Origin of the sequence: Paenibacillus sp. FSL H8-0457 (assembly GCF_038051935.1) — a bacterium.
Lineage (GTDB): Bacteria > Bacillota > Bacilli > Paenibacillales > Paenibacillaceae > Paenibacillus_AQ > Paenibacillus_AQ lautus_A.
On record NZ_CP150293.1, the window covers coordinates 5,674,212 to 5,731,731 of the forward strand.

Annotated in this window: 55 protein-coding genes (2 of these 55 only partly in view); 16 read left to right on the forward strand and 39 right to left on the reverse strand. The window is 52.6% G+C overall.

All coding sequences use genetic code 11. The annotated features are described in order from the left end of the window. Together MHI43_RS25320 and MHI43_RS25325 are read right to left on the reverse strand one after the other, a co-directional pair. On the reverse strand, positions 1-46 hold the 5' portion of the coding sequence (locus MHI43_RS25320) for an RNA polymerase sigma factor (RefSeq protein ID WP_341283175.1). The gene continues 710 nt to the left of window position 1, outside the view; the window shows 46 of its 756 coding nt (coding positions 1-46); the start codon lies at positions 44-46; the stop codon falls past the left edge of the window. A 96-nt stretch (positions 47-142) separates the two neighbouring features. Next, entirely contained in the window at positions 143-1,159 is a 1,017-nt protein-coding gene (locus MHI43_RS25325) for an ABC transporter substrate-binding protein (protein WP_036659877.1), read from the reverse strand. 151 nt (positions 1,160-1,310) lie between these two features. On the opposite strand from MHI43_RS25325, the gene MHI43_RS25330 reads away from it, so the two are divergent. Together MHI43_RS25330 and MHI43_RS25335 are read left to right on the forward strand one after the other, a co-directional pair. Beyond that, positions 1,311-2,351 carry an iron ABC transporter permease gene (locus MHI43_RS25330; RefSeq protein ID WP_036659879.1) on the forward strand — a complete coding sequence of 347 codons (1,041 nt, stop codon included), beginning with the start codon at positions 1,311-1,313 and terminating at the stop codon, positions 2,349-2,351. Between the two features lie 2 nt (positions 2,352-2,353). Continuing rightward, positions 2,354-3,358 carry an iron ABC transporter permease gene (locus tag MHI43_RS25335; RefSeq protein WP_036659881.1) on the forward strand — a complete coding sequence of 335 codons (1,005 nt, stop codon included), beginning with the start codon at positions 2,354-2,356 and terminating at the stop codon, positions 3,356-3,358. A gap of 112 nt (positions 3,359-3,470) precedes the next feature. Here MHI43_RS25335 and MHI43_RS25340 read toward each other — a convergent pair whose 3' ends face one another. The 3 genes from MHI43_RS25340 to MHI43_RS25350 all read right to left on the reverse strand — a co-directional run bounded on the left by MHI43_RS25340 (position 3,471) and on the right by MHI43_RS25350 (position 7,968). After that, positions 3,471-5,960 carry an FtsX-like permease family protein gene (locus MHI43_RS25340; RefSeq protein ID WP_036659883.1) on the reverse strand — a complete coding sequence of 830 codons (2,490 nt, stop codon included), beginning with the start codon at positions 5,958-5,960 and terminating at the stop codon, positions 3,471-3,473. Continuing rightward, positions 5,957-6,715: an ABC transporter ATP-binding protein gene (locus tag MHI43_RS25345; protein WP_036659885.1), complete on the reverse strand. Its 759-nt coding sequence runs from the start codon at positions 6,713-6,715 to the stop codon at positions 5,957-5,959. The genes MHI43_RS25340 and MHI43_RS25345 overlap by 4 nt, the downstream gene beginning before the upstream one ends. A 203-nt stretch (positions 6,716-6,918) precedes the next feature. Continuing rightward, the gene (locus MHI43_RS25350) at positions 6,919-7,968 is read right to left on the reverse strand and encodes a 2,3-butanediol dehydrogenase (RefSeq protein ID WP_036659887.1); all 1,050 of its coding nucleotides are present in this window, start codon (positions 7,966-7,968) and stop codon (positions 6,919-6,921) included. 328 nt (positions 7,969-8,296) lie between these two features. Between MHI43_RS25350 and MHI43_RS25355 the strand changes: the two genes are divergently transcribed. Continuing rightward, entirely contained in the window at positions 8,297-9,325 is a 1,029-nt protein-coding gene (locus MHI43_RS25355) for a LacI family DNA-binding transcriptional regulator (RefSeq protein WP_015737057.1), read from the forward strand. 74 nt (positions 9,326-9,399) lie between these two features. On the opposite strand, the gene MHI43_RS25360 is transcribed toward MHI43_RS25355, so the two are convergent. The 21 genes from MHI43_RS25360 to MHI43_RS25460 all read right to left on the reverse strand — a co-directional run bounded on the left by MHI43_RS25360 (position 9,400) and on the right by MHI43_RS25460 (position 30,619). Further along, positions 9,400-9,918, reverse strand: coding sequence for a DinB family protein (locus MHI43_RS25360; RefSeq protein ID WP_036659889.1), 519 nt, complete (start codon positions 9,916-9,918; stop codon positions 9,400-9,402). Between the two features lie 232 nt (positions 9,919-10,150). After that, positions 10,151-11,464 (reverse strand): 6-phospho-beta-glucosidase, encoded by a 1,314-nt coding sequence (locus MHI43_RS25365; RefSeq protein ID WP_036659891.1) that lies wholly within the window; start codon positions 11,462-11,464, stop codon positions 10,151-10,153. Beyond that, positions 11,449-12,441, reverse strand: coding sequence for a BadF/BadG/BcrA/BcrD ATPase family protein (locus MHI43_RS25370; RefSeq protein WP_015737060.1), 993 nt, complete (start codon positions 12,439-12,441; stop codon positions 11,449-11,451). The genes MHI43_RS25365 and MHI43_RS25370 overlap by 16 nt, the downstream gene beginning before the upstream one ends. Before the next feature lie 108 nt (positions 12,442-12,549). Next, positions 12,550-14,214, reverse strand: a complete 1,665-nt coding sequence (locus tag MHI43_RS25375) for an ABC transporter substrate-binding protein (RefSeq protein WP_036659893.1) — start codon at positions 14,212-14,214, stop codon at positions 12,550-12,552. Positions 14,215-14,287: 73 nt separating this feature from the next. Then, on the reverse strand, positions 14,288-15,181 hold the full coding sequence (locus MHI43_RS25380; RefSeq protein WP_015737062.1) for a carbohydrate ABC transporter permease: 894 nt from the start codon (positions 15,179-15,181) through the stop codon (positions 14,288-14,290). A gap of 22 nt (positions 15,182-15,203) precedes the next feature. Beyond that, positions 15,204-16,157, reverse strand: a complete 954-nt coding sequence (locus tag MHI43_RS25385; protein WP_015737063.1) for an ABC transporter permease subunit — start codon at positions 16,155-16,157, stop codon at positions 15,204-15,206. Positions 16,158-16,290: 133 nt separating this feature from the next. Further along, on the reverse strand, positions 16,291-17,169 hold the full coding sequence (locus MHI43_RS25390) for an AraC family transcriptional regulator (protein WP_015737064.1): 879 nt from the start codon (positions 17,167-17,169) through the stop codon (positions 16,291-16,293). Between the two features lie 228 nt (positions 17,170-17,397). Further along, a complete protein-coding gene (locus MHI43_RS25395; RefSeq protein WP_015737066.1) occupies positions 17,398-18,168 on the reverse strand; it encodes a glycoside hydrolase family 16 protein in 771 nt (256 codons plus the stop codon). Positions 18,169-18,466: 298 nt separating this feature from the next. After that, positions 18,467-19,315 carry an AraC family transcriptional regulator gene (locus tag MHI43_RS25400; RefSeq protein WP_235201619.1) on the reverse strand — a complete coding sequence of 283 codons (849 nt, stop codon included), beginning with the start codon at positions 19,313-19,315 and terminating at the stop codon, positions 18,467-18,469. A gap of 207 nt (positions 19,316-19,522) precedes the next feature. After that, on the reverse strand, positions 19,523-20,419 hold the full coding sequence (locus MHI43_RS25405; protein WP_036659897.1) for a phytanoyl-CoA dioxygenase family protein: 897 nt from the start codon (positions 20,417-20,419) through the stop codon (positions 19,523-19,525). 159 nt (positions 20,420-20,578) lie between these two features. Further along, complete coding sequence (locus tag MHI43_RS25410; protein ID WP_036659899.1) at positions 20,579-21,358, reverse strand: AraC family transcriptional regulator; 780 nt, start codon at positions 21,356-21,358, stop codon at positions 20,579-20,581. A 138-nt stretch (positions 21,359-21,496) separates the two neighbouring features. Continuing rightward, positions 21,497-22,339, reverse strand: coding sequence for a sulfurtransferase (locus tag MHI43_RS25415; RefSeq protein WP_015737070.1), 843 nt, complete (start codon positions 22,337-22,339; stop codon positions 21,497-21,499). Positions 22,340-22,373: 34 nt separating this feature from the next. Continuing rightward, positions 22,374-23,147: an ABC transporter ATP-binding protein gene (locus tag MHI43_RS25420; protein ID WP_015737071.1), complete on the reverse strand. Its 774-nt coding sequence runs from the start codon at positions 23,145-23,147 to the stop codon at positions 22,374-22,376. Positions 23,148-23,168: 21 nt separating this feature from the next. After that, a complete protein-coding gene (locus tag MHI43_RS25425; RefSeq protein WP_015737072.1) occupies positions 23,169-24,185 on the reverse strand; it encodes an ABC transporter substrate-binding protein in 1,017 nt (338 codons plus the stop codon). A 41-nt stretch (positions 24,186-24,226) separates the two neighbouring features. Then, positions 24,227-25,003: an ABC transporter permease gene (locus MHI43_RS25430; protein WP_015737073.1), complete on the reverse strand. Its 777-nt coding sequence runs from the start codon at positions 25,001-25,003 to the stop codon at positions 24,227-24,229. A gap of 5 nt (positions 25,004-25,008) precedes the next feature. After that, complete coding sequence (locus MHI43_RS25435; RefSeq protein WP_015737074.1) at positions 25,009-26,349, reverse strand: LLM class flavin-dependent oxidoreductase; 1,341 nt, start codon at positions 26,347-26,349, stop codon at positions 25,009-25,011. 78 nt (positions 26,350-26,427) lie between these two features. Then, positions 26,428-27,408 carry an aldo/keto reductase gene (locus tag MHI43_RS25440; RefSeq protein WP_036659902.1) on the reverse strand — a complete coding sequence of 327 codons (981 nt, stop codon included), beginning with the start codon at positions 27,406-27,408 and terminating at the stop codon, positions 26,428-26,430. A gap of 259 nt (positions 27,409-27,667) precedes the next feature. Beyond that, a complete protein-coding gene (locus MHI43_RS25445) occupies positions 27,668-28,990 on the reverse strand; it encodes an LLM class flavin-dependent oxidoreductase (RefSeq protein WP_036659904.1) in 1,323 nt (440 codons plus the stop codon). Between the two features lie 26 nt (positions 28,991-29,016). Beyond that, the gene (locus tag MHI43_RS25450; RefSeq protein ID WP_036659906.1) at positions 29,017-29,589 is read right to left on the reverse strand and encodes a DUF4825 domain-containing protein; all 573 of its coding nucleotides are present in this window, start codon (positions 29,587-29,589) and stop codon (positions 29,017-29,019) included. Beyond that, positions 29,586-30,266 (reverse strand): permease prefix domain 1-containing protein, encoded by a 681-nt coding sequence (locus tag MHI43_RS25455; RefSeq protein WP_036659908.1) that lies wholly within the window; start codon positions 30,264-30,266, stop codon positions 29,586-29,588. The genes MHI43_RS25450 and MHI43_RS25455 overlap by 4 nt, the downstream gene beginning before the upstream one ends. Before the next feature lie 2 nt (positions 30,267-30,268). Further along, on the reverse strand, positions 30,269-30,619 hold the full coding sequence (locus tag MHI43_RS25460) for a PadR family transcriptional regulator (RefSeq protein ID WP_009595802.1): 351 nt from the start codon (positions 30,617-30,619) through the stop codon (positions 30,269-30,271). A gap of 234 nt (positions 30,620-30,853) precedes the next feature. Between MHI43_RS25460 and MHI43_RS25465 the strand changes: the two genes are divergently transcribed. The 5 genes from MHI43_RS25465 (at position 30,854) to MHI43_RS25485 (ending at position 35,580) form a co-directional block, all read left to right on the forward strand. Further along, positions 30,854-31,381, forward strand: coding sequence for a DUF2062 domain-containing protein (locus MHI43_RS25465; protein ID WP_009595805.1), 528 nt, complete (start codon positions 30,854-30,856; stop codon positions 31,379-31,381). A 206-nt stretch (positions 31,382-31,587) separates the two neighbouring features. Beyond that, positions 31,588-33,048 (forward strand): spore germination protein, encoded by a 1,461-nt coding sequence (locus tag MHI43_RS25470; protein ID WP_015737079.1) that lies wholly within the window; start codon positions 31,588-31,590, stop codon positions 33,046-33,048. Then, positions 33,048-34,214, forward strand: coding sequence for a Ger(x)C family spore germination protein (locus MHI43_RS25475; protein ID WP_015737080.1), 1,167 nt, complete (start codon positions 33,048-33,050; stop codon positions 34,212-34,214). Before MHI43_RS25470 ends, MHI43_RS25475 begins: the two co-directional genes overlap by 1 nt. A 12-nt stretch (positions 34,215-34,226) precedes the next feature. Then, on the forward strand, positions 34,227-34,430 hold the full coding sequence (locus tag MHI43_RS25480) for a hypothetical protein (protein WP_015737081.1): 204 nt from the start codon (positions 34,227-34,229) through the stop codon (positions 34,428-34,430). A gap of 34 nt (positions 34,431-34,464) precedes the next feature. Then, positions 34,465-35,580 carry a GerAB/ArcD/ProY family transporter gene (locus MHI43_RS25485; protein ID WP_036659911.1) on the forward strand — a complete coding sequence of 372 codons (1,116 nt, stop codon included), beginning with the start codon at positions 34,465-34,467 and terminating at the stop codon, positions 35,578-35,580. Positions 35,581-36,114: 534 nt separating this feature from the next. On the opposite strand, the gene MHI43_RS25490 is transcribed toward MHI43_RS25485, so the two are convergent. Further along, complete coding sequence (locus MHI43_RS25490) at positions 36,115-36,975, reverse strand: DUF421 domain-containing protein (RefSeq protein ID WP_009595817.1); 861 nt, start codon at positions 36,973-36,975, stop codon at positions 36,115-36,117. Between the two features lie 161 nt (positions 36,976-37,136). On the opposite strand from MHI43_RS25490, the gene MHI43_RS25495 reads away from it, so the two are divergent. The 3 genes from MHI43_RS25495 (at position 37,137) to MHI43_RS25505 (ending at position 39,200) form a co-directional block, all read left to right on the forward strand. Then, positions 37,137-37,343 carry a DUF1657 domain-containing protein gene (locus MHI43_RS25495; protein WP_009595791.1) on the forward strand — a complete coding sequence of 69 codons (207 nt, stop codon included), beginning with the start codon at positions 37,137-37,139 and terminating at the stop codon, positions 37,341-37,343. A 158-nt stretch (positions 37,344-37,501) separates the two neighbouring features. Then, positions 37,502-38,464, forward strand: coding sequence for a sugar kinase (locus MHI43_RS25500; RefSeq protein ID WP_015737084.1), 963 nt, complete (start codon positions 37,502-37,504; stop codon positions 38,462-38,464). A gap of 64 nt (positions 38,465-38,528) precedes the next feature. Continuing rightward, positions 38,529-39,200: a bifunctional 2-keto-4-hydroxyglutarate aldolase/2-keto-3-deoxy-6-phosphogluconate aldolase gene (locus MHI43_RS25505; protein WP_036659914.1), complete on the forward strand. Its 672-nt coding sequence runs from the start codon at positions 38,529-38,531 to the stop codon at positions 39,198-39,200. A gap of 107 nt (positions 39,201-39,307) precedes the next feature. On the opposite strand, the gene MHI43_RS25510 is transcribed toward MHI43_RS25505, so the two are convergent. The 5 genes from MHI43_RS25510 to MHI43_RS25530 all read right to left on the reverse strand — a co-directional run bounded on the left by MHI43_RS25510 (position 39,308) and on the right by MHI43_RS25530 (position 44,822). Continuing rightward, positions 39,308-39,910 (reverse strand): YitT family protein, encoded by a 603-nt coding sequence (locus MHI43_RS25510; RefSeq protein ID WP_036659917.1) that lies wholly within the window; start codon positions 39,908-39,910, stop codon positions 39,308-39,310. A 111-nt stretch (positions 39,911-40,021) separates the two neighbouring features. After that, entirely contained in the window at positions 40,022-40,876 is an 855-nt protein-coding gene (locus tag MHI43_RS25515) for an MBL fold metallo-hydrolase (RefSeq protein ID WP_036659919.1), read from the reverse strand. 234 nt (positions 40,877-41,110) lie between these two features. Then, positions 41,111-43,081 carry a fructose-specific PTS transporter subunit EIIC gene (locus MHI43_RS25520; RefSeq protein WP_036659922.1) on the reverse strand — a complete coding sequence of 657 codons (1,971 nt, stop codon included), beginning with the start codon at positions 43,079-43,081 and terminating at the stop codon, positions 41,111-41,113. Between the two features lie 80 nt (positions 43,082-43,161). Next, on the reverse strand, positions 43,162-44,073 hold the full coding sequence (gene pfkB, locus MHI43_RS25525; protein ID WP_015737089.1) for a 1-phosphofructokinase: 912 nt from the start codon (positions 44,071-44,073) through the stop codon (positions 43,162-43,164). After that, on the reverse strand, positions 44,073-44,822 hold the full coding sequence (locus MHI43_RS25530; protein WP_015737090.1) for a DeoR/GlpR family DNA-binding transcription regulator: 750 nt from the start codon (positions 44,820-44,822) through the stop codon (positions 44,073-44,075). The genes pfkB and MHI43_RS25530 overlap by 1 nt, the downstream gene beginning before the upstream one ends. Before the next feature lie 270 nt (positions 44,823-45,092). Between MHI43_RS25530 and MHI43_RS25535 the strand changes: the two genes are divergently transcribed. Beyond that, positions 45,093-46,004 (forward strand): molecular chaperone DnaJ, encoded by a 912-nt coding sequence (locus MHI43_RS25535; protein ID WP_036659924.1) that lies wholly within the window; start codon positions 45,093-45,095, stop codon positions 46,002-46,004. 78 nt (positions 46,005-46,082) lie between these two features. On the opposite strand, the gene MHI43_RS25540 is transcribed toward MHI43_RS25535, so the two are convergent. Continuing rightward, complete coding sequence (locus tag MHI43_RS25540; protein WP_036659925.1) at positions 46,083-46,940, reverse strand: hypothetical protein; 858 nt, start codon at positions 46,938-46,940, stop codon at positions 46,083-46,085. A gap of 174 nt (positions 46,941-47,114) precedes the next feature. Between MHI43_RS25540 and MHI43_RS25545 the strand changes: the two genes are divergently transcribed. Continuing rightward, positions 47,115-47,972 carry a DegV family protein gene (locus MHI43_RS25545; protein WP_015737093.1) on the forward strand — a complete coding sequence of 286 codons (858 nt, stop codon included), beginning with the start codon at positions 47,115-47,117 and terminating at the stop codon, positions 47,970-47,972. A gap of 237 nt (positions 47,973-48,209) precedes the next feature. Further along, positions 48,210-48,713 (forward strand): hypothetical protein, encoded by a 504-nt coding sequence (locus tag MHI43_RS25550; protein ID WP_009595848.1) that lies wholly within the window; start codon positions 48,210-48,212, stop codon positions 48,711-48,713. A gap of 97 nt (positions 48,714-48,810) precedes the next feature. Here the strand turns inward: MHI43_RS25550 and glpX are convergent, their stop codons facing one another. From glpX to MHI43_RS25570, 4 genes are all read right to left on the reverse strand, one after another. Further along, a complete protein-coding gene (gene glpX, locus MHI43_RS25555; protein ID WP_015737094.1) occupies positions 48,811-49,788 on the reverse strand; it encodes a class II fructose-bisphosphatase in 978 nt (325 codons plus the stop codon). A 41-nt stretch (positions 49,789-49,829) separates the two neighbouring features. Further along, on the reverse strand, positions 49,830-50,636 hold the full coding sequence (locus MHI43_RS25560) for a pyruvate, water dikinase regulatory protein (RefSeq protein ID WP_009595762.1): 807 nt from the start codon (positions 50,634-50,636) through the stop codon (positions 49,830-49,832). Between the two features lie 13 nt (positions 50,637-50,649). Continuing rightward, positions 50,650-51,312: a helix-turn-helix transcriptional regulator gene (locus MHI43_RS25565; protein ID WP_009595798.1), complete on the reverse strand. Its 663-nt coding sequence runs from the start codon at positions 51,310-51,312 to the stop codon at positions 50,650-50,652. A gap of 195 nt (positions 51,313-51,507) precedes the next feature. Then, positions 51,508-51,681: a GapA-binding peptide SR1P gene (locus MHI43_RS25570; RefSeq protein ID WP_015737095.1), complete on the reverse strand. Its 174-nt coding sequence runs from the start codon at positions 51,679-51,681 to the stop codon at positions 51,508-51,510. Positions 51,682-52,011: 330 nt separating this feature from the next. On the opposite strand from MHI43_RS25570, the gene MHI43_RS25575 reads away from it, so the two are divergent. Continuing rightward, positions 52,012-52,995: a cation diffusion facilitator family transporter gene (locus MHI43_RS25575; RefSeq protein WP_015737096.1), complete on the forward strand. Its 984-nt coding sequence runs from the start codon at positions 52,012-52,014 to the stop codon at positions 52,993-52,995. 60 nt (positions 52,996-53,055) lie between these two features. Here the strand turns inward: MHI43_RS25575 and MHI43_RS25580 are convergent, their stop codons facing one another. Next, on the reverse strand, positions 53,056-54,852 hold the full coding sequence (locus MHI43_RS25580) for a S9 family peptidase (RefSeq protein ID WP_036659926.1): 1,797 nt from the start codon (positions 54,850-54,852) through the stop codon (positions 53,056-53,058). A gap of 273 nt (positions 54,853-55,125) precedes the next feature. Here MHI43_RS25580 and MHI43_RS25585 point away from each other — a divergent pair, with 273 nt between their 5' ends. Further along, a complete protein-coding gene (locus MHI43_RS25585) occupies positions 55,126-56,517 on the forward strand; it encodes a SpoVR family protein (RefSeq protein ID WP_036659928.1) in 1,392 nt (463 codons plus the stop codon). Between the two features lie 128 nt (positions 56,518-56,645). Here the strand turns inward: MHI43_RS25585 and MHI43_RS25590 are convergent, their stop codons facing one another. Beyond that, positions 56,646-57,520 carry the 3' portion of a globin-coupled sensor protein gene (locus tag MHI43_RS25590; RefSeq protein WP_036659930.1) on the reverse strand. The gene runs 187 nt beyond the window's last position, so the window shows 875 of its 1,062 coding nt (coding positions 188-1,062); its start codon lies beyond the right edge, outside the window — the gene reads right to left on this strand; the stop codon is at positions 56,646-56,648.

Sequence of the window (57,520 nt, forward strand, 5' to 3'; positions counted from 1 at the left end):
CCACCTCGCTAACCAGTTCTGTGAGTGCCCGTGTTTTCCTGCTCAAGGTTTGCATGTTATCTTAGCCCATATCCATATCCATACCAAAAAGCCGCCTCCCTACAATATCGGGCGGCGGCTGCTTTGTTCACTCTGACAGCGTTTATTTCACCAAACTTTCCAGCACGTCATCAATGATCTGGCTGTTGGCAATCGTGCCGGTATAGAGCCAGCTTGTATCTTTTCCATATTCATAGATGTTGCCGTTCTTGACGGCCGGAATATTCGCCCAGAGCGGATCCTGAAGCACTTCGGCGCCTTCGCCGTCGCTGTTAATAAAGAACAGATGATCCGCGTCGAGTTCAGCCAATTTCTCCAGGGAAATGGAGGACCAGTTGCCGGTAGCCGATGCCGAGATTTCCTTCACCACGCCCGGTATGGTAAGTCCCAAGTCGCCGTACATAACGGCGCCGCTGGACAGCGTCTCGCTGACAACGAACAATTTGCCGCCGACAAGCCATATAGCCGCAGCGGATTCACCGCCGATCGCCTGTTGGATTTGATCCCTGGCATCCTTGGCCTTCTGCTCGTAACGATCAAGCGCCGCTTGAGCTTCCTCCTCCATGCCAAAGATTTCGCCCACTTTCTTCAACTCTTCGCGCCAATCGTTATTGACTTCGTTGCCGATGACGTAGGTAGGAGCAATCTTGCTGTACTGGCTGTATTTATTGCCTTCTACCATAGAAGCGGAGTCCATGATCAACAGGTCCGGCTGAAAACTTGCTACCGCTTCAAAAGGAAGATCATGCTCAATGGTCGGCACGTCTTTTAACGCATCCTGCAGGTAATCCTGGACGCTTCCGCCCTTGACCGACCACTGCGCGATCGGGGTAATGCCCAATGCCACCAGGTTATCCTCCAAGTAAGAAGCGATCACCCGTTTCGGCTCAGCCGGAATTTTCACTTCATGGCCCATGGCGTCCGTCAACGTTCGTTCCGTCTTCGCTTCCGTGCTTCCTTCCTCCGGCTTGGCTTCGGTGCCGCCGTTCTGCTCGCTTGGCGTTGGCGTCCCCGTCGGCTCGTTACCGGCTGCGTCCTTGCTGTTACCGCAAGCTGCAAGCAGCGTTAAAGCCGCCAGCAGTCCTGCGATAATCCATATTTTTTTCTTGAAAAGACTCATCTTTCGTTTCCCCCTATGTATATTTTTTTGGCGCAATCACTAGCATTCTACGCATGAAGTGATATAATAACACTAACCATGATAATGAAATTCATTCTCATTTACAATACGTTATTTCAATATTTTTATCAACATAAAGGTTTAGGTGAACATGCAGGCAAATCATCCCAATCACAAAACAACCGCAAAATCCATTTACCGTCCCAAAACAGCAGCGGCCGTCATTCTCCTGGGGCTTGGTCTGCTGGCTGCCGCGATGGCATCTTCGATTATCTATGGCGCGTCGAACATTAAACTGTCCACCATATGGGAGGCGTTTGTCCGCTTCGATGCCGATTCCACCCCGCACCAGATTATCCAGAGACTTCGAATGCCAAGGGCCTTGGCGGCTGCGCTGATCGGCGGTTCCTTGGCCGTATCGGGAGCCATCATGCAGGGCATGACAAGGAATGCGCTCGCCTCCCCTTCCATTATGGGCGTCACCGCCGGTGCCTCCTTCATGATGTCGATCGGGTTTGCCTTTATAGAGTCGCCATCCATTACTGCGCTCATGCTGTTATCTTTTGCAGGCGCCGGCCTGGGGGCTGGGCTTGTGCTGCTGATCGGCTCGTTATCCAAACGGGGATTGACGCCTGTCAAGCTGGCCTTGGCCGGGTCAGCCGTTACCGCGCTGCTGAGCTCGATATCCTCGGCCATTGCCATCCGCTTTAACGTTGCCAAGGATATCAGCTTCTGGTATGCCGGTGGCGTGTCGGGCGTGCAATGGGTGAACGTGAAACTTCTGATCCCCGTCGCCATCGTCGGGCTGTTGATTGCGCTGGCGCTCAGCAGATCCATTACCGTCATGAGCCTGGGCGAGGAAGTCGCTACCGGGCTTGGCCAAAAAACGGGAACCGTCAAGTTCCTGGGCACGCTCGTTGTGCTGCTCCTGACAGGCGCAGCGGTGGCTGTAGGCGGAACGATCGGATTCGTGGGGCTTGTCATCCCGCATATCGTCCGCTTCATCGTCGGACCCGACTATCGGCTGATCATCCCTTGCTCCGCCGTCATGGGAGCACTTCTGCTGGTGTTTGCCGATGTGGGTGCGCGGATGATCAATCCTCCGTTCGAGACGCCGGTCGGCGCAATTACGGCGATGATCGGCGTTCCCTTCTTCCTCTATCTTGCACGGCGCGAAGGGAGAGGGCTGTAACGATGAATACAACGAGAAAAATCATGTCCGTCTCCTTGATTCTGCTGCTGGCTATCATTGCCGTATTCCTGGTCAGCCTGAATATGGGAACGATGAAAATCCCGCTGGCCGAAGTGGTCAAAGCGTTCAACGGGACAGGTTCCGAACAGAATTATACCGTCCTGATGCACTTTCGCCTGCCCCGCATGGTCATTGCCATCCTGATCGGTGCGGGAATCGCCGTCTCCGGCGCCATACTGCAAAGCGTTTCGCGAAACGCGCTGGCAGACCCGGGCATTCTGGGCATCAACTCCGGGGCAGGATTGGCCGTCGTACTGTATATTTTTTATTTTCAAGGAAGCTCGTTCAGTTCCGGCATATGGTCCGTCTATATCATGCCTTTTGCCGCGCTAGTCGGTGCATTTCTTGCCGCCTTCCTCATCTATTCGCTGGCCTGGAAGCAAGGCGTCACGCCGATCCGGCTGGTGCTTGTGGGGATCGGCATCAACGCGGCCTTCGGGGCGCTGATAATCGTATTCCAGCTGATGATGGACCCTAACAATTTCATGCAGGCCACCATCTGGCTGTCCGGCAGCATCTGGGGGGCAAGCTGGGAGTATGTCGTTGCGATCCTTCCGTGGATCCTGTTCCTGGTTCCTTGGGCGGTATATAAATCGCAAAATTTGAATGTGCTCAACCTGGGAGACCACACGGCTGCGGGGCTTGGGGTTACGGTCGAGCGCGAGCGAAGAACGCTGCTGTTCATCTCCGTTGCCCTGGCGGGCGCCTGCGTCGCCGTTGGCGGCGGCATCGCGTTCCTCGGACTCGTAGCTCCGCATTTGGCACGCAAGCTGGTGGGTCCCCGTCATCAGGGAATGCTGCCTGTCTCCGCACTTCTCGGCTCGCTGGTGCTGCTTGTGGCCGATATGATCGGCAAGAACCTGATGGCCCCTTCCGAAATCCCGGTCGGTTTGGTCGTTTCCTGTCTCGGAGCACCCTACTTTATTTATTTGTTGATCAAGGATTAAGGTGGAATGGGTTTAACAAAAAAAGACGGCGATCGCCTCCCGGTCTATGCAGGAGGAAGTCGCCGTTCTTTTTATATCGCGGTGCCGAGCTTGATTGGTTCACAAGAGCGTGCTATGCATGGTTCTGGTTCAGCTCGGAGACGATCTTTTTGTTCGCAAGGCTCCTGGCATATGGAATGAATACGGCTAATGCCAGTGTCAGCATGATTCCCATGATCGCAGTTACGAATGTTGCATGAATATGGACAGGTGCCGGGTCAATCAGCCTAAATGCATACAGCAGAACGATCCCGAGCGAAATCCCCACAATCATGCCGATACATAGGTACAGCAGCACCTGCGATAGAATGATCTGAACAAGACCCTTTTTGTCCACGGAAATGGCCCGTAATACCGCAAATTCTTTACGCTTACTATAGATGTTGTTAATCAGGGAATTAAATACGCCGATGGTAACACTTAGCATAATCACAATGATAGCACTTAGGAAAAAGGACCATACCCGCGTGTACATATTGCTTGAATTCTCCAAAGCTTGGGCGTAACTGCTGATATTGACCGTTGGAAACTGCCCCTTGATACCTTGCAGCTGCTTCAAGGCCGCATGCTCATTCTCCGGCGTTACATAAGCGGTTCCGAATACCGTAAACTTCGTATGGAAGGCGCTATTCGACCAGTCGATGTACATATCCGCCTGTTGGAATGGCTCCGTAATGGCCGCTACCGTCAATGTTCCGGCATTTTTGAAGTTCTCCGGATCCTCTTCTTGGTATACCGACAAAGCAATCGTGTCGCCGATGCTTAGCGCATGTTCGTCAGCGTAATGGTTGGATACGATAACGGCATTCCCTACCTCCGAAATTTTCGGCAGCAGCCGCTGAGCCGCCAACGCGTCCAAATCAGCCAACGCATAGTCGATAACCCTATCGTCTTGTCCCTGTTTGGCAGGGCTTAATCTGCTGACAGTGCTGACTTCCTGTATCCCCTCCAATTCCGAAATCCGCTGCTTTAATTGTTCTGGGTCAATCGATGACGAGTTCTCCAGCCGGTCGACTACCTGAATATCCGCGGCATACTGCGTCTTAATATAATTCCGTTCGTTATGCTGTATCGTATTCAGAAGAGACGAGCCGATGACGGCAATCATCATGGCAAGGCTGATCGTCAGAATAACGAAGGTGTTTTTCTTGACCTGCGGCACAAGATTTTTGACAGCAACATAAGAAACTCGCCCCCCTAGCAGCTTCAACACAGGCGACACCTTAGCCAACACACCGGGAAGGTATACGGGAACCATCGTAAACACGGACCATACGAACAATAGAAATCCCATTAAAAAGCTTAACTCCGCGTTAGCTGACGGCGTACCCGAGAATGCGATCCCAAAGAGGATGAAAAACAGGCAGGCCGCCATCAGCACTTTCCCTAATGTTTTTCGTCCCTTCCGCCCTTTAAAATCGGTATTCTGGTTCATCTCCAGCATCTTAAGCGGCAGTATCTTGGTGCTTCTGTAAGCAGGAATCAACATAAATAACTCCAGGATGATAAAGCTTGCCACCGCTACCATCGTCGCAACTCCAACATCAAAACGGCTATCCGTCAGCGGAACCAGAAACAGTCCGGATATCCATGGGATAATGTAAGTGTAACCTAGTAGGGATACCAGCAAGCCGCTCAGAACACCGAGCCCATTCGTAACCGTGCATTGGATGAACACCATCTTAAACAACTGTTCGGTTTGCGCGCCCATAGACCTGAGAATGGCGAATTGGAAGCGGTATTTATGCAGCATGCCTTCGAAATTGGACACGATCAACAGGGAGATGACCATAACAATCAGGACCGAGATGACCAGGATGTAATTGCCCAAGATAGACAAGCCCGCCTTTAATGTTGAATTCTCCGCGGCAATCTCGATCGTTAGCCCGGGCTCCAGCTCTTGTAATTGCTCACTCAGAACCAGCAGGTCGGTATCATCCGCCGCCTGCACCATCACATAACTTGACACCGCATCATGCTGGGCTCCTGCAGCCTTAATCTGCCTGACTTCCTCCCGGTTCATAAGCAGCAGATCCGATGTGGTACCTGCAGCGGCAACCGGATCGCCAATGATCTCCGTGACTGTGTACGCTTTCCCTTCAACCTTCATCCGACTGCCCACCCGCAGCTGTAACTCCTCTGCAAGCGACTGGTTTAGAATCAACTCCTCCCGTCCCGGATATGCTGTGAAATGATATCGGCTCATCGACAACGCATCATCCTCAATACCGGCAACGGCTACAGGTGCAGCAAAATCATTAACGAACATCTGGGACAGCATGACCGGAGAGGCCTGTCGTACCCCGCCTGTGGACTGCATTAAATCCATAATGCGTTGATTTGATGTCTCATGATCCACTTCGTTAGTGTATCCCACCACCATATCGACATCGCCATACTGCAACTTCACTTCGTGGTCTATGGAACGGTTGGCATTCGCCATGAATGAAGACATCGTGATCATCAGAAACACGGCCAAACTTATGCTAATCACGGAAAAGGACAGAATCGACTTGTTACGGGCCAGTATACGAAGGGCCATGCCTCGTAGGGAATGAATCATGCGGATAACTCCATCATCTTCTTGAATATGTTCAATATCGGCTCTATCTTCCGTTCTCCGTCGCTCTCATACTGATCCACGATTTGACCGTCATGGAAAAATAACACCCGATCGGCATAAACCGCTACATTCGGATCATGCGTTACTATAATCATGCTTTGATTGAAGGCGCTTCTCATCTCCACCAAAGCTTCAAGAATTTCCTTTGAGGTATTGTAATCCAGATTGCCGGTAGGCTCGTCTGCCAGCAGTAGCGGCGGATTCGTAATCAGCGCCCGGCCGATGGCTACCCGCTGCTGCTGTCCCCCGGACAGCTGAACCGGCCGTTTCTTCCTCCAGCTCGCAAGTCCAAGCAGAGTGAGCATGTCCTGGACTTTGTGCTGAATCTCCGCCTCCGATGCCCCTTGCAAGATCAAGGGAATCGCCATGTTCTCTTCTACGCTTAAATCATTCAATAAATGAAAAGATTGAAATACAAAACCGATATTTTCTCGTCGGTAGCGGGTTGCATGAGGTTCCGCGAAGATATAGTCCATGACCTCTCCCTTTAACTCGATGCTGCCTGAGCTCGGGGTGTCCAAGGAGCTGATAATGTTAAGCAGGGTGCTTTTTCCGGAGCCGCTGGTTCCCATAATCGCCACCAATTCGCCCTCCGCCAGCCCAAACGAAACATTCTTTAGCGCTTGAACTTTAAATCCGTCTCCATCATAGGTCTTGTGGATATTGCGAACCGATAACAAACTCTTCTGATTCATCCAATCCCTCCACTCGATTTATTTGTCTATACCTGGATAAAATACTCTATGAGTATATCAGATTTGGTTATATATGTAATCTCATGGAATCCATGGAATGTAATTGACTAGTTTGATATCTTATTGGCATAAAACTCCAAAGAAAAAAGACCGCGTTACGCGGTCTTTCATAAGCCATGCAGCTGCGAAGCGCAGCTTCGATATTAGTGAGCGCTCACCAGGATCTTCACCTGGTTTTTCTCTTTGAGCAGAGCCTCAAAGCCCCGGTCGATAACCTCATCCAGTTTGATCCGCTGGGTGACCAGCTTATCCGCCGGGAAGAAGCCTTTTTCCATCAGGCTGATCACAGCCGGGAATACGTCGCGGTAGCCGATGATTCCGGTAATGTTACGTTCCTTCATCACGATGTCATTCGGCACGATCGGAGCGGAGGTTTCGAAGATGCTGACAATCATAATCTGTCCGCCGATCTTCGTCGAGTTGATCGCTTGGGTAAGAACCGGCGGAACCCCGGTCACCTCGAATGCCACATCGACTCCGGCACCTGTACGGCGATGAAGCTCTTCTACCACATCGCAGGCCTTCGGATCAATGACGATAGCCCCCAATTCCTCGGCTTTCTGTTTGCGTTCCGGGGACAGCTCCACGGCGTAAATCTCGGATGCTCCCGCCGCCTTCAATGCTTCGATGACAAGCAGGCCGATCGGCCCGGCACCGAATACGACCGCCCGATCCCCAGCCTTTAGCTGGCTTTGGCGCACGGCGTACAGCGCGACTGCCGAAGGTTCCACCAGAGCTCCCTGTTCATAAGAAACGCTGTCCGGGATTTTATGAACCATGTGCTCATCCGCAGCGACATATTCGGAGAAACCGCCACCGCCGCCGGCGAGCCCGAGAAAGCCCATTTTGTCGCACAGATTGTATTTCCCTTGTCTGCAAGCTTCGCATGATCCGCATGCAAAGACAGGCTCTACAACCACGCGGTCGCCAGCCTTGAATTTCGTAACGCCTTCGCCAACCTCTACAACCTGGCCGGAAAACTCATGTCCCATAACCACCGGAGCCTGTTCTCCGGTAAGGGCGTGAGGCGTATTCTCAGGTATAAATATAGGCCCGGCCACGTATTCGTGCAGATCACTGCCACAAATCCCGCACCACTCGACCTTGATTTTCACTTTTCCGTTCGTAGCTTGCGGCTCCGCGATCGTCTCCAAACGCAGGTCCTTTACTCCATGCCAGCGCAATGCTTGCATCGTCTTCATCTCCTTATAGGTTCGAAAAAATAAAAATGAAATAGGAAACGTTTCCGAAATCAAATATGTCACAGTTTTGACAATCTGTCAAACCCGTTCCACGAAAATGTATGAAATGTCATGGACAACTACAGACTGCCGGTCCCCTGCCTTTTCCATGGAAATGCAGCGATTGATGCAGCATCGCTTGCTTGTTCCAGTTGTTCCCCTGCGAATCCCGTGATGGAGAGACGAGCTTAATGTTATAATATAGTTAATGGCTCCAATCCCATCTTGTATTCGCACATACACAGGAAACGTTTCCGATATAGAGAGGAATTTATCGAATATGGTGAACCCCAAAAAAGTAACGATCGAAGATGTCGCCAAACAAGCGGGCGTCGGTATCGCAACCGTGTCCCGGGCCATCAACGACAGCAAAGGCATCAGTCCGAAAACGAAAGCACGGATCATGCAGGTGATCGAAGAAATCGGCTTTAGTCCAGATACATCGGCCCAAAGCCTGAAGGTCCGGCAGACGAATCAAATCGCCTTGGCCGTGCCCGACATCCGGAATGCGATCATCCCGGAAATCGCCTGGTCGGTCGAGCAGACCGCCAAACAGCACGGCTATCGGGTCGTTCAGATCAATACGGCCGGAAATGCACGGAACGAGCTGGAAATCGTCAGGGATATCAAAAAGCTGCACGTGGACGGCCTGATTATCATGCCGCTGGCTTATCCCAAAACGCTTGGCGACCTCATCAACAAATCGAGCCTCCCCGTCTCCATCATTAATTACGGAAAACAACTGGGTGAAGAGTATAGAGCCGATATCGTCGGCCTCGCACGCCAGGAGGGCAGGCTTGTCATGGAGCATCTGCTGAAAATCGGGCGGAGCCGAATCGCCTATGCCGGTGCGCCCAAGGATAAAATCGAAGAGCGGTACTGGGCTTATGAGCAGTCGCTGCAGAAAGTCGATCCGTCGCTTGTCTATTTCGGGGAGGACTTCTCGTTTGAGACGGGGGTTCGCGCGGCGGACTATTTTTATGGCCTGAGGCATATGCCGGATGCCATCTATGCGGTTAACGATATGGTTGCCATCGGCATCGTCAACCGTTTTAAGGAGCTGAAGGTTCGGGTTCCCGACGATGTGGCGGTCGTCGGCATCGATAACAATGCATGGACCACCGTCACGACGCCGCAGATCAGTTCGGTGTCCATCATGGGCGATGAAGTAGCCCGGCTTGCGACGGAATTGCTGCTGAAGCGGCTTCGCGAGCAAAAGACCGGCCAATACGAGCGCGTGCAATTCGAGCCGCGGCTTATCGTCAGGGAATCGAGCGTGTCCGTGATCCGAAACGCAACAACCGACTAGGCGTGATTCGGACCCATAAAGAAGAGCCCGGAACGCGATGTTCCGGGCTCTTTTCCATTTTGAATCATGAACGCTTAATGGCTTAACGTATACAAATAATAGCCATAGTCGGTAGGCGTGCCGGGATGTCCGATTTGCCGGAGCATGGCTGTTACGTTCCCCCGATGATAGGTCCCGTGATTAATTATATGCTGGATATAATCCAGACAGCTGGCTCTAAAATCTCCGGACGGATAGATGGCGTCCAGATTCTCGTGCTGTTCGATAAACAACCGGAAGCGCGCCGCCAGATCGTCCATTAGCTGGCCCAATTCTTCGATGCGCTTGCCTTCCGTTTCCGCAACCAGCCGAGCAATCGAATCCTTCAGACTCTCCAAGTACGCAGGCGACATTTCCGTGACTCCGCCCGCGTTAAAGAACGACAGCCAGCCGGAATCAATGACATAGATGTGCACCATCGTGTCATAAATGGATGGAAAGACGCTGACAATCTCCTTGCGGTATGCCTCTTCCGAAAGCCCCTGCAAATATTCGCAAACCTTCCGGTTAGCCCATACGTGGTAATCGTACTGCTTCAATATCCATGTTTTCAAATCGTTGTTCCCCTTTTCATAGGCGGGGAAGCACGCAGTTTAAGGGCAATTATGCGCTAATCCCCATATAAGTTTGCCCGTGAACGATTGTTGTTTTCATCTCGAACGCCTCCTGAAATTAACCTAATCCCATTCTAGCATATATGACGTTTCCCAGGTGGTAAAATCACGGCAGGCTGCTCATGGACGCTGGAAAAACGATATGCGTTACAATAACCTGCCGGTTTCATTCCTAATCTTTGACCTTTTGGAAAAATTGCGGCAAAAACGAACGGTTCCGCTCCAGCATCTCATCCAGCATCGCTTCCGCGGCACCAACGGAATCGATGAGCGGATGCGCGCTGAGCGCTAGCAGCGCCTTCTCCCTGCTTCCCGTGACCGCCGCCTCGATGGCCAGGCTCTCGTAGGTCTTCACGGCTTGGATCAGGCCGATCGCCGCAACCGGCACTCGCTCGACAGGTACCGGCACCGCGCCATTCTTCGTCACGACGCAGTTCACCTCGATACTGGCATCGGCCGGCAGGAAGTCCAGCGTGTCACCGTTCATTACGTTCAATGTTTGAATCTCCCCGCTATCCGTATGAATGGCCTTCATCAGATTGACAGCCGCCTCGGAGTAATAAGCGCCGCCGCGCTGCTCAAGCTGCTGCGGCTTTTCCGCAAGTTCCGGCCGCTTGTAAATCTCAAACAGCTCGTCCTCAAGACGCTGGACCGTCTCGGCTCTTGTCTCTCCCCTGGCCGCGGCAGCCTGCTGCTCCTCCAGCATCTCGCGGTGGAGATAATAATATTTCAAATAATAGGACGGAATCGCGCCCATCGCCCGAATCAGCGTATCGTTCCAGGCAAGCTGCGGCACGTTGCGAGCTGAGTAGCTCCCTCCCGTTGCCAGCAGCTCTTCCAGCTTCGACACTCCATCGACCACGATCCGGCTGATCCAGTGCAGATGATTCAATCCGGCAAACTCGCAGTAGATTCGCTCGACCGGCACCTCGTAAAGCCCGGACAACCACTTGTAAGCGGCGATGGGGGAGTTGCACAAGCCGATGGAGCGGATGCCGGAGTGCTTCATGACGGCTTCCGTTACCATCCCGGCAGGATTGGTGAAATTCAGCAGCCAGGCATCCGGACATAATGCCTCCATGTCCTTGCATATATCCAATAGCACAGGTATCGTCCGCAGAGCCTTCATCATGCCGCCTGCTCCTGTCGTTTCCTGTCCGAGCATCCCGTATTTCAGGGGGATCGTTTCGTCCCAGCCTCTGGCCTCCAGCAGTCCGACTCGCATCTGAGTCGATACATAATGGGCATTCCTCAGTGCTTCCTGGCGGTCCAAGGTCAACGTAATGCGGATCGGCAATCCGCTTCGCTCAATCATCCGCTGGGCCAGACCGCCTACAATTTCGAGCTTGCGGCGGCCTTCCGGGATATCCACGAGGACGATGTCCGTCACCGGAAACGACTCATAATGACGGATGAAACCTTCAATCAGCTCGGGGGTATACGAGGATCCGCCCCCGATAACAGCAACCTTCAATCCAGTGCCCATTCCACATTCCTCTCCTTCACGGCAAGCTCATGCTGCAATTGTTCATACACGGCCGTGCCAGGAACCACGCCGTTCTCATCCATTGCGAGCAGGACGGCACCCGCTGCGGGCTCAAGGGCCAATATACGCACCCGGCTATTCGGGGCTGCCGCAAGAACCTGAGACTCGATATACGGAACGACATAATCCCTTTCTCCCCGGGTCAGGACGCTGCCGGCCAGCACGACATCGAAGGCGTCATTGCCCATGCCGAGCTTACGAATCACCGCGCTGGCGACCTTCCCCAGCTCCATGCCTTGCCTTTCCAATATCTCTCTTGCAGCTTCATCGGCGGGTGCGGCTTGAAACAGCAGTCTCGCTAGTGTATGCGGCGCCCTTCTGCCCTCGTCCAAAAATCGATGAAACATCTCTTCCACGCTGCCGAACCTAAGCGCATCCAGCGTGAGCGGCGTCAATGAAGTCGGCTTCTCGCGGCCCTCCCAGGAACGAACGACCGTCCGAAACACCTCAACGGCCAGGTCAGCGCCTCCGCCGAAATCGCCGAACGCATAACCGAATCCTCCGATCTGAATCTCCTCGCCTGCCGAATTGACGCCATAACCGTTCGTCCCGCTTCCGCATATAAGGACAACGCCGTCCCTCTGTCTTGTGCCGGCTCTCATGGCAATGACGGTATCGCAGGCGATATGGTGTTTCTTGAAGCCCATGGCGCCGATCATGGGCCGCAAAATGCGGAAATCCGCCTCGCGGTCGGCTCCCGCCAGCCCGAACGACGCGCAGGCGATGTCTTCTCGCCCGAGTCCCGCCTGCCCAAGCGCCTCTTCAACGGCCTGCCTGATGCTTGCTTCCGCACGCGCTGCGCCAAGCTGATGGTTGCCGCAGCCGCCCATTCCCTTTCCAGCGATTCGTCCTGTCCCGTCCGCCACGACTGCCAGCGTCTTGCTTCCTCCGCCGTCGACTCCCAAGTAGTAATTCAAGTATGATCTCTCCTATGATGCCCGGCTCATAAAGCCGTCCTGCCCAGCGAATGCCAGCGCATATTCCGCAAGCCCCTGAAGGAATGGACGGCTTCGCCGCGACGTTTATTACGATGCTTTCATCTTCTGCTTATTCTCCTGCCATTTTGCTGTTTTGTACTGTAATAGCTTGTCGTAACCCGCTTTTTGCGCATCTGCCTCTGCCTTATCCAGAAGCGAGAGCACTTCCTGATCCGAGGAGGCCGAGCTGATCGCCTTGGCTCTGGCCTGCTCATAAATTTCGAACACGCGCTGCGCAATTATGCCCTCCTCGGAATCGCCTGCCGGATCGAGGTTGACGTACTCCGTCGTGTTCATCTGCGTCTTCCAGGTAATCTCCGATTGCCAATACGTTTCAAAGTTCCGCTTCTCCGGCGGCAGCGTGGATTCGAATTTCATCTTGGAATTGTCGACATACACCGTGTTGCCGTTCCACTGGAAGTTCACCGTGGCGTTCATCAACTCATCGCGCCCCTTCGCATCGCTGGTGAATTTATCGGTGAACAGCGGCATGTCCTCTTCGTCCGTCCCGTCCCAGTACAAGCCTTCAGGTCCCCACATGATCGTCCGCTGGCCCTCGGGACCGGTGAACCAATCCAGGAATGCAAAGATAGCTTCCGGATCTTTCGCCGCTTGCGTGATGACGCTGACATTCCAGCCTAGCTGCTTGTAATCGCCCGGGAAAATCTTGTCGCGATCCAATCCCTCCTTGTGTACCGGCCATATCATGATGTAACCGGCATCAGGGTCCTGCGCCTTCAGCAGATTGTTGCCCTTGGAACCGAACTCGGTCGGGCTGGAGGCTACATAAACCGCCACGTTGCCGCTCAGGATCTTCTGCTCGACTTGCTCCAGCTTCTGCGTGAAGGCATCCTGCGTAATGAGTTTCTCGCGGTACAATCGGCTCATGTATTGAAGCAGCTCGCGATAGACGGGATCCGTGAACAGCGACACAAGTTGATCCCCCTGGGGTACGGCGATCATACTGTTGAACGTATACGGGCGGTTTTCCGCAAAAGCAGACACCATGATGTCCACGCCCGCTGCCGATTGGCCAACCTCCAGAGGAACGACATCCGGATACTTTGCCTTCACTTGCTTCAAATAGGCGTACAGATCATCCGGCGTTTCCAGTTTTGGCGATCCAAGCTCCTCGTATATCTTTTTATTGACGAGATAGCCGGCATTGCCGTTTGGCTGCGTTGTATACCAGTTCGGGAATTGATACAGCTTTCCATCCGGCGAGCGAAGCAGATCGAGCGTGGACTCCCCGGCCCATTTTTTCAGATTGGGGTATTTATCCAGATAATCGTCGAACGGCACCAGCATGCCCTCGGCACGCAGCTTCTCGACCTCCGCGCCCCGTTCCATCCATATGACATCCGGCAGCTCCCCGGACACGATCATCGTACTGAGCTTGTTCTTGGCAACGCCGCCGGAGCTGACCGGAACCACGTTGACCTTCTTGTTCTCCTGGATCCACTTGGTTGCAATATCCGCGCCCCAATCCGGCATCGTATACCAGTCATAGTGGCCATAGAACGAGAATTCCAGCGGCTTCTCTCCCAGCACAAAGTTATCCTCTCCGGCTGGTTTCTCATTGTTTTGCGGGCTCGGCCCTTCCTTCTCCGGGCTCGCGGCATTCCCTCCCGAACCCGAACATCCCGTTAAAGCCATGACGATGACTAGCGTGACTGACCATGCAGATAGAAGCCTTTTTCCCCTTTTTTTCATTCCAAGTGCTCCCTTCATGATTCATCTATGGTCAAAGCTGCCGCTTCAAACCCTTGGCAAGATGGCTGGTGAACTACTCCTTCAAAGAACCGATTAATACGCCCTTCACAAAATACTTCTGAACGAACGGGTATACGCACAGGATCGGGACGGTTGCCACCATCATGGTCGCCATGGACAAGGACTTGGTCGTTACGGCCTTCATCGCGCTCATCCGGCCCTGCGCCGCGGCATCCATGTTCTGCATCTGTTCCATCATGATGTTGGCATTGAGGATCTGCTGGAGCTTCGTCTGTATCGGCAGCAGATCCGTGTTGGATATGTAAATGCTTGGCGCAAACCAATCATTCCAATGATACACGGCCGTGAACAACGACAGCGTCGCAATGACCGGTCCCGATAGCGGAAGCACGATTCGGAAGAATACGCCCCAATTCGAGGAACCGTCGATATGGGCCGACTCCTCAAGGCCGGGCGGGATGCCCTTAAAGAACGTCCGGAATATAATCATATTCCACACGCTGATGATGCCTGGTACGACCATAACCCAGAACGAGTTCATCAGGCCAAGCTCCCGAATAAGCAAATAATTCGGAATGAGTCCGCCGCTGAAGTACATCGTCACGATGCAGGTGATCATATAAAAATTCCGGCCCATCAACTCGCGTTTGGATATGCCATAAGCGAATATGGCGGTTGCTACAATGGAGAGAAAAGTACCGGTCACCGTACGGAGCACCGAGATGACGAACCCGTCAATGAGGCGTTCGTCCTTGAACACTACGCGGTAATTCTCCAGCGTGAATTCGCGCGGCCAGAACGTAATGCCGCCCTGCATCGTGTCGGTCCCCGAGTTAAACGAGATGACGGCAGCGTTCCAGAATGGGTACAGCGCGATAAATGCCAGCAATGCCAAAGAGCCGTAGATGAACCCAACGAATACCCGATCTCCGTTTGACAGCCTCATATGCATCTCCCCCCTTTCTGCCCTACCATAGGCTGTTCCCCGACCGTCGGGCCCAGTAGTTGGCTCCGGCCAACAACAATACGCTGATGATCGCCTTGAATAGACCTGCCGCCGTTGCGTAGGAGAATCGGCTGTTCTGAATGCCAATCCGGTAGACGTACGTGTCCAGCACGTCGCTGACATCCCGCAATACCGGATTGCCCGCCAGAAGCAAAATGTCCTCAAAACCGGCATTCAGGAAGTTGCCGATCGCCAAAATCGAGAACACGACGATGATCGGCATGATGGATGGAATGGTGATGGAGATAATCTGTTTCAGACGGCTCGCGCCGTCAATCGAAGCCGCTTCATACAACTGGGGATTGATGCCCGCGATGGCCGCCAAGTACACAATGGAGGAGAAGCCGATCTCCTTCCACACATTCGTTACCGTCAGGATGCTCCAGAAGTACTTCGGCTCCGACAGAAAATTGATCGGTTCATCGATCAGGCTCAGCTTCTGCAGCAGAATGTTCAGACTGCCGTTATCCGTCGATAGAATCGATATCGCAAAACCGGAGACGATGACCCATGACAAAAAATGGGGCAGATAACTGATCGTCTGGACGATCCGTTTGAAGGAACGCCTCCCTACTTCATTAAGCATCAACGCAAGCAGGATGGGTGCCGGGAACCCGATACACAGCTTCAGCAGGCTGATGACCAGGGTGTTCCGCATAATGGTCCAGAACTCCGGCGCTTCAAAGAACATTTCAAAATGCTTGAAGCCGACCCAGGGACTGTTCAGAAACCCCTTGAACAAACTGTAGTCCTGGAATGCCATGAGCACTCCGTACATGGGAATGTAGCTGAAGACCAGAATGAACATCATGGCCGGAAGCACCATCAGCTGTATATCCCATTGCTTCAGAAAGCGGCGCAAGCGCCCTTTCTTCACAGGTGTCTCCGCCCTGCTGTCGATCCCGATTTGCGGCATTGGCATCTCCCCCTTTTTATTTTGTGTTAGGTTTATTGACACATTCTTGAGATGCTTGCCACTTTATTGTATCGCCTGACCAGGCTCATTTCTCTGCTAAAACAAGCAAAAACCAGCACTATTTCACTGGTTTTTAGGAATGTTGCTTTTGTGAAGCCTTCGGCGTCATGCCGATGTGCTTTTTGAACAGACGATTAAAATTGGTCAGCGTGCGGAAGCCGCATTCCAGGGCGACGTCCATCACTTTCATATGGCCTCCTTCCAGCATTGTGACCGCCTGCTCCAGGCGAATGTGGATCAGGTACAAGAGGGGCGGCATGCCGACCGCGCGCTTGAATATTTCGCTGAACCTGGAAGGACTGAGATAGACCAGGGAAGCCAACTCCTCCAGCGTCCAGGGGTGAGCGAAATTTTGCTCCATCACCATGATGACTTGACGCATTTTCTCCAGCTGCCGTTCGCTGATGCTGGGTTCGCTTCCGCCCTCCCCTTCGATCCGGCACTGCCGGTTTACGGTGGCCAGGAATTGGAGCAGAAGCGAGTACACGACCGTAGCGTAAGACCGCTGTTCCCCCACATGCTCCTCCTGCAGCTCAAACAGCAGCGAACGCAGCTTCCCCATGGCCGGATGGTCGCGGGGGATCAGGTTCATGTAATGTTTGCCCATCTCGCGGAACGGGCTGAACAGTTCCGGATCGAACCGGAGGTTATGGATAAACCAAGTCGAATCAAATGAAATGACAGTCATGACCAGATCCTTCGTCTCGTAAGCGCAGTGAAGATCATTCGAGTTGATGAGAAGCACATCCCCTTGCTGGAATTCAAATTTTTGCCCGTTGATGATGTAGTAACCCATACCGGATTTAATGTAATTTATCTCCAGCACGTTGTGCCAATGAAGCTTCTGATAGGGGCTGGTCACGCCAATCGTATCGGCGACAAAAATCGGATAATTCTTGGCTAATATTACTTTTTCCTTCGGTATCGCTTCTTCCCGCATGATCGATGGCATGATAAATCCCTCCATAACCGATATTTTTTTGTAAGCGTTGCATCCATACATTTGTTGTGAAAAACTCTATCATCTATATTCCATAGTTGTAAATAAAAAGCTGCCCCAAATGTCATTTCTGACCTGGGGCAGCTTGTTGTTGGTGCGATGATTCCAGAACACTGAGCGGATGCTCATCAAAGAAACTCCAACATACCTGATAAAATCATCGGCTGAATTCCCGATAAACTAGTTGGCCGGCGTGAATTTGATCCAGTCATAGTACGCGCGTATCGGCGAACCCGGGTAATTGAATGTTCCGGTCCATATCTCAGCCGGTCCTGACCCTGACCACAGATTAACCATGATATGGCCCGGACTCGTCGGGAGCGCCCCGCGGGAGCCATTCTCCGTATGGACCAGTTGGCCGTCTACGTACCACTTGATGGATGATGGTGACCATTCGAACGCATAGTTATGAAAATCAAGTGAGGCGTCAAACCCTAAATCAATGACGGTGCTGTGCTGGCCTACGCCATTCGTAAAATAATTCGTTTCCATCTTCGTAGTGTCCTTCCCCAGAATTTCAATATCGATTTCGTCATTGGACGTGCCTGTGGCTTGACCGGAATACGTAAAGAGGCTCGTCACCAAGCCCGTTCCCTTAGCCGCTTTGATCCGCGCTTCAACCCGGCCGTAGCCGTACTTCAGATGTGTCGCATATTCACCGGAAGCATAGGATTTGCCCGAGCAGCTCGCAGGACATCCCGCATTGTCAAGCCGTAAAGCCATAATTCCGTTAGAGAACTCCTGGTTTGCCGCCTTCCAGCCCACTCCGAAATCCGGGCCGTTCGCCCAGCCGTCGGAAGTATAAAACAGATTAGGGTTCTTGCCGTTCAGCGGCTCATTAAATGCAACGTCGGCAGCCGACGCTTGAATCGGTACCAACAATCCGCATAACAAGCTGCCAGCCATAAGCATTGTCGTCATTTTCTTTCTGAACACACTTAGCTTTTTCATGAATAACACCTCTTTCTTGAAATGTAATAATAGGATGCAAGAACAAAGATACCGTGCTCCCCGAAAGCCCTGATCGTTTTAACTCCTCCCTTCATCAAAATGGATGTGATAGCCACCAAGGATGGTTGATCAATTCTATCCTACATGCAAAAGATCTGGAAATCTTAGCCATTCCAAGGATAAAACGACACTATTTAACGGCACTTGCTGCCTATACAAGCGAAAAAGACTGCAACAGGTCTTGCGGGCTTCTCCCTGTCACAGTCTTGTTATGCATACCCTTTCCTACTCAACTAGACTACATTGGTACCGGCGCATGCTGCAGCCGATACGAAGTAGGCGATATGCGATAATACTTAGCGAATGCTCTCGAAAACGTGTGGAGATTGGAATATCCCAGCGAGAACGCCACCTCCGTCACGGACACGTCGGTTTCGGTCAGCAGAACCGCTGCCCGCTCCATCCGCAGCTTCATCAAATAATGGCTCGGACTGATGCCATGCACCCGAATGAATTCGCAGTACAGATGCGTCCGGTGCACGCCGGCTTGATGGACCACATCCGTCACCGTGATCCCTTCCATGTAGTGGGAATCCATGTAGTGCACGCTTTGTTCGAGCCAGTTCGGTTTCGTTTCTCTTTTGGCCGGAGCGGCAGCCAAAAGTTCAAACAGCTGATACAACCGCTTCTGCCGTCCAAACTCGTGACCGATGGTATCGTCATCCACGCACCCGTAAATTTGATCCAACGCCGCCTGCAGCCCGCCCTTCATCACGTTATGCAGAAAGGGCGTGGAGGGGTGCAGCCCGATTCGGGTCAATGCGCTCTCCGCTGCTTCTCCGTCCAAGACGATCCACTGCATGCGCAGCGTCGGTTCGAGATCGCCGTTCGGTTCCCAATAACTGTACCTCGTATGAGGAAACAGGCAAAAGGCATCTCCTGCCGACAACGTAACCACCTTATCCCCGAATGCCAGCGAGATTTTCCCGTTCAGGACAAAATGCAGCGCATAGTTCTCGGATATTTTGGGGCCGACGCTGTAGTTGGGCCTGGCCAAACTCCGGCCTGCACGGAGAATCCAGATTCCGCCCTTTCTTTCCATGTCCGAAGGTATGCCGTACTTCATATTGGCATGCTCGAAGACCATCTCCTTCACATGAAATCCCTCCCGCCTCAAATAAAATGCTTCCTGCCAAATGCAACATGCGGAGCATGATACGCCTGCCTTCACCGCATAAAAATAACAAAGAGGCACGGCTTCATGGCCATGCCTCCAGTGATCTGGTCGACGAGCTTTATGTTCTTTTTTGCGATGTACTCTATTTGCAAATCTGAGCTTAAGCCATTAGAACTCTTATACTCCCCATTCCTTGCGGGCTTCGGCTACGGACTTCTGCGGTGTGCGCCCCCAAGCATAATGACCTTTGGGTTTGCGGCCGATCCATCGCTCATCCACCGGATCGGATGCAAGCTGATAACGGGTATCCGCGCTGATTCGGTAACGGTTGGTGCTGTTGTTCAGCGAGGTGTGCATCATATACATTCCGAATATAATGGCGTCTCCGGCTTCAAAAGCGGTCGTCGCCCATTGCCCGCCGTAACGGTCCACAATCTCGACGGGATCCTCGGAGAACCAGCCCGTGGCAACATTGTCACGATCAACGTCCATTTCCCCGTAGGTCATCTTGATTTTCGTAAAATGCTGGGACCCGAGACACATCGCCAACGTTCCCATTTCAAGAGGGATATCCCCAAACGGCGTCCACATAGTGTACAAATCCTTCGTGCCTCTACCCATATACACAACATCGTAATGAGCGCCGGTATTGCCTCCGCGAGCGACGGCGCGCGGCCACTTGTAGTCGTATGTCATCGCGGCTCCGCCCAGCAATCGTCCAAAGAAGTCCAGCACCGCTGGCGAATTGACAACGTCCAAAAACTGGGGGAAATCCGGCTTCAATTCCTCGGTACTGCCGCCCCACATTCCGCCCTTGTTCTCCGATCCGATGATCCCGTCTTCGCCAAGGGCATGGGGATCCAGCCTGCCCATGGCCCCGAGTTTATTCAAGAACTCCATTCTTGCGTTCAAGACCTGTTCCCGCTTATGGAAACCGCGAATCAGGAGATATCCATCCTCCTGCAGCCGGTTTCGCAGCGCGACCGTATCCTCCAGCATGTCATTGCAGTCTCTTAATTCCGTGAGGTATTTACCTCCCCACTCCAATTCCCGTTGTCCGATGGTCACCTTCATAACAAACCTCCCTTTCTGTCCGTCAGGATAACCTGAAGCGAAACGCCTACGCTTCAAGTATCCTTATCCTATTGGATCCGGAAGAGGAAGTCGTTACCGAAAACCGAACCAAATTTACGCAAAACCCGTCTGCATCCGCGGTAGGCTATCGTAAGCGCGTTAGTGATGATATAGGCGCTGCCGGTTTCTCCACTCCGATGGGGGGCAGCCCTCCATTTTTTTGAACCAGAGCGAGAACGAGTGAAGCTGGGAGAAGCCGACCGATTCGGCAAGCGACTGAAGGTCTTTATCGGAGGAGCTTAAGAGCCACTTCGCTTCCGCAAGCCGGCATTGCTGCTGGTACTGCTTCGGGGTCATGCCGTATATTTTGGCGAACTGCTTGCGGAAGCCATCCTCGGACAGCCCCGCCATTTCCGCCAGGGTAGAGACATGCATTGGATCCCGGATATGCTGCCGGATGTAGTCGCCGATGAACGAGATGGACAGCGCCTGATGATCGGAATGGGCGTGTTCGTTAAGAAACAATAAAAGCAGCTCCACCCAGACCGCATAATTCCGTATCGGGTCTTTCAACGGAGCAGAACGGATTCTCAGCCATTCGCGGAACAAGCGTTCATAACAGTCCCGATCCAGACGGGACAGGGCGATGATACGAGTGCGGCCATCCTGAATAAGCCTGTCGAACAGCTCCTTCACCTCAGACGGAATGCGGTCTGCCAAAAGCACGCCGAAGCGTATAGGAGACAACGCGTGGAACGAATGGGGAACCTCGGACGGAATGAGAACCACGTTCCCGGATTCCACTCTCGCATCCCTGCCGTGCGCGCAAAAGCGGCCGCTACCTTCCATTATCAACGTAATCTCAAGTTCCTGGTGGCTTCTTAAGCCGTCATCTTCCCAATGTTCATCATGCGCGCCAATAAAACTTTTACATTCCATCAAGGTTGTTAACCCCCCTTGCCGCATGTCGATTTCGAACGGTTATGATTTCAACTATACCGTCGATAAACCTTACGTCAAGTCGGGATAACCTGCGAGAAGCACCTTAACTTGCGGCAGTCTCAGCATGATCCATGATCAATCTTCACCTGCGGCAATCTCATGGTCCTTGTAGCTGATCCAATCGCTCCAGCTGCCTGCGTACAGCTTCACCTTGCGGTACCCGGCTTCCCGCAAAGCCAGCACGTTCGGGCAAGCCGACAACCCAGATCCGCAATATACAATCACTTCATCATCGAAGGACAACCCGGCAAAACGCTCCCGCTGCCGCTCGGCTCCCTTTAGCGTCCCGTCTTCATCGATCCCGTCCTTCCAATAGGCATGCGCCGCTCCCGGAATATGTCCGGCCACCGGATCCTGTGGTGCCGTTTCTCCCGTGAACTGCTTCCAATCCCTTGAATCGAGCAGGGTCACGCCGGTTTTGCCGATCTTTGCCCTCACCTCATTCACATCAGCCAGCCATTCCTCCCGCACGTTCGGCTGGAATACGCGCGGAGCCGCCTCGCTTCTTTTCGAGGTGAGCGGATATCCGGCCGACTTCCAGCCGGCGAATCCTCCATCCAATATATATGCCGAACCGTGGCCCAGGTATTTCAAAATCCACCATAACCGCGCACCTTCCGGGCGAAGGTCATCGTCATAGACAACGACGGGCCTACTCGCATCGATCCCGAGCTTGCCGAGCCTCCGGGCCAGCTCCTCCGTATGCGGCAAGGGGCTCCGGCCGCCGTGCTCGCCTGGAGAATCCGTCAAATCCTTTTTCAAATCAACGAATACGGCACCGGGCACATGCTCGCGCTGATAAGCCTCGTAGCCGTAATTCGCATCGCCCGGGCTGAATCGGACGTCCGCAACGACAAGCTGACCCGGATTCGACTGCAGCTGTTCCAGCACCCATTCCTTGCTTACGATATTTGACATAGGCTCCTCGTCCCTTCTGATATCAAGCTGCCGTTTAAATCGTAAATTCCAAATCCTCTTCCGTCTTGACGTCATAAATCGCAGCGTAGATGTCGTTCTGAATCTTCAGAAGGCTGGCATCCTCCCGCTTGCGCGGACGCTCATGGGGAACGTCGAAAATATGGTGAATGCGCCCGGGGCGCGGGGACAGCAGGACGACCCGGTCTGCGAGAAAGACGGCTTCGGATACGTCATGGGTCACAAACACCACCGTTTTCTGCTCCTCCTGCCATATGCGGAGCAGATCCTGCTGAAGCTGAAGCCGGGTAAGATGGTCCACCGCGCCGAACGGCTCGTCCATCAGGAGGATGTTGGGACTGCTCACGAGCGCTCTTGCGATCCCTGCTCGCTGCCGCATGCCACCCGATAAATGATGTGGATATTTCGAGCCGAATCCCTCCAAGCCGACCATGCTCAGATATTTGTCCACGAGCGTTTGCCGCTCCGCTTTTTTCATGCCGGCAAGCTCCAGCCCAAGGCCGACGTTCTGCGAAATGGTGCGCCACGGGTACAGGGATGCATCCTGGAATACGACCCCAGAGCTCCGCGTAGGCCCCTGAACCTTCTTGCCATCCAGCAAAATGTCGCCCTCCGTCGGAAGCTGCAATCCCGCCAGCAGCTCCAGCAGCGTGCTTTTTCCGCAGCCGCTCGGCCCGAGGATGCACAGAAATTCGCCGTCCCTCACCTGCAGGTTTATATTTTGAAGCGAGATCGTTGGAAGATCGCCGCCATAGACCTTCGAGACATTTTCAACCGTAAAGCCGGACATAGGAACGCCTCCTGCCATACTTTATTTTTTCGGAATAAACCTGAGGTCCAGAATATCCTCCACCTTGTAGATCTCATCCTGGAAGCCCAGCTCCTTCTGAATCTGCTGGGTATCATTCAACGCGTTGATGTCCACGTCCGGATTGTTCTCCCACAGCACCTCTTCGCGCTTCAGCGCCAGATCCAGCACCTCGGGATCGATCTCGATGTTGTTCAGATAGTAAGTCTTAAACTCGTCCGGATGGCTCTTCGCATACTCCTGCGATTTGAAGTAAGCTCGCAGCAGCTTCTCGACCAATTCCGGTTTCTCTTCCAGAATACCGTCGCGGGCCGCCAGCACCCCGGTGTGGAAGGTCGGCAGGTAATCCCAGCCTGTAGCGATGATATGGCCCTTTCCCTGCTTTTCAGCCAGAGAAGCGAACGGTTCATGAATGATGGTGGCGTCGACCTGTCCGGTTTCCAGACTCGCGTAAGCAGCCTGATGCGTGCTGTTGGCAATGAAGGTCACATCGTCCGGACTCAATCCGTGCTCCTTCAGGATGACCTGCGTATATACCTCCAAGCCGCTGCCGAACACGGCGATGCCCACCTTCTTGCCCTTCAGGTCTTCCACCTTCTGGATCTCCGGCGAGGCGATCAGGTAGAACGGCCCCTTGGTCCGGAACATGGAGGAGACGATTTTGACGGGAGCGCCCTTGCCCGCAGCCACGATCGCCGTCGTCGTGGCCACGTCGACCACGTCAATGTCCTTGCTGGTCAGACCGGCTATCGGGTCCTTGGTGGTGATAAATTCGACGTCGAGTCCTTCCTCCTCAAAGAAACCCTTCTCCGCCCCGAAGGACACCGCCAGTCCGCTGACCCCGCTAAGCGGCGCATACCGGATCTTCTCCAGCTTGGCGCCTGCCGCGCTCTCTCCGTCCCCGGCGGACGGTGCCGCTTCCTTCCCGTTATCTTGACCGCTTGCGCAGCCGGCCGTCATGGCGATCAGCCATAGCGCCGCAAGTGCTATTAGGTATGGACGTATTCCTCTTCTGTTCATATGGTTCTCTCCCCCTGGTAGTGGTGCTTTTGCCCGATGGTCTATGATGATTTCCATTTCAAAAAAACGCTGCGTTCCAACAAATCGATCAATGAAATGATAAGTACGGATACGACGGTAACCAGCGCTACAATGGCAAAAGCCTGCGCGGTATTGTACAGCGATGTCGCCTTCACGAGAATATTGCCAAGGCCATCCTTCGACGCCAGCATCTCCCCGAACAGCGCCCCGACCAGTCCGGTAGCGGCCGAAATTCGGAGAGCGGCAAAAATGGTGGGCGCAGCCGATGGCAATATCACCTTCATGATGGTCTGATAGCGCGTCGCCTCGAATACTTTGGCTACCTTCAGATGGTTGTCCGCCGTCTGTTTGATTCCGGTCATCGTATTGACCGTGATCGTAAAGAAACAAAACAGGAACACAATCGATATTTTATGCGTGATCCCGATCCCGAGCCAGAGCGCCAGCAGCGGGACGATCGTTACCTTCGGAATCGCCATCAGCGCCGAAAGGTACGGCCGGAAGAACCGCTCCGCCCATGGGATCAGCACTAGAGCCATGCCGACGACGAGCCCGCCAATGGCCGCAATGCCGTAGCCCGCAACGAACTCGGCCAATGTGACGTACAGGTGCTTCCAGATCTCCCCATCACCGAACAGCTTGAGTAGTTCGCGGAATACTTGGGAAGGCGCAGGCAGATACAAGCTGCTGACGGTCTCCGTGCGAACCAGAACCTCGCAGATCCCCAGTATGACCAGCAGCAATGCCCCCTGACCTGCCCAGATGCCGGGGAATTTCTTGGCATTCCTCGTTCCCATCCGGCTCACCCCTTCGCAATCAGGTCATAACGGTTCCTTGGGCGGCTCAGTCCCAAATGCTCCCGGAAGGTGCTGCCTTCATACTCGGTGCGGAACAAGCCTCTGCGCTGAAGCTCCGGCACAACCAGCTCCAGGAACAGATCCAGACCGCCAGGCATATAGGGAGGGCAAACATTGAACCCGTCGGCCGCTTCATCCCGGAACCACTCTTCGATGATATCCGCTACCTGCTGCGCGCTGCCGACCACGAGCAGATGTCCGCGGACCGTGACGGTGAAGAAATAGAACAGGTCCCTGATCGTAATATCCTCGCGTCCGTTCGCCCCTCTGGCCAAGTCGGCCCAGTGCAGTGCGGCTTCCGAAGCGGATAGGTCAGGCAGCGGATCCTCCAGCGAATATCCCCTCAGGTCGATTCCGATCTTATCCGAAAGGGGACCCAGATCGAAATCGGTCACCACCAGTTCGTTCAGCTCCGCATATTTGGCCCGTGCTTCTTCCTCCGTCCGGCCCACGATCGGAACCAGCCCGGGGAGGACCTTCAAATCCGAAGCTTCCCTTCCATACGCCGGCAGGCGCCCTTTCACTTCCTTGTAAAATTTCACGGCAACTTCTTTGACGTTCGTTCCGGTGAAGACCATGTCGGAGTATTGGGCCGCCAGCATTTGGCTGCGCAGGGAGGTTCCTGCCGTGATCAGCGGAAGCTGTCCCTGTATCGGACGCAGAATGTTCAGCGGCCCGGCGACGGAGAAATGCTCGCCGACATGGTCCAGGGCATGCACCTTGCTGCCGTCGGCGAACACGCCGCTTGCCTTGTCCCGCGGAAGGGAGTCATCCTCCCAGGTGTCCCACAGCCCGCTGACGATCTCGATGAATTCCTCGGCATAGTCGTACCGCTTGGCGTTATCCCAATGCTTCTCCCGGCTGAAATTCAGCGCAGCCCGCGTATCGGAGCCTGTCACGACATTCCATGAGGCCCGGCCCCGACTGAGATGATCCAGCGATGCCGTGAAGCGTGCGATGTTGTAAGGCTCGGCATAGGTGGTGTTCACCGTGCCGATCAAACCGATTTTATCCGTTGCCGCTGCCAGATAGGACAGCATGGTGAACGGCTCCAGCCGCGTCATTTGGGAAGGGAATAAATGCTGCATATCCGCGCTCGTGGCCAATCGGTCCCCCAGGAAAAAGAAATCGAACTTGGCCTTCTCAAGCTTCTGGGCGACCTCCTTCAGGAACTGGGGATCGTAAGCCCCGTCCGTTTTGCCTTCGGGCAGCCTCCAGCCCGCGGGATGATAGCCCGTCCCGAATAAGAACAATCCAAGATGCAATTGACGACGTTTTGAACTCATGGTTGTGTCACCTTCCTGATCCATATTGGTTATGGTTGATCATGATCATGCCGAATAGGTACTGGCGTTATATCTGCTTTATCCGCGGGATTCCTCCGTCAAGCGGTCGATCTCCTGCAGTTCTTCCTCTGTCAGCCGTTCATCCGAATGCTTCAGCGTATCCGCGATGTGTTCTGGCTTCGATGCCCCGACAATGGCTGACGTGATGCCAGGGCGGCTGAGCACCCAATTCAGGGCGAACTGCGGAAGCGTCCATCCCCGCTGCTCGGCCAGCGGCCGGATCCCCTCCACGATGGAAAGCGCATGCCGCTGGTTCAGCAGCAATCGTAACCGCTGCTCGCCTGCAGCTAGGCGCGAGTCCGTTGGGGGAGCTTCGCCCGCCCGATATTTGCCGGACAATATGCCCCGGCCGAGCGGACTATACACGATAACCCCGACCTGCTCGGACTGGGCAAAGGGAATCAGCTCGCGTTCAATCTCTCTAGTAATGAGACTGTATTCCGGCTGTACGCTTTCGAACCGGCGAAGGCCATGCAGCGCACTGATGCCGTGGGCTTTGGCGAGCTGCCAAGCCGCATAGTTCGAGCAGCCGATGTAACGCACTTTCCCCTGCCGTACAAGATCCGTAAGCGCCTCAAGCGTCTCGTCCAGCGGGGTTAACTCATCAAACCGATGTACTTGATAGAGATCGATATAATCCGTTTGGAGCCGGGCTAGACTGTTCTCCAGCGCACGGTAAATATGATAGCGGCTTTGGCCCTGGTCATTGATGCCGGGTCCGATGCGATTATGCAGCTTGGTTGCCAGGAGAATGTCCTGTCTTCGCTCCTTCAGCAGCCTGCCCAGAATTTCTTCCGATTCCCCGAGCTGATTGACGTTTCCGTTATCCATGCCCGTGCCGTACACGTCAGCCGTATCGATCAGATTGATGCCGGAACCAAGCGCTTGATCCAATACGGCGGCCGAAGCCCTCTCATCGATCCAGCGCCCGAAAGACATCGTCCCGAGACTTACCTCCGACACTTGAACTCCGGTTCTTCCCAGTGTTCTATACTGCATAATTACAGCCCCCCACTTCCCTAGATTCATAAAAAAACAACCGGAGACACACCTCGGATCACAACTTGATCCAAGGATGCATCTCCGGTTGTCCGGTAGAATGTGCATCAATCCTACTATGGTTATAAATGATCCATGAAGCCCTTTAGAATCGAACTTCTCGTTTATCTCCGTTGGTTCGGTAGATAAACAAATTCTCTAATTCTATCATTTCCGATATGTTAAGTAGGATTATAACACCGTCTAATTTTGTCGTCAATTATTTTTCATGTTGGGTTTGCGGCCGGATCAGCCCGAGATGATCCCGTAGCGTTCTGCCCGCATAATCCTCGCGAAACAGCCCCCGCTGCTGAAGCAGCGGTACTACGCGCTCCACAAACTGTTCGAGCCCGCTCGGGAGGAGAGGGGCCATAATGTTGAATCCATCGCAGGCCATGCTGCGAAACCAATCCTCCATCATATCGGCAACTTGCTGCGCAGTGCCAACCATCGTCATATGTCCCCTCGACACTGCGTAATGCCGGCCGAGCTCCAGAATGCTCATCCCTGACTTCGCGGCCATATCCATAATCATGATCGCCCGGCTGCTGTTTCCTTCCCGCGGCAAATCGGGCAGCGGGCCGTCTACCGGATATCCGGTCAAATCCGCATTCAGCAATTGGGATAAATACTTCACCCCTGCCTCCGGCAGAATGAGCTCGCTGAATGTTCGATGATACGCCAAAGCTTCGGCTTCGCTCTCTCCGAGGAAGATCAACAATCCCGGCAAAACCTTTACCTCTTCCCTCTCCCGTCCATACTCCATGAGCAAGTCCTTAAACTCGCGGTAATACTTGATCGAATCTTCCTTACTCTCGCAGGCCGTGAACACGACATCAGCCGTTCGAGCCGCCAGCCTTCTTCCGGCAGCCGAGGTTCCCGCTTCAATGATGACAGGCCTCCCCTGCGGAGATCTCGGCATGTTTAAGGGCCCTTCCACCCTGAAGTACTCACCTTCATGATGCGCCCGATGAATCCGTGCCGTATCGGCAAAGATCGCCTTTTGCCGATCCAACACAAGGGCATCGTCCTCCCAGCCGTCCCATAATCCGGTCACGACTCGTAGAAATTCCTCCGCCCTTTCATACCGTTTTTCGTGCTCCATTAATTCCGCCGAGCCGAAATTGCGTGCCTCCGCATCCTTCGTGGAGGTCACCACATTCCATGCGGCTCTGCCGCCGCTAATATGATCCAGCGTGGACAGGCGTCTTGCCAATGCGTAGGGTTCGTTGAAGGTTGTAGATGCCGTTCCTGCTAATCCAATACGTTCCGTCACCCCGGCGAGGCCGCTCAGCATGGTGAGCGCTTCAGGCTGCAGAAAGCTGACATTCGTCCGTAAATCCTCGATCAACGGGATCGAGTTGTTGTCCGCAAGGAATACCATATCGAATTTCCCGCGTTCGGCTGCTTGGGCACAGCGTTTATAGAAATCGTAGTCCATCGCCCCGACCCCTGCCGAATCGGCATGCCGCCATGCAGCAATATGATGGCCGTAATTCATCAGAAAAGCACCCAGGATGAATTGGCGTTGATCTGAACCCATCAAGTTCACTCCCCTCCGGTTTATCTCTATAGAAACTTGATCTCGATCAGGTTTTCTACATACTCACTTACATACTTGTTATCGTGAAGACGGGCTTGTACTTCCTTCTCCCATGTCACGGCTTCCCGCAATGATGCAAGACCTGTCCCGATGCCATACCATGCCTCCACCTCGCCCCGACGGATGGTGAAAGACCGGTCTTCAAACTTGAAGATCAATGTATCCAAATTATCAATCATGGCAAAATTCGCTGTGGAATTATAGACCAGCATCTTCTTCAGTTTGTCCTCTTTCAGATCGCCGATCCTGGACTTGAATCGAAGCTCGGCCGTCAATTCTTCCGGATACAGCTGAAATGTGCGCTCAATGTCACGCATCGGAAGCGAAGCGTTCAAATTGATCAGGTTCCCGGCATTGCCCATGTATGGGCTGGCGAAGTTCAGCGAATTCCGTATATCGTGCGTCAACGGATCATTTTGCTCCGCTTCATATTGAACCGCTTGTTCATTTGCCTTGGGCTTGATGTAACCCTCCAGGGCCGTCATGCCCCCGATGCCGATCAGCAGCAGGACAACGATCAGCCAATTCTTTCTGCTCATGGTTCCTTCACCTCAAGTTGAAACGTTAGTTTATAAGCTTTCTGGACCAGCAGCGGAATGATGACCGACGTCATCGGGATCACATACCGCATGACGGTCACGTAGAACGAATAAGGCCCGTCGACCGACAGTTCTCGCCCAAACCATATATCGCTGCCGTATTGAATCACGAAGGTATACATGGAGATAACCACGATAAATATCGACCACAGCCACCAAGCCCACTTGCTCCATTGGTTCAATTTTCCTGCATTGATGACGGCTGTCTGCTTTTCATATCGCTTCAGATGCCGTGACAATGAAAGATACGCCGCACCGGTTAATGCTGCCAAACAGAGGAGGAGCGTGTTTACCCACATCCCGTTTGGCAAAAACCGGACCGGAATGGTAGCGATCCAGGCCAGCAAAGAATAAATAAGAGCGCTCTGAAGGAGGTCATGACGGAAACGGTAGCTGTAGATTTTCTGGTTATCGTCAATCAGAGCCTCGATGTCTTCCATATTTTCGATCGCCAGACTGATCGCCGACTGATATGATATGCCGTTCTCCATATAATCCGTGACCCGCGCCTCCAAATTGCTGAGAACCTCATTCTTCAGATCCACAACTTCCTTGGTTTTGCGTTGATTCGCGAATAGGCGATCCACAAAAATCTCCAGATCATGCCTGTTGGTCATTGCTATTTCAGCTCCTTTCCGTTTCCGATCAGAACATCGATAATCTCGCGTGCCGCCTTCCATTCTTCTTGGTTGCGCAGCAAGCGCTTCATTCCCTCCTGGCTGAGATTGTAATATTTACGCCTCCCGCCCTGAGTTTCTTCTCCCCAATAGGAGCGTATCAATCCCTGCTTCTCCAGCCTCCTCAGACTTGAATACAATGTAGGCTCCTTCAGTTCAAATCGATTCCCGCTCCGGATCGCGATCTCCTTAATGATCTGATAGCCGTAATTGTCTCCGTCTGATAGCACACGCAAAATAAAGGTATCAATATTGCCGCGTATCAAGTCACTGTTATGTAAGGGTTCAATCAAATAACCGAACCTCCTAACGGATGGAATGGGTATAATATAACGCACATTACTACGCGTGTCAAAGTAATATTCCACGCATATATTCCGTTGCGAACTTCTTTGGATTGACGGTTTGCGAGCGTCTACTATATAATTCTTGAAAGTTCTTCCTATTATAAATAGGATCCCATAGAATGCTGCGCAAGAGATCCCAGTATATTTATATCCCATCAGTACCTGCAGGAGGAAACGGTTTTGCTTCATAAATACATTCGACGACTGAAATACTATATTCTCCGGACCCTTCGCATGCAAAATAGCGATCATCGAATCGCTCTCGGCTTTGCCGTCGGCTTCTTTCCTTGCTGGTATCCCACCTTTGGCATCGATCTGCTGCTGGCTCCGCTGCTGGCTCGCATGGTAAGGGGAAACATCCCCTCCGCCTTCCTTGCAGCTTCCGCAGGCTCCGTCTTGTGGCCGATCCTGTTCTATCTAAACTATAGAATCGGCGTGTTTGTGCACCTGTTCACTACGTTTCCCGCAACCTTCGAAATCGAAGATGCGCTCACGGTTCCCGTTCCGGAGACGGATTATATCGTTGAAACGGACCATTTCGGCAGGTTGGGCGACATGGGCGTTAACTTTCTCGTCGGCGCCTTGATCAACAGCGTTCTATCTACGCTGATCCTTTACATTTTGCTGCGAATCATGCTCTCCGTCTACCGCAAACCTTTGCTCCACAAGATCAAAGAATCTATTCGTAGAGGAAAATCGAAGCCTTAGGCCGAAGCTCCCTCTGTAAAAACGCCCGGAATCCTATTCCGGGCGTTTTTTATTTATACCGTTCAAGCTTAATTGTCTCGGTCTATTCGTGATTTCCCCTTCAGGTATGAGCTGTTATCTCTGGAAAATTCGGTATAAGTTGCTAAAAGTACGGCATTCTAAAGAGGATGAGCCTTACTATATACCGGCAAAGGAGGGAAGTTTCAATGAAATCGAAGGTACGGCCCGCGCTGCTCGATCCTGTTAAAATGCGGCTGGAACATTGCGAAGATGTCATCTACCAATCCTTGCGTCTCCATGGATCAACGTGTACCGTCATCTACATTGAACCTATCGTGGATATCAGCACCCTGCATGAATACATCGTCAAACCGTTGATTAAAGAAGCTGCGAAGGTTCAACATGATTTCCTTGATTTCATTGACCGCATGGATCGCGGAGATATGCTGTCGGTTCCGTTCGAGCGTTCTTCCTCGGCCGAGTATATTGCCGATATGATCGTTGAAGGCAGGGCCGTCATAATTGTGGATAAGCTGGCCGAGGCTTATTTATTCGACATTGTCTTGTATCAGAAGCGGTCGGTTTCCGAATCCCAGAACGAGCTGGTCGTGAACGGACCGCAGGAAGCGTTTATCGAAGACATCGGCACGAATCTATCGCTGCTCCGGCACAAAATCAAGCATACGGATCTCAAAACCGTGCGCTACCAGATCGGCGACTATTCCAAGACTGCCGTGTATATGGTGTATGTCGACGGCTTGTGCAAGCCGGAAATCGTTGCTCAAGTGGACCGGCAGCTAAGCAGCATGTCCATCGACGGGACGTTTGGGATCAGCACCTTGTCTGAGCAAATGAAGGACGGCGTAAAATCCCCTTTTCCTCAGTTCCAGTACACGGAACGCCCCGATTCCGTTGCGGCATCCCTGCTTGAAGGCCGGGTGGGCATCATGCAGGACGGAACGCCGTCGGCGCTGATCGTGCCCGTCACCCTATTTTCCCTGCTGCAGTCGTCCGAGGATTATTATCACAGCTTCTTCTCCTCCAGCTGGATTCGGATCGTCCGGTTCATGTTCGCGATTATTTCATTATTGATGCCTGCCCTGTATGTCGCTATCACAACATTTCAGCCATCCATCATACCAACCGATTTGCTGATCACCTTAGCCGCATCGCGTGAAAACATACCGTTCTCCGCCTTAGCGGAGGCGCTGATCATGGAATTGACCTTTGAAGCGCTGCGGGAAGCCGGGACCCGTATCCCAAAGCCCGTCGGGCAGACGATATCCATCATCGGCGCCATTGTCATCGGACAGGCCGCGGTGGAAGCGGGGATCGTATCGAACCCCATGGTCATCGTGGTTTCGATTACCGGCATCGCATCTTACATCATTCCGCACTTCGAACTGGGGCTGGCGTTCCGCTTGCTGCGCTTTCCCATCCTTATACTCGGGGGGACGCTCGGTTTGATCGGCGTATTTACGGCCGCCTTCCTGGTGTATGGACATATGGCTTCCTTGAAGTCATTTAATACGCCGTATCTGCAGCCCGTTGCGCCCCTTGTCTTATCGGAATGGAAGGACACCTTTGTGCGGGCGCCGTCCATGCTGATGAAGAACAGGCCTAAAACCTATGCATCATCCAACAATTTAAGGAGACGAAAACGATAATGCTTCTACTCAAATGGTTGAAAATTCTGCTGCCATTATCGTTGTTGACAGGCTGCGGCTTCAATATGACCAAGGTTGAGATCAATGAACAAACCTTCGTTTTTGCCATGTACGTGAATAAGGGTCCGCAAGACGATAGCGTGGAAGTGACAATCAGCGCTCCCTTGCCGAATCGGCTCACATCCGGGCGTCAAGCAGGCGGAAAGGGCGGCGGAGATCCGTATGCCATGGTAACCAAATCCTCCACCACCGTGCAGGATGCCCTCCACCTGATCCAACGGGATCTTTCACGGCGTTTCGACTTCAGCCACACTAAGGTTGTTGTCGTTGGCAAGAGCTACGCGGAAGCCGGATTAGAGGATCTGATGGATTGGCTCCAACGGGAACCCACAACGAATATGAGCATTTACATCATGGTTGCGCCCGGAGACGCGAAAAAAGTCGCCGAGCTGACGCCGGTTTTTGAACAGATGCCTTCGGAGGTGCTCATCCGGTTTGCGGACCAGCACAACATGATCACCACGAACCTGAAGGATTGCCTCTATGCCGAGTCGGGCAATCAAGGGTATGCCCTGACCTATTTGGCGGCAGGCATGAAACCCATGGTCGCTGACCAAGAGAAGCTGAAGCCGTGGACGGGAATTCAAGGCACGGCGCTGTTCCGTAATCATAAGCTGGTTGCCACCCTTCCTATGGAGGAGTCGCTTGCCGTCAGCTGGGGAGTGAACGAATTAAAAGCCCCCCTATATACCGTTTCATGGAATGAAAAAGGGAAGGCCAGCGTTTTCCTGATTTCAACCAGTTCTAGCAAATCCGTGCGCATGGTTTCTGGCCATCCAGTGTTCACAATAAAGTTAAAAGGAACGGGAGATGTCGTATACAAAAAAAATCAAAAGCAGTTGGATACCCTCCAGGCGAAAGAGATCATAGAGCATGAGCTCAATGATCAAATAGCAAGTCATCTAAGAAAGGCCCTTCATACTTCGCAACGAGTAGGAGCAGACATTCTGCAGCTCGGGATGCTGGTGGACTGGAACTATCCGGATCATTGGCATCAGGTTCGCTCCAACTGGCCCGACTATTACAAAAACGAAGTGGAGATCCAGGTGGATGCCGACATCAAGGTACGGAACTTCGGGGCCATACTCAAATCGAAACTGAAATAAGGAGGCAGACCGATGCTCGCTCTTCTGTTTCTCGTATACGCCTTGGCGGAATGGTATGTCGCGAAGAAAAAGGCAAAGGGATCCCGCGAAAAGTGGACGATGCTCATCCTGATCCTTGCATGTACCGTTTGGAATATATTCGCCTTGTTCTCTCGCGAGTGGCTGACCCCCAACCATCTGATTATGCTGCTGTTCGGTTGGCTGGATAAGTTATAAGAACTTAAAATCGGAAAGGATGTACGAACCCAACATGCGAAATACTCCCTGGCAGCTGTTTCGTTTCGGATTTGTCTATCTAAACGCCATACCTACGGGATTTCTAGTCACTCCTCTCTTGTGGAACTCGGCATATTTGGGATGGGCTGCGATTTTGGGTGGTTATGCGATGAGTTTGGTCTTCTTGTGGTTTATGTTGAAACTCGGGCTGTGGGATCCTCGGAAACCCTGGATCAATTTTGGCAGTGCCCTGGTCAGCAAATGGATTCACTTCCCGATCGTCGCTTTGGTATTCTTCTGGTCTATCAATTACATAGGGATGGATATCGAAGGTTTCACGTTATTCTTCGATACCAATTACATGCGGGAATCTCCCCAGTGGTTCATCCTCCTGATTGTGGGCCTGGTCGTTATGGTTACCGCCAGGTGGGGCATGGAGACGATGATTTATATTTCCGACGGGCTGTTTCTTGTCATCGTTGTTGCCATTGTTGCCATGAATATGTTTTTCTTCAAGGAAGCGCATTGGGATATGATGATCGCGATGGTCAGGCATCACAATTATGAGTCGGCGATCAAGGACAGTTTGTTCTGTCTTTCATTCTTCGCGGAATGGATCGTGTTCCTCTTTCTCGCTCCTTATATCCAATTCAACAAGAAATCCTTTCGCAACCTTGCTGCGGCAGGACTGTTGGTCACCATAGGCGTAATGCTCCAATGGGCATCGGCATTGCTGAATTTCGGCCCCTATCTAGGGCGCGAGATGCAGTATCCGCTCGTCGAATTAATGCGTGCAGCCAGCGGGTTCCTCGGCAATTCCGATCCGCTGATCATTGGGTTATGGAGCAGCTCGATGTTCTTCCACAGTGCCTTTCTTATCCACGTGAGCGTAAGGTGTATGGCGAAACTCCTTAAACTGAAGCAAATGGATGGTCCCCTGATCGCGATCATTGGGGGAACCGCTATCGTAATTGCGTACCAGTATTCGCAAAATCCGATCCTTTTTCAGCAAGACTTCAATTCCTTCGGGATGGCGGTATTTTTCATTCTCATGGAGTTAATCCCGATTTTCTATTGGATTGCCTCCCTGTTCCGTAAACGTAAGCGTAAACCAAAATCAAGACCAAAGCCTGACCAAAAAACCGCTTGAGAGTCTAGAACTTGTAATCCCCCCTTCCATCCTGTTCGTCTTTGAAATTCAACATGAAAAAGAGCGGCCGTCAGCCGCTCCCATCTTAAGGATAAACATGGTTAAAAAGAAATATTCTCAAAAAGCATGATAAACCTCCGATGTTTATGCTTTCTGATCTCGTCAAAAAACCAACATTTTATGTAAGCGCTTCCTACAAAAAGGTTCTTTTATTGTAAGCAATTGGCATATTATATAGTACAGTAGACCAGCTAAGCAAGGGTGGCAGCAGGAGGTGATCGGCATGGGCGTGAATGAAGCTTTGGCTTTAATGATTTCGTTCGCCACTCTGGTCGTTTCGATCCTTGCCTTCCATAATAAGAAATAGACCCGTCCTGGAACAGATGAATCTATTTCTTACGTCTGGTTGCAAGCAAATATCCACCTTGCGGGCGAAGATCTGCTGTACGAGGAGTCGGCGGCAACCGGCTCCTTTTGTGATACACAAAAATATCCTATTCCGGTTTTTGCGGATTTATGACTCGGCGACATCCATTACGTCTTCAGAATCGCCTGTACATCCGCTAAAATTTTCTCCATCCGTTTGGAGCTCTCCTCATACATTTTCTTAGCTTTCTTACTTTTCGTGCTGAGACTGAACAATTCCAAATCCGCCTGGCATTTCTTTAAATTTGCGTACAAGAGCTTCCGTTCCTCATTTTGGGGCACCTGGATCTGATCGTTATACAAATCGACGGTTAATTGTCCATAGGTATCGACTTGAGCAAGGAATACGTCCTTGATCCTGGCGCCCTGCTTGTCCAGCTCTTCCACCAGCCATCCATGATTGAAGCCCGAGACGCGCAGCGGTTCATCCATGACCTCGCCATCCATGATCACAACCTGACCAGGTTTTTCCGGGGCTACCTGTATCCCTAGATCCTTGGGAGTCAAAGGCAAACTTTCGCGCTTCTGCAGGACATTGATCTCACCGCTGGATTCCATGATGGCAAATTCCACGTCGGCGACCTGAAACACGTCTTTTTTGCGTAGCTGCTGCATCAGCTCGTCGGTCGACAGCCTTTCCTTCTTTAAATTATCTTCTAATATCTTGCCGCCTTGAATGAGCACGGTTGATTTAAAATCGATAAAATCCCTTGCTTTTTTGCTCTTGATTTGCAGGAATTCGATGAGAAGCGAGCAGGCAACCCAGACGCCCAGAGCCACGAGTCCTAAATACCAGTTTGCTTCCAGATCCAAGGATATATAGGCAGCTATGCTACCGATCGTGATCCCTGTTAAATATTCAAAAAAAGATAGCTGTGTCACCTGACGCTTCCCAAGCAGTTTCGTCATCAGGAATAGCACGACCACGGCACATACGGTTCTAAGTACGATTTCCAACCATTGAGGCACAACAACGACCTTCCTTTCGATGTAATGACTTAGCAATCACTATATAGATTATTGTCAATTATCCTATTTGAAATCACACCATTATTTTCCTTGCCATGCTTCATGCATGTTCTTCTCCAAAATGCGTACATTATTACGCATGAAAGGAGTGATAAAAACCAATGACCGTAGCTTCCGATGTGAAAACATGCCTCTCATCCTTAAAAAGCGCTCAGGCCAGCCTTGAGCAATTTGCGCTGTCTACGCAAGATCAAAATGCCAAGGATCTGTTCACTACCGCGGCACAACAAACGCAGCAAGTCGTAGACCAAGTAGCCCAGCGGGTTCAGCAGCTTGAACAGGAAGAGCCTCAGTATAAAGGTTTCTAAGCATTGTTTTTTTGCTTTCTCCTATGCTGAAAGCCCATGCATACCTCCTATCTTTCCCGGATAGGAGGTTATTTACATTGTGTTATTTTTTATTGAGTTATCATCACCATCAGGGTAAAGTGTTAATAACGGAGACTGTATATAAGGGGGTAAATTCTATGAATAATGATATGCGTCCTATCGATGTCATCACGTTCGGCGAATCGATGGGATTATTATATCCCGAAGGCACACGGGGCATTGGCCAGGGAGGAACCATGGCCCAGTCCTTCGGCGGCGCCGAAAGCAACCTCGCCATCGGGCTTTCCAGGCTTGGCTGCAGCAGCGGATGGTTCGGCCAGCTCGGCAACGATCCGATCGGAACCGGCATTTTGAAAACGCTTCGAGGTGAAGGGGTCGATGTTTCCAGCGCCAGACAAACGGATGCTGCACCGACCGGTCTTATGCTGAGACAGAACGTTCGCGGTCAATCCTCCGTCTATTACTACCGCAAAGGCTCTGCCGCCAGCCAAATGACGCCGGACCATGTAGACTCCGAATACATAGCCAAGGCCCGCATCCTTCATTTCACGGGCATCACCGCCGCCTTAAGCAGCAGCTGCCTGGAGACGATACGGCATGTCATTTCCGTATGCAAAACGCATGGCGTCCAGATCAGCTTTGATCCGAACCTCAGGCTGAAGCTGTGGAACATGGAGGAGGCTCGCCCCGTATTGCTGGAGCTTGCCGAAAGCTGTGATTATTTCCTCCCTGGCTATGATGAATGCAAGCTGTTGTTCGAAACGGAGGACGAGCAGGTGATCCTGGACCGTCTGCGTCAGCTCCCCGGCATGTCCGTGATCAAGAGTTTCGACGGAAACAACGTTATTGTTCGGGAAACCGGGACCTACTCCCTGCCTTTTGAGCGTGTGGATAACGTAGTGGATACCGTTGGCGCGGGAGACGGCTTCTGCGCAGGCTTCCTGGCAGGCATCGCCAAAGGCTGGACACCGGAGGAGGCCCTGTCCCTAGGCGGATTAACCGGATCCCTGGTCATCCAAGCCCCAGGTGACTGGGAAGCGCTTCCGACCTGGGAGGAAGTTCAACAGCGGCGAGGAAATGCCGCCCATATCGAACGTTGACCCGCTATGATTGGATATCAAGCCATCATTAATAGAATGCATAGATCAAGAAGGAGTGTATAACATGAAAAAATTGAAACTAATCGAACAGATCCATCAGGCTGGCGTTGTCGCGGTCCTGCGCGGCGATTCTCCCGATGAAGTTGTAGAGATTGCCAAACGCGCGATTGAAGGCGGGATCACGGTCATCGAGGTGACCATGACCGTACCGTTCGCTACGGAAGCCATTACGACGTTATCCAAAATGTACTCTTCCAAAGACCCGCAAGCGGACAACTATGCCATCATCGGAGCCGGTACGGTTCTGGATGCAGAAACAGCCAGAATCACGATCCTGGCCGGTGCCGAGTTCGTGGTCTCCCCAGGGTTCGACCGCGATACGATTATGCTCTGCAACCGATATCGCATTCCGGTCATGCCGGGTGCCGTTACCGTCCACGATATCGTGGCCTCGCTTGAGCTTGGCGTCGATGTCGTTAAGCTCTTCCCGGGTAATCTGTACTCTCCGTCCGTCATACCGTCTCTGAAGGGCCCGCTGCCGCAGGCCAATATCATGCCGACCGGAGGCGTGAATCTGGACAATCTGCATGAATGGATCAAGGCCGGGGCATTCGCGGTCGGAATCGGGTCCGATCTGACCAAAGACGCGCTTAAGAGCGGAGACCTCAATTTGATTACGGAGAAGGCCCGTGCTTATATCCACGCCTTTAAGGAAGCTCATAACTCCCATAAATAATCTTTATGCACATGTCGTAGTAGTTCATAGATGGCGTTCGCTGCATGTTTCATCTTCATAAATAACAGACAAGCCTATCAAGTCGATCTTGATAGGCTTGTCTGTTATTAGATCCTTCTCTTTCCGAACCATCGTTTCTGTGTAATCATGCCCGTTGTAAAACCGCCTGCAACAATCGTCAGAATGGAGTACACGAAGGTGCTTCCCGAGAGCAGAACGCCTCCGAATCCGATGATGACGGCATCCATCAGCAAAATAATGACGCCTACATTCAATGGCAAATACCTTGCCAGAAAATGAGCCAACAGATCCGTTCCGCCCGTGCTTGCATCATTCCTCAGCATCAATCCTAGCCCGGCTCCGATCAACGCACCGCCTATGGGCGCGCTGATAATCACATGGGGAGCGAAAAAACGCAAAAAATCCGTTTGCAACGGGGAGAGCAAATCGATGACAAACGAAGATATCAGCATGCCTGACAAACTATTGTAAAAGATTTCGCGATTTAACATCCAGGCGGCGATAAACATGGGGATGCTGCACAAAATGATAACGAATCCGATATGTAGGTCAAACACGTAGTTGGCGATCAGAGCAATCCCGATAACTCCGCCATCCAGAACTTTATGCGGGACAAGAAAAAAATTGGTCCCCATCGCGATCAGAAAGCTTCCGATCACAATAATGACATGTTTTCGAAATGACAGCATATCCCACATCTCCATTTATAAGGCATGTCTTATTCATATGCTTGTCATTTCGAAAAATTGCGAACTCGCTGTCCCGCATTTGAAAAAAAATTCCATCGGAATGTCTATCGCTTATTCGGCTTTTACATAAAGCAAACGCTCGGTGCGCGCCATCACTTTGGTTTTCATATACGGATGATTCTCATAGCAATAATCCACGAAGTACCCCGGCTTCTCTCCATTCCATGGAAAAATATCGTAATGCATCGGAATGGTCAAATCGAATGCCGACGCTGCGGCAAGTTCTGCGGCTTCCCGGAAGCCCATGTTCCCGACGATGCCGTCCTTCCGGCGGAAGGCATCTCCCCCATTGATCGGCACCATCCCGATATCAATGGAGTGCGCCTGCAGCCTTTCCACCAATCCGGGATAGACTACGGTATCTCCCGCATGGTAGATCAACACGCCCTGGATGTCCACCAGGTAACCGACGAATCGGTGTCCAAACTCTTCATGCTCATCCAAAGTCTCGTGGGCAGCCGGAATCGCCATCAGACGAAAGCCGTCAAACTGCTGCCATTCATCGCATACGGCCGCAAACAGCCGCTCCGGCGCCACGCCGGCACCTCGCATCGCTTTATGGCAGCATGCCGGCGCAACAAACGCTGTTTCCGGATTCTGTTTGGCGATGACCGCAATCGTTCCGAGATCCATGTGATCATCGTGCTCATGGGTGATCAGGACCATGTTTGCATTCGTAATATGCTCCGGCTGCAGCGGAGCGGGAAACGCGCGCTGAAATCCCGCTTTGCGTTCCAGGTCGGCTGACATATAAGGGTCGATATAGATGACGACCTCCCCGCCCTTCAGGACAACGCTCTCCTGACCTAAAAACCATACGGCCGCCATCCCATCGGTTGTAGACGTCCGGTTGATTTCATCGATCAGCTGCTCCGGCCCCCGGCTGCTGCTGTTCTGTTCTCTCATCTCTGTCCTCTCTCCTTCCTGTTCCTAACATGACTAGATTATACCATGACGAACCCAGTAGAAATCCGGATATTCATAGATTCTGTTCCCCAAGAGAATCGCGGATCCTCCGTCTATTCCCGTTCGGCACACCATTCCTAAGCGTTCTTATTCAGAAAACCACGGCCTGCCGTCATAAGAAAAAACGGGTCGAAGGTAAGCTGAATGGCTCACCCTGAACCTGTGTAATTGAGTCTATTTTCGTTCAAGCGGCTTCTTCCAAACGCCAAGCAGCACACCCGAGATCACCGAACCAATGAGAACCGAGAGCAGGAACAGGAGCGCATGATTGGCAAGAGCAGCGACAAAGATTCCCCCGTGCGGGGCCGGAACGTTGATGCTCCACAGCTGCGTCAGCCCGCCTGCCACCGCGGAACCGAGTATACAGGATGTTAGTACGCGCAGCGGGTCGGCCGCGGCGAACGGGATCGCCCCCTCCGTTATGAAGGAAAGGCCCATCACATAGTTGGTCACGCCCGATTTGCGTTCCTGCTCCGTGAACTTATGCTTGAAGAACGTCGTGGCCAGAGCAATGGCCAGCGGAGGCACCATCCCGCCGGCCATGACCGCAGCCATCATGGCTCCGTTCGTGTTGCCGCTGGATGTGAATACGCCGATCGCAAATGCATACGCCGCTTTATTGAAGGGACCGCCCATATCAATCGACATCATCCCGCCCAGAATCAGACCGAGAATCACCGCGTTGCCGGTACCCAAATTGTTAAGAATATCAATCAGGCCGAGATTGATCCAGCTAAAGAACGGATCGAACAAGTAGAACATGATCGTTCCGGTAATAAGCAGGCCGACGACCGGGTACAACAGAATCGGCTTTAAGCCGTCAAGCGCCCGGGGCAGCCCCGCAAACGCTTTGCGCAGCAGGATAACCACGTAACCGGCCAAGAAACCTGCCGCAAGGCCGCCAAGGAACCCCGAATTGGAATTGAGGGCCATCAGGCCTCCGACCATGCCGGGCATCAATGCGGGACGATCGCCGATGCTGAGCGCTATGAAGCCCGCCAGAACCGGAATCAGGAAGTGGAAGGCACCGTCTCCTCCGCCGATCGTTTGCAGAAGCTGGAAAAGCGGATGATCTTCGCCGGCAAGCTGCTCGATCAGGAAGGAGATGGCCAGAAGAATGCCGCCGCCCACGACAAACGGCAGCATGTGCGAAATACCATTCATCAGGTCCTTGTACACTTTCGTGCCTATGCTGCCCTTCTCCGCGTCCTTCGCCTTCGGCTCACCGCCGCCATCGCTGCGGTAGATCGGCGCCTCGCCGCCCATCGCCTTGCGGATCAGCTCCTCCGATTTGCGGATGCCGTCGCTGACAGGACGCTGGAGAACGGGTTTTCCGTTAAAGCGGGCCATCTCCACGTTTTTGTCGGCGGCAATGATGACGCCTGAGGCCCTGCGTATTTCCTCTTCCGTCAATACGTTCTGCGCGCCCTCCGAGCCGTTCGTCTCCACCCGGATTTCGACGCCCATCTCCTGGGCTTTCTTCTTAAGGGCGTCTTCGGCCATAAACGTATGGGCAATGCCGGTCGGGCAAGCCGTTACGGCAACCACAAACGGAGTCGAGGCCACGGCAGAAACATCCCGTTGGTCAGCTGGGGCTGCAATGTCGGATTCCCGATGCTTGTTCTTCGCTTCCTTTTGTGCGGCTTCCCTTTTTTTGGCCGCTTCCCTCTCAGCTTTGGCGGCTTCTTCAACCGCCTGCTTGGAGTCGAATAAAGCCGTTACCTCCGCCGGCGTCTCCGCCTTCATCAACTGCGCGATGAATTCCGCATCGATCAGCAGCCTCGATAACGCTGCAAGGGTACGCAGATGCGTATTCCCCGCTCCCTCGGGAGCGGCGATCATGAAAAAAACATGCGCCGCCTCACCGTCCAGCGCTTCGAAATCCACGCCCCCGCTGCTCTTGGCAAACACGACGGCCGGCTCGTTAACCGCTTTCGTCTTGGCGTGGGGCATCGCAATCCCGCCGCCGATCCCCGTACTGGATTCGGCTTCACGCTTCAGGATCATCTCTTTAAACAAAACCGGATCGTTGATCCGCCCGCTGGCGGCCAGACTCCCGATCAGTTCATCGATGGCAGCCTCCTTCGTGACCGCCTTCAGATCCATGATCATCGTTTCTTGTATCATTAAATCCGTAATTCTCATGTGATTCACACTCCCTTGAAATCTTCGTGGTGATAACCGCGCCATAACCGCCCATTACCGGTTATTTGATGTGAAGCGGCTCACCACTCCGTGATCCTAACCAGAGGAAGCAGCTCGTCAATCGCTTCCCTTGCCGCCAAGTCGTCCGAGAACGCCGTAGCGCTTCCAGAGGCGACCCCCGTCCGGAATGCCTCGATCGGGCCTTGGCCCTTCGCAAGCGTGCCGACGAATCCGGCAATCATCGAATCGCCGGCACCGACCGAATTACGGACGGTACCCGGCGGAACATGGGCGTGATAGACCCGATCGGCCGTGATGAACAGCGCCCCTTCTCCGGCCATGGAAATCAGGACATGCTGCGCGCCCTTCTCAAGCAGTCTCCGTCCGTACTCCACAAGCTGCTCTCTTGAGTCAATGACAACGCCGTACAATTCGGCCAACTCGTGGTGGTTCGGTTTCACAAGGAGCGGCTTATAGGCCAATGCCCTCATTAGAGCCTCACCGGTGGTATCCATGACGAATTCGGCGCCGCCCTTTCGGCACGCTTCGATCAGACGGCCATAAAAGTCCGAACCCAGCGAAGGCGGCACGCTGCCTGACAGCACAACGATATCGCCGGCTTCAAGCTGTGACAGCTTATGGAGCAGCTCTTTGGTTTCGTCTTCCCGGATATCGGGTCCCAAGCCGTTGATCTCGGTCTCTCCGCCATGCTTCAGCTTAACGTTGATGCGGGTATCGTCCGCGATGTTCACGAAATCCGTGCGGATTCCTTCCTTGCCGAGCATCTCGTCGATATAACGGCCGGTGAAACCGCCAAGAAAACCGATAGCCGTATTATCGGCTCCCAGCTGGTTCAGCACACGCGATACGTTAATTCCTTTCCCGCCCGGAAACTTCATGTCCCGGGTCATTCTGTTCAATCCGCCAAGCTCGATATGCTCAACTTCCACGATGTAATCAATGGAAGGATTCAGTGTAACCGTATATATCATCATGATCCCTCAATTATTTTGGTTTTCTGTGAAATGACCTTCTTCCATGATTCCGGCAAGGACTCCGTAATCAGCGTCGCTTCGCTCAGGTCCAGCAATTTGGCGAAGGAAACCTCTCCGATTTTGCTGGAATCCGCAAGGACGTAACTGGAAGCGGACAGCTGGTGGGCCCGCCGCTTGATCAAGGCTTCTTCCGGATCGGGGGTGGTGTAGCCCATCTCCGCATCCACGCCGTTCGTGCCCAGAAAGCACCGGTCAAAACGGAAATTGTCCATATTTTGCAGCGCGATGCTTCCGATGACGGCTTTGGTATGAATCTTCATCATGCCGCCCAGCAGATAGCTTTTGATCCGCTTGCTGACCAACGCTTCGATATGGGATAAACCGTTCGTGACAACCGTGACGTCTTTGGCGTCGATGAACGGAATCATGGCTAGCGTGGTCGTACCCGCATCCAGGTAAATGCTTTCTCCATCCTCAACCTGTGCTGCAGCCAACCGGGCAACCGCGTTTTTCTGTTGAATGTTTTTGAACGTTTTTTCCTCAATTCCAGGTTCTTGTATCTTTGGGCTCGGCAGAGCGGCTCCGCCATGAATACGCTTTAGCAATTGACGTTCTTCAAGGTCGATCAAATCCCGCCTTACCGTCGATTCCGAAGCTTCAAGGAGTTCTACCAATTCCTGCAGCTTCACGACACCGCGCTGTTGTAAGCGCTCTAATATGATTCGGTATCTTTCTTCCGTCAGCATAATGAATCCCCCTCTACAGCATATAGTATCATATTCCCCTCAAAAAACAATCTAAAACTTTCAAAAAACATTCACAATCATTCAGGAAATCGATGAATTATTTACCATCCTGGCAAGCTGCCAAGTTGGATGGTTTCCTCTTATGGATGACAGTTTGCCCCATAGCAAGCCGAGAAGCGTCGAAACATCTCATAAACGTTTGTAACCTGCTGCCTCTACGCTATATACTGGTAACTAGGAAACTCTCACAGTATAGAAGAGGTGACATGAATGGACCAACTGAAAGAAGCCTATGAGCGGCTCGGTCTGCCGGAGGATGCAACCAAGGAACAGCTTGACGACCGATATACGCTGCTCATGCGCCAAACCCGTTCGCATCAAAGGCGGGAGCCGGACCGGGCGGAAGAGATCGAAGCCGAGTTTGCCGAAATCACCAAAGCCTACAAATTCATCCTTGAAGAAGAGAACCGTAAAGCTTTGGAAGAGATGAATCAGAAACGGTACGGCAAATACAAGAGGTTTGCCGGGACGGCGGAGAAAACCGACCATTTCTTCCGTTATTATAAATTCCACGTGCTCGGCGGCATTGCCCTGGTGGGCGTTCTCATTTATATCGTGATCAGCATTTTCAACCATCAGGCAGAGAAGGAACGGCTGGCCAGCCTGCCCCCGGTTGACCTGGAAGTCATGTTCCTCGGTTCTTATATGAGCCAGGATGGTGGACAGGACCTTAAACCGATCGAAGACGCGATTTTGGCCCAATTTCCCGATTGGAAACGCGTAACCGTTAACATTAACTACGTGCCTCCCCTGGATTCCAACAATCCGCAGGATGCCGCCATGCTGCAAAAGGCACTGCTGGTGCTGTCCACCGAACGTCCCGATCTGTATATCATGGATCAAACCGCCTTTGATTGGATTGGCAATCAAGGCATGGTACGCCCGCTCGAAGCTGAAGTCGAAGGCGAGCTGAAGGAACTGCTTACCCCGGAAATGCTGGTGAAGGGTACAAATGAGGAAGACGGCGCGGAGCATGTGTATGCCGTGGATATTATGGGCAGCCCGCTTGGCGAAGAACTGCCCGTCCTGAAGAAAGAAATGTTTGCGGGGATTCGCGAAGGCACGGAACGCGATGCGAACGCACTGCGATTCATTAAGCAATACTTGGAGACGTCCAAGTAACGTCGGACCCCCTCGAATATCGATACAGCCCCTGCTGCTTGGCCTTATGGCCAAACGACAGGGGCTGTTTGCATGACATTATCGATTAACAATCGAGCTCAAGGATGTAAAAGCATGTGTAGCAAATCCTTCGGAAGGTTCGCGGTGAGGGTTATTTACGCGGAAAATATAACCCTGTCCGTCAAATTCATCCACAATGTACATCTTCGTGAGGCCCTCGCCTTCGCCTATCATATACACGGATGCATCCTTCATGACTTTGTGCCTTTCACTGCCCTCAGCTTCATGGACTTTGCCAACCTCCGCAAGCTCCTTCTCCGCCTCAAGCTTGAGAATGTCCGCGTTGTAATCCGAAGGCAGCTTCGTAATCTCGGCGTAATAATCCTGGTCCACATTCATGGTCAGCCTGTTGGTTTTTGCATCAAAGGAAAAAATATCGAATATATACAGCGCGTAGCCGTCACCCTCGGCCAGTTTGGCTGTTTTGGTTTCTTTCATGCCCTCCAGCTCCAACTCGAAATCCTTGGTTTCCGGAAGCTGAGCGTTCTCGGAACTCGAGCCGCCGCCTTCGTTGTCAACCGTCAATTTGATGAGGATCAACTGCTTCAAATCTTCCTCGCCTTCAACCGGCTGTTCCCTGTACTCATAGGAGACGGACTCTTCTCCCTGAAGTTTGGATATGATCTGATCCATCCCCTCGCCCAGCCGGAATGCGGTCGGACCATCGGCCGTCTCGATTTCGATCGAATTGTTGTCGATTTGACCTACGTAAGTACCGGTTCCTTGCTTAATCTCGTACTTGGGCTCCTCGACCGGATTCGGATCCGCCGGCGGCTGAGAAGTCGGGCCTTCGCCGCTGCATGCCGTCATTGCCATGAGCAGCATAGCTGCGGCAGCTGCTGTGATTATTTTGCTCCAACGCTTTCGCTTTGCCATATAACCACCTCCATTATGATTAACGGGAATCCTGGGGTTAATGTTGCACAATTCCCGCTTTTTAGGCGATTCCTTCGCATTCGCGTTCAAAACGACAAGAGCATTTCCTTTTCTGATCAAACAAGGTATTCTAGTAGTAATACAGACTCAAATAGTTGATAAAGGGAGATGTTCATGCCTGGTAAAATTAGAATTTTTGCTGACAGCACCTGCGACTTACCACCTTCGTGGATAGACGAATATAATATCGGCATCGTTCCGCTCTACGTCGTATTCGGAGAACAATCCTTACGGGATGGAGTCGACATTACACCGGAACAGTTGTATGCCAAAGTCGATCAGATCGGCAGCCTGCCCAAAACAGCGGCACCTTCTCCGTCCGACTTCATTGCGGCCTTCTCGCCTTCGATTGAACAGGGTGAGGATATCCTGTTCCTCAGCATTTCGTCAGAGCTTTCTTCCACCTACCAAAATGCGTTGATAGCTGCAGGCGAGCTGCCCGAAGGGCGGGTTACCGTGTTTGATTCGCGCAATCTTTCCTCCGGCATCGGACTGCTTGTTATGAAGGCTGTTCACGCGGCCAATGAAGGCTCGTCCATACCGCAAATTGTGGAGCTATTAAGCCGTACCGTAAACGAAGTGGAGTGCGAATTCGTTGTCGATACGCTGGATTATTTGTATAAGGGCGGACGCTGCTCCGGCATGCAAAACATCATCGGCAGCCTGCTCAAAATCCGTCCGGTGATCAAAGTCGTGGACGGCGGCATGATCCCGGCTTACAAGGTACGCGGCAAAAAAGAAAAGGCGCTGGATCAAATGATTCAGAATGCACTGGCTCAAGTGGATAAGATGGACAATGATCTGATCGTTGTTGTACATACCATGGCCGAGGAGGAAGCCCGTTTCCTGCAGAAGGAACTGCAGGAAAAGACAGGCGCACGACAGGTCAGCATTTCTACGGCCGGCTGCGTCATTTGCAGCCACTGCGGTCCTCAAACCGTCGGACTGATGTATACCAAGAAGCCATCATAAAATTGTTTATATCCGAAGACAGTTCTGCTTTGTTGTTCTCTGCTGCAGGACTGTCTTTTCTGTCCTTCGTCTAAGCAGAACGTTTAGGAACTTATTAAACGAGCCGCCAATAGGCTAAACATGTCCATCCTAGACTAAAGTCTAGGTGAAACATTCCCCGAAGGACCGAGGACACCCCATCCCTTGCATGGTATTCTTGGAATAATCAATCTATCTAAGGAAAGGAACGAAGTTTGTATGACGAAACGTACAATCTTAGCACCTCTGCTCATCCTGCTTGGCGCATACTTGCTCTTGAACCAAGGCGGTACCGTAGGCGCCGGTTCTATCTTTGCCACGTTCTGGCCTACCCTGTTCGTGATCCCGTTAGGCCTGTTTTTTCATTGGATGTACTTCTCGCTGGTCGGACGTCAGGGAATCGGGCTGTTGATACCGGGCGGCATTCTGCTCACAGCCGGTATTGTCAGCCAAATCGCTTCCTTGTTCGACTCTTGGGGGTCGATGTGGCCCGGCTTTATTCTTGCCGTTGCGGCCGGATTGTTCGAGTTCTACTGGTTCGGTTCGCGTAACAAGTGGCTGCTCATCCCGATTAACATTCTGACCGTCCTGTCGCTGCTGTTCTTCGTGGTATTCTCGATCGGACCCGTACTCAATTACCTCTCGGTCGTTCAGCCTGTCATCGCTGTGCTGCTTGTGCTTGGAGGAGCTTGGCTGATGCTCGGGCGTAAGAGGCACGGGTGAGCGCACGATTTGCCAAACCGTTAACAACGCATAAAGGCACTCCGAAGGTCGACTAACCTTGGAGTGCCTTTTATTTAGCCGATGCCGCCCATATCCATCAAGAAGATGCAGCGGCGGCTAAGGTTTCATTGCTTTGGAACAGATGATGGACGCTGCGGATATAACGGACGGTTCTCGTGCCGGAGTACATCATGACCGAATGCGTTTCGGCCCGCTGACCCGGCATATACTTCACGCCGCGCAGGAAATCGCCAGCCGTCACGCCGGTAGCCACGAACAATACGCCTTCGCGGCCTACCATATCCTCCATCGTCAGCAGCTGCTCGGGATGCTCCAACCCCATGTCCTGGCATCTGATGAAATCCTCCGGCGTCTCCGGTATGAGCCGTCCCTGGATTTCTCCGCCCAGGCATTTCAAAGCGGCGGCGGCGAGAACGCCTTCCGGAGCTCCTCCAGAGCCCACATAGAGATCGACCTCACTGTCCGTGCAGGTCTCGATCGCACCCATGACATCCCCGTGGCTCAGCAGCTTGATCCTTACCCCGGACTCTCGCAAAGCCTTAATCATCGCGCTGTGTCGCTCACGATCGAGAATGGATACCGTCATCTCCGACAGCGGTTTTGATAAGATCTCCGATGCTTTTCGAAGGGTTACTTCAATCGGATCATTCAAACTCAGCTTGCTCGCAAGCTCGGGTCCAACCGCGAGCTTATGCATGTAGATATCGGGCGCATGCAGAAGGGTGCCTCGGGGGGCTGCGGCAATTACGGACAACGCGTTGTTCAGCCCGTTTGCCACCGTTTCCGTTCCTTCGAGCGGATCCACCGCCACGTCCATCTTCGGCCCTTTGCGGTTCCCAACGCGCTCTCCAATATAGAGCATGGGCGCTTCATCCATCTCGCCTTCCCCTATGACAACGACCCCATCCATCGCTGCGGAATCAAAATGCTTGCGCATGGCTACCGTCGCGGCTTCATCAGCACTGTTCTTGTCACCTCTTCCTGTCCACCGGGCGGATTGCAGCGCCGCTTCCTCCGTTACTCTTACAAGCTCCAATGCTAATGAACTCTCCATGAATGAATCCCTCCTTCTGCTTTTTTCCTTACCGGTGCAGCTTATTTCAGATAATTCATAATCAGTCCTGCGGATTCCTCAATCGCCTTATCCGTGACATCAATGACCGGACATCCGAGCTCCTCGTACAGAGACAAGGCGTAATCCAGCTCCTCCTGGATCCGCTCCAGGGCTGCATACTGCACCTGATGCGGCAGTCCCATGACCTTTAAGCGCTCGCTGCGGATTTTGAGAAGATGCTCCGGCTCGATCGTAAGCCCGATGATCGTGCCGTTCGTGACCTCTCTGAGCTGGGAAGGCGGCGACATCTCCGGCACGATCGGAAAATTGACCGTTTTGTAGCCTTTATGTGCGAGAAACATCGACAGCGGCGTCTTTGAGATCCTGGATACGCCTAGCAGTATGATGTCCGCCTTCAAAATGGCGCTGACATCCTTGCCATCGTCATACTGGACGGCGAATTCCATCGCGTCCACCCGCCGGAAATAGCTGTCGTCCAAGCGGTGCAGCAGGCCCGGCAGCCGCTTGGGATAGTCGTTGAACGTGTCGGCAAAGGCCTGCATCATCGGCCCCATGATATCCACGGTGCGAATGTTGAGCCGGACGGCTTCTTCCCGCATGACCTCGCGAAGCTCCGGCTGAACGAGCGTATAAGCCACAAATCCTCCGCGCCTTGCCACCTCCTCCATCAATTCGGTCAATTCTTCCTCGTCGCGAACGTTCATATAACGTTTAACCTCTGTATTCGGAAGCTCGAATTGGCGCAGGGTCGCTTGAACAACCGCTTCAGCCGTCTCCCCGATGGAGTCCGAACAGATTGCTATGAAATGAGTTAATGCCTGATTCATCCGATTCCTCCCATTATTCCTCGGCTACCATGTCGAGCAGCATTTTGATAATATTCGTTTTTGTGATCCGACCGACAACCTTCCAGTGCTCCCCCGGATTTCCCGTGGTGGATGGAACGACCACTGGCAGGCTATCGATTTGATGATTAATAATTTTTCGTGCGGCATCCAGCACCGTGTCTTCCGGCTGCACCGTTGTTACGTTGGCCCGGCGGGTCATGATCAGGCTTACCGGCATGGAGGAGGCCGTCGGGTTGCCAAGCGTTACCTTGAGCAGATCCTTACGGGACACGATACCGGCCAGATGGCCGTCGGCATCGGTAACGATCAGATTTCCCACGTTCTCCAGAAACAAGGATACAACGGCTTCGTGAATCGTCGTGGTCTCACGCACAATCACCGGAACGCCGTGCAGATCGCCAACCTTCATTTTGAGAAGGCGAAACTTTTCCTCCCGGTCCCGCGTTCCCCGCTTTCCCAGAAAGTACCCGACCTTCGGCTTGGCATCAATATAATCCAGAACCACAAGCTTGGATAAATCGGTGCGAAGGGTGGCTCGGCTGACATTCAGCATCTCCGCAATCTGATCTCCTGTAATGGGTGCATGTTTTTTTACGATATCGACGATATCCTGCTGCCTTGTCGTCAGTTCGATAGTGATCCCTCCTGCGTGCATTTCCTCTACTTGCCGATATAATACGTCATATATAATATATATGCAACATATTTTCGTCTAAAAATGCATAATAAAGTATCAATAATTTTTGTTATACCCATCAAAAAAGGTTATAAATCCAAAAAAAAGCATGCTTTCAGGAAGATTCCTCCCTGAAGCATGCTCGTTATTCATTCCGCTAATCGCCACGATCATTCAGTTCTGAAAGTCCGTGCCCTTGCATTCCCCTTTTCCGCAAAATCCATAAATGATTTTCACTCCGTCGGTTGGAATCGTGTCCACCATCTCATCGCATCTGGAGCATATGATCAGGCCCCATTCCTCGTTCGCCTTGCCTTTGGCTGCCTCCGGACTTGTTAACGCTTTCATAACATTTCCTCCTCATGTTTATTCACTTTGCTGCAAGGCAGTTCCCGCTTGGATATCAAGGGGGCACAAACGATTCTCCACTTCATGCCAAAGACCGCTAACCAGCCTCCTACGCTTCAACCATCCTTTATTTTCCACTATATTCTTAATGTATTGGGCAAGAAATAAAGATATGAGTAAATCCTGTTTAATGTAACAAAAAACATGTTAAGTAATTTTTGTGTAATCTTATCTCAATCTAAAAGAGAGGGATATCCTTAATTTGGCACGATATGATAATATATACTTCGGATTCCATTAAAAATCGACATGATAGACGGAGGGTTTGGATTGAATAACACATGGCAGCTCATCAAGAAAGGAAATACCTCATCCGCCATTGCCGCACTGGGCAATACGGGATTGGCCATCATCAAGGGGATTGCCGCTTCCATCAGCGGCAGCGGGACGATGTTTGCCTCCGCCATGCATTCGGTGGCCGATGCCGTGAATCAGGGATTCGTATTCGTAGGCAGCGTCCTGGCCGAGCGGAAGCCGACCAAGAAGTTCCCCACCGGCTTCGGCAGGGTCATTAACCTGGTCTGCATGGTCGCGGTGATCGTGGTCACCATCATGGCCTATGAAACGATTCTGAAGGGCTTCAAGCTGTTAAAACATCCGGAAGAAGCCACGAATTTCTGGCTCAATTTCATTGTGCTGGCCATAGCTGTTATCATTGACGGTTCCATCCTGGTTAAAGCCATGAAAGAAATTATGAAGGAGACCCGCGCCGAAGCATCGGGACTTTCCTTGCTGCCCGCCGCTTTCAAAAATGCCGGCCGCGCCGCCCCGCCGACACGGCTTGTGTTCTATGAAGATATTGTTGCAACGCTTGGCGCCCTCTTCGCGCTGATCGCCATCGTGTTCGCGCATTTCTTCAATTTCCTCATTCTGGACGGAATCGCCACGATCCTGATCGGCTGTCTGATGGTGGGCGTAGCCTTTAAGGTCGGATATGACAACATGGTCGGTTTAATCGGGGTGGCCGCTCCGAAGGACGTGGAAGAGAAGATCTCCGGAATCATTCTTGCCGATCCGGATGTTCGTGACATCAATCGTCTGCGTATTCTGCAGGAAGGCCGTAATTATCATGTGGAAGCCTACATCGAGCTGAAGAAAGGGATGACCCTGGCCGAGGCCGGACAATCCAAAATGAGAATCAACGCCCTGTTGACCCAGGATCCGAACATCTCGGACGTGACCTTGGGCATACTGGAGGACGACGGAATCAAGCTCTGGAATCCAAGAGAGGATCTGGATCATCCGGGTCAATAAGGAAGAGGCATGCCTCAGGGTCCGTTTGGACCTCGAGCATGCCTCTTTTTTATGGGACGCTTAATGATTGCGCTTCAGGAATTCGACCATCCGTGCATAAGCGATCTTTTCGTTGGCCTTCTTCGTAATCCCATGCCCCTCGTCTTCGAACACAAGATACTCCACGTCACGGCCCTTGGCTCTCAAGGCCTCGACGATTTGGTCCGACTCCTCTTTAACGACGCGCGGATCGTTGGCTCCCTGGATGATGAGCATCGGGTTCGCCATATCATCCAGATACGTAATCGGCGAATCCTTGATGAAGCGTTCTTTATCCCGCTCGGGATCGCCTATCCAGCGCTCCATAATCGGTTTCCAGTGTTCCGGTACCGAATCGTAGAAGGTAAACAGATTGCTGACCCCGACGATGTCGATGGCCGCCTTGAAATACTCCGGATTCCGGCCCGCCAGCAGCAGGGTCATATAACCGCCGTAGCTTCCGCCCATCACGAAGAGCTTCTCGCGGCTCGAAATCCCTTGCTCGAACAGCCAATCCATGCCTGCCAAGCAGTCCTTGCGCGGTCCCTCGCCCCAATCCTGCTCCACCAATTTCACGAAGGAACTGCCGTAACCGGTGCTTCCCCGGAAGTTTGGGCAGAAGATGTGATACCCTTTGGCCAGGATATACTGGAACATGGAGCGGAACTGCTTGCGCTCCGAGGCTTGCGGGCCGCCATGCGGCCAAAACACCGTATAACCGTTGGCCACGTTGTCTTTGGCGCGGAACAGGAGGGCCTCGATCTCCATCCCGTCAAAAGATGGATACGTCACGACATCCGGCGTCACCAAGTCCTCATCGGTCAACCCTGTCAGCACGTTCTTTGTGATCGGGCTCCATGAGCCGCCTGCATAACGGTAAATGTTAAGCGGCTTCACCGCACCTCGGGCGAGCAGGTACAGATTGCCGGACTTCGTGACGTTCAGCTGCTCCACGATGTCCGATGGAAGAGGAATGGGGGTTAACTCACCGCTGTCGAGCGAATAGGCATACAGTCGATCCTCTACCCCTTTTTCCGTAACGATGTACAGGGTTCGTGAATCCTTATGGAAGCGCAAGAGCTGGATGCTCTCCCGGTCGATGCGGCACAGGGGTTCAAACTTCCGCTGCGGGATGTCGTAACGGGCCACATAAGAAAATTCGGATTCATAGTCTGTTGCAAAAATGACCTGGTCATTGCTGACAAACAGCACATCCCCCGAAATATGCACCTGTTCAGGCGTAGGCGTCAAGCACAGCGGCTCTTCGCCCTCTCGCTTCACGTAACTAACATAGTAGGTATTGGCATACATTTTCGTATACGCGATGGTTTTCTCGTCGGGGCTCACGGCACACATTTCGGTCGATGTCGCCTCGCCCTCATGCAGCAAATGATCCTCCTTGGTGTCCAGATGATAAACGCGCGAATTCAGGAAGGACGGATTCCCCTTCGACGTGACATAATACAGTCGCTTGCCGTCCTCTGACAGATGCACGAAATAATGTTTGTCCTCCGCATCCGCCCCTTCGAACAAAGGCATCGGCTCGCCGCCGTTCCAGCGCAGCGCATGAAACTGATAATTCTCATTCCCGTCGCGGTCAAACGCCGTCAAGATATGCCGCCCTTCCGGGTCCAGCTTAATGAAGCTTGCGATCTGGTCATTGTATGTAAGCGGATAAGGGTAGGATGTCTCCCCTTCTAACTCCATGGCCCATAAATTGAACTTTCCGTTTAGACTGCTGCTGAATACAAGCCGTGACTCGTCTGCACTGATTCCGAAGGTACGAATGCCATACGTTTGAAAAAATTGCTCCACATCGGGCTTAGGAAAATCGATCATTCATTTGCCTCCCTGACCTTATCTTATTATCCATCGGTTAATAAATGGGTAAGTCTTCCAAACCGCTGGATTATTCCCATTATAACGCAAAGCATTCTGGGGGTCACCGTTACATAGTCGGGCAGGTTACTAAGTCTGCAGACCGAGATGATGCACAAATTTTGACAGAGGCCTGTATATATTCCCGGCTCCCCCTCTTCTGCCCGCATATCTGCTGCAGGATTCCATATAAATGATAAGAACCATGTTTTTAATGACGAAGGGGGGATTCTCGTGCACCAAGACGAGATCGCGGAACTGGAACGTTCCATTGCGGAGATTACCGAGATCGCTACAGGCTTCGGCCTTGATTTTTACCCTATGCGATATGAGATCTGCCCGGCAGACATCATATACACCTTCGGCGCCTACGGCATGCCTACCCGGTTCAGCCACTGGAGCTTCGGTAAAACCTTCAATAAAATGAAGATGCAGTACGACTTCGGCCTAAGCAAAATCTACGAGCTCGTGATCAACTCCAATCCGTGTTATGCGTTTCTCCTGGACGGCAACTCCCTGATCCAGAATAAACTCATTGTCGCCCACGTCCTTGCACACTGCGATTTTTTCAAAAACAACGCCCGCTTCTCCGTCTCCAACCGCAATATGGTCGAGAGCATGTCTGCCACGGCCGAGCGCATCTCCCGCTATGAGATCGAACACGGCACGGAGGCGGTTGAGCAGTTCATCGACGCCGTGCTGGCGATTCAGGAGCATGTGGATCCCCATATCGTGAGGCCCGATAAACTCGATAAACAGCGCTATACGGCACGGCGGATGCAGGAGCAGAAGGAGGAAGCCAAGCGGCAGAAGCCTCCCGGCCGGTATGACGATTTATGGGAAATGGACGAAGACGGCGACAAACAAACCGATAAATCGCCGGCGGCGACCAAGCGCTTCCCGCCCGAGCCGGAAAAAGACATCATGTGGTTCATTCAGGAGCACTCCGATATTCTGGAGGATTGGCAGCGGGACATTATGAGTATGTTGCGCGAGGAGATGCTGTACTTCTGGCCGCAGATGGAAACCAAAATCATGAACGAGGGCTGGGCTTCGTATTGGCATCAGCGCATCCTGCGGGAAATGGACCTGACCAGCGAGGAAACGGTGGAGTTCGCCAAGCTCAACGCCTCGGTCGTACAGCCGTCGCGCCACAGCCTGAACCCCTACTACCTGGGTCTGAAAATCTTCGAGGATATCGAGCGCCGCTGGGATCGGGAGAAGATGTTTGATGTACGCGAATACGATTCCGATATTTCCTTCCTGCGCAATTATTTAACAAAGGAACTCGTGGAGGACCTGGACCTCTATGTCTTCGAGAAAAAAGGGCCGGAGTGGAAAATCACCGACAAGGCATGGGAGAACATCCGCGATCAGCTGGTCGTCTCCCGCGTAAACGGCGGCTCGCCGTTTCTCGTCGTGACCGACGGCGATCATCTCCGTTCCGGCGAGCTGATGATCAAGCATCTGTACGAGGGCATTGAGCTCGACCTGAAGTATATGGAGCGCACCATCCCTTATGTCTACCGGCTCTGGGGCAAACCCGTGCATCTGCACAGCATCATCGAAGGCAAACCGATTCTGTTCTCCTATGACGGCAAGAAGCTGCATCGACGGTTTATTTAACGGCGGTTGAAGCAGCAAAACAGCGGTATATATCACAGCAGCACCCGCGATGAGTAGGTTTGCTCCATTCGCGGGTGCTGCTGTTCGTTTACATATAGGCACATCATCCGTTCGCTTCTTGACCCCTGTTATACGCTGACCTTCTCGGATGAGGTTTCGACCTCGATATCGTGCTTCCGAATATCATATTCGTGTTGAAGCGATTCCAAATCATCGGCCAGCTTCTCCATCATTTTCACGAAGGCGGCCAATTCCTGCGAGCTTGCTGCCTGATTACGCGCGTTCACGGACGTTTTCTCCGATTCCTGCTCCACGAGCCCCAGCTTGCGAATAATGCCGCTGACCTTGTCCTGAATCTCATCCATCGCCTTCTTTGAGTTGGTGGCCAGCTTCCGCACTTCGCCGGCAACCACCTCGAAACCTCTGCCTAACTCCCCGGCATGGGCAGCCTCGATCGCCGCGTTCAGGCCAAGCAGGTGGCTCTGATCCGAAATTTCCCGTATCAAACTTCCCATCTGCTCGATATGCGAAATTTCTTCGCCCAGCTCGGAAGTCAGCGTATGCGCCTTATCCTGCGCCTCCGCCGTTTTCATGGCGTTGTCGGCCATCAGCGCCGCGCTCTGATCCAGCTCCACGATCATGGCCGTCAATTCTTGAACCGCAGTTGTAATCGCTTCCAACATTTTTTGCTGATCCGAAGCCAGGTTGCTGATTTTCTCTTTCTCTTTCATTTCGTAAGCTTCCAATACGAGCTGGGAATCCAGGTTAAACATTTTGCTCAGGGCATGCACCACTTGAATCCATTGATCCGGTACGAGCTTCTTCAGTAAATCGGCGGCAATATCCAAATAAACCATGTAGCTTCCAAGGTAATAGTCCGTGGTCAGGCCGATTCTGGAGTGAACTTGTCCGATCTTAATCCGTTCGGCAATATAAGCATCGTCCACTCTTCCTGAAGCAAGCGACATCCAATACACCCGCTGGGTCTCCTTAAGCCGTTCCA

Excerpts from the sequence above, each read along its gene's own strand:
- MHI43_RS25435 (WP_015737074.1), bottom strand. The coding sequence starts at position 26,349 with ATGAGTTCAAAACGTCGTCAATTGCATCTTGGATTGTTCTTATTCGGG.
- MHI43_RS25410 (WP_036659899.1), bottom strand. The coding sequence starts at position 21,358 with ATGGAATGTAAAAGTTTTATTGGCGCGCATGATGAACATTGGGAAGAT.
- MHI43_RS25530 (WP_015737090.1), bottom strand. The coding sequence starts at position 44,822 with ATGCTGACGGAAGAAAGATACCGAATCATATTAGAGCGCTTACAACAG.
- MHI43_RS25520 (WP_036659922.1), bottom strand. The coding sequence starts at position 43,081 with ATGAGAATTACGGATTTAATGATACAAGAAACGATGATCATGGATCTG.
- MHI43_RS25345 (WP_036659885.1), bottom strand. The coding sequence starts at position 6,715 with ATGAATCAGAAGAGTTTGTTATCGGTTCGCAATATCCACAAGACCTAT.
- MHI43_RS25470 (WP_015737079.1), top strand. The coding sequence starts at position 31,588 with ATGAAATCGAAGGTACGGCCCGCGCTGCTCGATCCTGTTAAAATGCGG.
- MHI43_RS25395 (WP_015737066.1), bottom strand. The coding sequence starts at position 18,168 with ATGAAAAAGCTAAGTGTGTTCAGAAAGAAAATGACGACAATGCTTATG.
- MHI43_RS25375 (WP_036659893.1), bottom strand. The coding sequence starts at position 14,214 with ATGAAAAAAAGGGGAAAAAGGCTTCTATCTGCATGGTCAGTCACGCTA.
- MHI43_RS25385 (WP_015737063.1), bottom strand. The coding sequence starts at position 16,157 with ATGCCGCAAATCGGGATCGACAGCAGGGCGGAGACACCTGTGAAGAAA.
- MHI43_RS25350 (WP_036659887.1), bottom strand. The coding sequence starts at position 7,968 with ATGCAAGCATTGCGCTGGCATGGAGTAAAGGACCTGCGTTTGGAGACG.
- glpX (WP_015737094.1), bottom strand. The coding sequence starts at position 49,788 with ATGGAGAGTTCATTAGCATTGGAGCTTGTAAGAGTAACGGAGGAAGCG.
- MHI43_RS25430 (WP_015737073.1), bottom strand. The coding sequence starts at position 25,003 with ATGGGAACGAGGAATGCCAAGAAATTCCCCGGCATCTGGGCAGGTCAG.
- pfkB (WP_015737089.1), bottom strand. The coding sequence starts at position 44,073 with ATGATATATACGGTTACACTGAATCCTTCCATTGATTACATCGTGGAA.
- MHI43_RS25540 (WP_036659925.1), bottom strand. The coding sequence starts at position 46,940 with ATGGCAAAGCGAAAGCGTTGGAGCAAAATAATCACAGCAGCTGCCGCA.
- MHI43_RS25495 (WP_009595791.1), top strand. The coding sequence starts at position 37,137 with ATGACCGTAGCTTCCGATGTGAAAACATGCCTCTCATCCTTAAAAAGC.
- MHI43_RS25380 (WP_015737062.1), bottom strand. The coding sequence starts at position 15,181 with ATGAGGCTGTCAAACGGAGATCGGGTATTCGTTGGGTTCATCTACGGC.
- MHI43_RS25325 (WP_036659877.1), bottom strand. The coding sequence starts at position 1,159 with ATGAGTCTTTTCAAGAAAAAAATATGGATTATCGCAGGACTGCTGGCG.
- MHI43_RS25545 (WP_015737093.1), top strand. The coding sequence starts at position 47,115 with ATGCCTGGTAAAATTAGAATTTTTGCTGACAGCACCTGCGACTTACCA.
- MHI43_RS25335 (WP_036659881.1), top strand. The coding sequence starts at position 2,354 with ATGAATACAACGAGAAAAATCATGTCCGTCTCCTTGATTCTGCTGCTG.
- MHI43_RS25420 (WP_015737071.1), bottom strand. The coding sequence starts at position 23,147 with ATGTCCGGCTTTACGGTTGAAAATGTCTCGAAGGTCTATGGCGGCGAT.
- MHI43_RS25405 (WP_036659897.1), bottom strand. The coding sequence starts at position 20,419 with ATGAAGGTGACCATCGGACAACGGGAATTGGAGTGGGGAGGTAAATAC.
- MHI43_RS25580 (WP_036659926.1), bottom strand. The coding sequence starts at position 54,852 with ATGATCGATTTTCCTAAGCCCGATGTGGAGCAATTTTTTCAAACGTAT.
- MHI43_RS25445 (WP_036659904.1), bottom strand. The coding sequence starts at position 28,990 with ATGGGTTCAGATCAACGCCAATTCATCCTGGGTGCTTTTCTGATGAAT.
- MHI43_RS25415 (WP_015737070.1), bottom strand. The coding sequence starts at position 22,339 with ATGTCAAATATCGTAAGCAAGGAATGGGTGCTGGAACAGCTGCAGTCG.
- MHI43_RS25505 (WP_036659914.1), top strand. The coding sequence starts at position 38,529 with ATGAAAAAATTGAAACTAATCGAACAGATCCATCAGGCTGGCGTTGTC.
- MHI43_RS25515 (WP_036659919.1), bottom strand. The coding sequence starts at position 40,876 with ATGAGAGAACAGAACAGCAGCAGCCGGGGGCCGGAGCAGCTGATCGAT.
- MHI43_RS25455 (WP_036659908.1), bottom strand. The coding sequence starts at position 30,266 with ATGACCAACAGGCATGATCTGGAGATTTTTGTGGATCGCCTATTCGCG.
- MHI43_RS25330 (WP_036659879.1), top strand. The coding sequence starts at position 1,311 with ATGCAGGCAAATCATCCCAATCACAAAACAACCGCAAAATCCATTTAC.
- MHI43_RS25510 (WP_036659917.1), bottom strand. The coding sequence starts at position 39,910 with ATGCTGTCATTTCGAAAACATGTCATTATTGTGATCGGAAGCTTTCTG.
- MHI43_RS25570 (WP_015737095.1), bottom strand. The coding sequence starts at position 51,681 with ATGAAAGCGTTAACAAGTCCGGAGGCAGCCAAAGGCAAGGCGAACGAG.
- MHI43_RS25560 (WP_009595762.1), bottom strand. The coding sequence starts at position 50,636 with ATGAATCAGGCATTAACTCATTTCATAGCAATCTGTTCGGACTCCATC.
- MHI43_RS25475 (WP_015737080.1), top strand. The coding sequence starts at position 33,048 with ATGCTTCTACTCAAATGGTTGAAAATTCTGCTGCCATTATCGTTGTTG.
- MHI43_RS25340 (WP_036659883.1), bottom strand. The coding sequence starts at position 5,960 with ATGATTCATTCCCTACGAGGCATGGCCCTTCGTATACTGGCCCGTAAC.
- MHI43_RS25550 (WP_009595848.1), top strand. The coding sequence starts at position 48,210 with ATGACGAAACGTACAATCTTAGCACCTCTGCTCATCCTGCTTGGCGCA.
- MHI43_RS25440 (WP_036659902.1), bottom strand. The coding sequence starts at position 27,408 with ATGCAGTATAGAACACTGGGAAGAACCGGAGTTCAAGTGTCGGAGGTA.
- MHI43_RS25400 (WP_235201619.1), bottom strand. The coding sequence starts at position 19,315 with ATGGTCTTCGAGCATGCCAATATGAAGTACGGCATACCTTCGGACATG.
- MHI43_RS25500 (WP_015737084.1), top strand. The coding sequence starts at position 37,502 with ATGAATAATGATATGCGTCCTATCGATGTCATCACGTTCGGCGAATCG.
- MHI43_RS25485 (WP_036659911.1), top strand. The coding sequence starts at position 34,465 with ATGCGAAATACTCCCTGGCAGCTGTTTCGTTTCGGATTTGTCTATCTA.
- MHI43_RS25535 (WP_036659924.1), top strand. The coding sequence starts at position 45,093 with ATGGACCAACTGAAAGAAGCCTATGAGCGGCTCGGTCTGCCGGAGGAT.
- MHI43_RS25565 (WP_009595798.1), bottom strand. The coding sequence starts at position 51,312 with ATGCACGCAGGAGGGATCACTATCGAACTGACGACAAGGCAGCAGGAT.
- MHI43_RS25450 (WP_036659906.1), bottom strand. The coding sequence starts at position 29,589 with ATGAGCAGAAAGAATTGGCTGATCGTTGTCCTGCTGCTGATCGGCATC.
- MHI43_RS25480 (WP_015737081.1), top strand. The coding sequence starts at position 34,227 with ATGCTCGCTCTTCTGTTTCTCGTATACGCCTTGGCGGAATGGTATGTC.
- MHI43_RS25365 (WP_036659891.1), bottom strand. The coding sequence starts at position 11,464 with ATGGGCACTGGATTGAAGGTTGCTGTTATCGGGGGCGGATCCTCGTAT.
- MHI43_RS25425 (WP_015737072.1), bottom strand. The coding sequence starts at position 24,185 with ATGAACAGAAGAGGAATACGTCCATACCTAATAGCACTTGCGGCGCTA.
- MHI43_RS25355 (WP_015737057.1), top strand. The coding sequence starts at position 8,297 with ATGGTGAACCCCAAAAAAGTAACGATCGAAGATGTCGCCAAACAAGCG.
- MHI43_RS25390 (WP_015737064.1), bottom strand. The coding sequence starts at position 17,169 with ATGCCATCGATCATGCGGGAAGAAGCGATACCGAAGGAAAAAGTAATA.